This is a genomic window from Ensifer sp. M14, from assembly GCF_003355565.1.
GTDB lineage: Bacteria > Pseudomonadota > Alphaproteobacteria > Rhizobiales > Rhizobiaceae > Ensifer.
The window spans coordinates 3801511-3855780 of the sequence record NZ_QJNR01000004.1 but is presented as its reverse complement, the minus strand read 5'-3'; the positions used below and the strand labels follow the sequence as shown (position 1 = coordinate 3855780).

Here is a 54270-nt window from a genome sequence, read left to right as displayed (position 1 = left end):
GGTTCGCATCACAGGGGAGATGGTGCGGGCGACGATCCGCTGAGGCTCGCCTTCCCAGTCGCAAAAATGATGCGCTGCAGCATAAATCTTCGGCGGGTGCATTTCCAGGCCGAAGCATATACTGTAAATCGTCACAAAAGACTGTTTCTGGGTGGAGAGCAGGCATGACGAAATGGGTTTACACCTTCGGTGGGGGCAAGGCCGAAGGGCGGGCGGGCGATCGTGACCGGTTGGGCGGCAAGGGTGCGAACCTTGCCGAAATGTGCAGTCTCGGCCTGCCGGTGCCGCCGGGGCTGACCATTATCACCGATGCCTGTAACAGCTATTTCGACAATGGCCGCGAGATCCCCGACGGCTTGCACGATCAGGTCCGCGAAGGCATTCGGCGGATGGAGGAAGTGACCGGCCGGATCTTTGGCGACACCAACCGTCCGCTGCTGCTTTCGGTGCGTTCCGGCGCGCGCGCCTCGATGCCGGGGATGATGGATACTGTTCTCAATCTCGGCCTCAACGATCAGTCGGTGCATGCGCTCGGTCACGACGCCGGCGACGCGCGTTTTGCCTGGGACAGCTACCGCCGCTTCATCCAGATGTATGGCGATGTCGTCATGGGCGTAGACCATGATGTTTTCGAAGAGATCCTCGAAGACGAGAAGGCCCGCCTCGGCCACGAGCAGGATACCGAGCTTTCCGCGGTCGAATGGCAGCATGTCATCAGCCGCTACAAGGAAGCGATCGAGGAAGCCCTCGGTGAGCCGTTTCCACAGGATCCGGAAATCCAGCTCTGGGGCGCCATCGGCGCTGTTTTCTCCAGCTGGATGAACCCGCGCGCCATCACCTACCGCCATCTGCACAGCATTCCCGCGGCCTGGGGCACGGCCGTCAACGTCCAGGCGATGGTTTTCGGCAATCTCGGCAATTCGTCGGCGACCGGTGTCGCCTTTACCCGCAATCCGTCGACCGGCGAGAACGAGCTTTACGGCGAGTTCCTCGTCAATGCTCAAGGGGAAGATGTCGTTGCCGGCATCCGCACGCCTCAGAACATCACCGAGGCTGCCCGTATTGCCTCCGGCTCCGACAAGCCGTCGCTGGAAAAGCTGATGCCGGAGGCCTTCGCCGAGTTCCGCGCGATCTGCGACAAGCTCGAGCGCCACTATCGCGACATGCAGGACCTCGAATTCACCATCGAGCGCGGTACGCTCTGGATGCTGCAGACGCGCTCCGGCAAGCGCACGGCCAAGGCCGCGCTCAAGATTGCCGTCGATATGGCCGAGGAGGGGATGATCTCGAAGAACGAAGCGGTCGCTCGCATCGATCCCGCCTCGCTCGACCAATTGCTGCACCCGACGATCGATCCGCACGCGCGCCGCGATATCATCGGCTCCGGCCTGCCGGCGTCGCCGGGGGCGGCGACAGGCGAGATGGTCTTCACCTCAGAAGAGGCCGTTCAGGCCGACAAGGAAGGCCGCAAGGTCATCCTCGTGCGCATCGAGACCAGCCCGGAAGACATTCACGGCATGCACGCCGCCGAAGGCATTTTGACCACTCGTGGCGGCATGACCAGCCATGCTGCGGTGGTGGCACGCGGCATGGGCACGCCGTGCGTTTCCGGCGCCGGCGGCATCCGCGTCGATCTGCGCAACGAATTGCTGATCACCCCGAGCGTGACGCTGAAGAAGGGCGACATCATCACCATCGACGGCTCGTCCGGCCAGGTGCTGAAAGGCGCGATCGCCATGCTTCAGCCCGAGCTTTCGGGCGATTTTGGTAAGATCATGGCCTGGGCCGACGCCAGCCGTCGCATGACCGTGCGCACCAATGCCGAGACGCCGGCCGATGCGCGCGCCGCGCGCTCCTTCGGGGCCGAGGGCATCGGCCTGTGCCGCACCGAGCACATGTTTTTCGAAGACGGGCGCATCAACGTCATGCGTGAAATGATCCTGGCGGAAGACGAGGCTGGTCGACGCCTCGCGCTTGCCAAGCTCCTGCCGATGCAGCGTTCGGACTTCGTCGAGCTGTTTTCCATCATGCACGGGCTGCCGGTGACCATCCGCCTGCTCGACCCGCCGCTGCACGAATTCTTGCCGAAGACGGATGAAGAGATCGCCGATGTCGCCGGCGTCCTGTCGCTCGATCCGTCAGCCCTGCGCCAGCGCGTCGACCAGCTGCACGAGTTCAATCCGATGCTCGGCCATCGCGGTTGCCGCCTCGCCATCTCCTATCCGGAGATCGCCGAAATGCAGGCCCGAGCCATTTTCGAGGCAGCGGTCGAAGCCGCACGCGAAACCGGTGCTCCGGTCGTGCCTGAAATCATGGTGCCGCTCGTCGGCCTGCGCGCCGAACTCGACTACGTCAAGGAGCGCATCGATGCGGTGGCAAAGGCGGTGATCGGCGAAGCCGGCATCGACATCGACTATCTGGTCGGCACGATGATCGAGCTGCCGCGTGCGGCTCTTCGCGCGCATGTGATTGCCGAAGCGGCCGATTTCTTCTCGTTCGGCACCAACGACCTGACCCAGACGACCTTCGGCATTTCGCGCGACGACGCCTCGCAATTCCTGGCGACCTATCAGCAGAAGGGCATCATCGAGCAGGACCCGTTCGTCTCGCTCGATTTCGACGGGGTCGGCGAACTGATCCAGATTGCCGCCGAGCGCGGACGGCGGACCAAGAACGGCCTGAAGCTCGGCATCTGCGGCGAGCACGGCGGCGATCCGGCCTCGATCCGTTTCTGCGAAGAAACCGGCCTTGACTACGTCTCCTGTTCGCCCTTCCGCGTGCCGATCGCCCGGCTGGCAGCCGCCCAGGCGGCAATCAACGGCAAGGCGTGAGGCACCAAGGCGGCAACGGCTCGCGCTGTTGCCGTCGTGCAACGGGAAGACGGCTTCAGTATTGTCTCGGCATTTCCTGGTTGCAAAGTGCGGACCAGCGGTTCATGACGCCCACCGTTCGCACGGCATATTGTCGGGCGGCAGGTGTCGGCCATGCATGACATGGCCGTTTGTTCAGAACAGGAGCGGAAAATGACGCAGAGCATTTCCTTACGCCCCTTGGGGCTTCGTGGCTGATCAGGGTTGATGCGCTGGTGAGACCCGTCCTGCCGGCCATCGCGCCGGTTGCTTGACCCTGTTCTGGAATTATTTTCGTGGGCACTCATCTTGGGGACACCGTCCCCGAAGACGAAGGCGGCGCGCGCAATGCGGCCGTCACACATTATTTCACCGCCGGCAGCTGGATAGAAGGCGCGGCAATTCACCAACTGCGAGAAGTCTCGGCGCTTGCCGGCATGATTTCCGTCGCCGGCTTCCCGGATCTTCATCCGGGAAAATACGGGCCGGTCGGGATGGTCGCTCTTTGCGAGCGGGTTTACCCGCAACTGATCGGCAACGATATCGGCTGCGGCATGTCGTTCTTCGAGCTTTCCCTGCCGCTGCGCAAGTTCAAGGTCGAAAAGGCGGCCGAACAGTTGCGCGGCATGGAGCAGATCGATCCGGACGACCTGGCCGGACGGCTCGCGGAACATGATCTCTCACCAGATATGTGCCCGCATTCTCTCGGCACGATCGGCGGAGGCAATCATTTCTGCGAGCTACAGGCCGTCGACGAAATCCTGAGTGAAGATGCTGGAAGCATCGTTGATCGTCAGAAGCTCTATCTTCTGGTTCATTCCGGTTCGCGTTCGGTTGGCGCCGATCTCTTCGGTCAAACGCTCGATGCAGCCACACCGCTGCGCGACGGCATGGCTGCAGATTCGCTGGCCACCAGGCAGTGGCTGGCAAGAAGCGCCGACTGCGTGTGGTGGGCGTCGCTCAACAGGCAGATGGTCGCCGAGCGTGCGGCCCAGGCGTTGCGTGCCGACGTGACGCTTGTTGCCGACGTGCCGCACAATCTGGTGCGAAGCACATCGGCCGGCTTTCTGCACTACAAGGGTGCGGCGGCCATCGGCGAAGGCACCGTTGCACCGATCGCCGGCTCGCGCGCAACGAGAAGTTATCTCGTGCGGGCCTTGGCCGGCGCAGAGGCGTCCCATTGGGGCATTTCGCACGGCGCCGGGCGCAAGTATGACCGGAAGGCCATGCATGGCCGCGCCGGTGCGCACCGATCCGAGCGTGATGCTCTTCGTCTCAACGGCTGGGGCGGCGTTGCCATCTGTGACGATCGCGACCTGCTGATCGAGGAGGCCGCGAGTGCCTACAAGGATGCCGCGAAAGTCGTCGGCGATCTCCAGGCATTCGGGCTCGTAGAACCGCTCGCCGCCATGAAGCCGCTGGTAACCTACAAGAACGTCCAGCGGCAGGCGGTCGACCGGGACAAGGCAAAACGGGAGCGGATGACGATGAGGAGGATGCGCCGTGGGTGAGGTAATGCTCTTTCTGACTGCGGGCAACGGTCCAGTCGAGTGCCGCATCGCCCTTGCCGCGCTCATCGAAATTCTTTCCAGGGAAGCAATGACGAGAGGTTGCAGCTTCGAGGAGACCCGTGGCGGTCAACCTGATGCGTTCGGTCCGAAGTCGGCCGTGGTGGCGCTGTCTGGTGAAAAGGCGGAGGAAATGGCCGAGGCCTATTGCGGCACGGTCCGGTTTGTCTTCAAGAGCCCGGTGCGCAAGGGCCACCAACGTCAGAACTGGTTTGTCGGCGTTCGGCGCCTCGAACCTTGCGCCGATGCGGCCGTGGTACCGACGATCGAGCACAAGGACTTGCGCTTCGAGACGTTGCGGGCCGGTGGACCTGGTGGCCAGCATCAAAACACCACCGACAGCGCGGTCAGGGCGACCCATGTGCCGAGCGGCATCACCGTTGTCTGCCGGGAGGAGCGATCGCAGCATCGCAACAACGCGACCGCAATCCGCCGGCTTCAGAGCATTCTGGAACTCATCGCCGCCGATCACGAAGAGCAGGAAAAAGCAGCCTTGTTCGTGGCCAGCAAGCAGTTGGAGCGTGGCAATGCGGTGAAGACGTTCCGGCTCTAGAGCGCTTCATCTCTAAACGGAAGCAATTCTGTTGGCTCAAAACGGCCGCTCCACACGAAGGATGGCGCTGAGCGATGCCGATCCATCGAGCAAGCCATCCGACACAGTGGGCGGCCGTTTTCAGCCAACCCGAAGGGCCGGATGAATTTTGGCCATTGCCGGCGGTGGCCGTCTCGACCGCAGCGTCAGCTGCGCTCTTCGCCAACCGCCTTGGTCCTGGCCGAAATTCCTTCCGGCAGAATGCCTCCGTTTAGAGATGAAGCGCTCTAGCCGTGCGATTGCGCGGCCCGGGCGCCGAGCGTCCGGGGCGCGCGTCTGCAGCTATCGACATGCGGCCGCAGTTCAGTTCGCCTGCACGATCACCGGACGCGCGATGACGACCGGGCGGTTCCAGCCCCACATCATCGCATCGTTGTTGTAGCGGAAGGCGCGCGACTCGGCGCGGCGGTCAAGCTCGATGCGCTGCAGGCAGGTGGCAAATGCGTCTGTTCCTCGACGGAAGCCGTAGGAGGCGCAGGTATTGCCATCGGCGGCGCGCCGCTCCTCCGGGGTCATCGTCTGGCAGGCCGCAAGCAAAAGCCCGACGGCGCAAAGGGTCAGCAGTTTGGTCTTCATCGTATTCATGCCTCCTGAGCGGATGCAGATCGGCTTGGCGAAAGACCGTCTTTGCTTGTGCCCCAACCTCATCCTTGTCAGGAGGTCGGACACGCCGCATCGCTCAGCTCTTTACCGCCGCCTGCAGGACAGAGCTCTGCCGCATGGCGGGCTGTCGTGTCCACCCTGATTTTTTCGGGTATTGCCATGAAGACCGGCAGGGCGGATCGTGCAATCGCCGGCCGAGGCGTCGCCGCAACGCTAGGCCAAACGCCGGCGTTCAGGTATGCGCGCGCCACAAGGCTTTTGTATTCACGATTCAATCGCATGGAGGCATGATGGGCCTGCCGGCGGGCAGCCGTCAATCCGTTTCCATGCACCTCAAAGCTTACATGCGCTCGAGCACGCCGACAAAGGATTCGGCAAAGCTTTTCAGGTCCTGGGTGTTCTCGCCGGGATGCTCAAGCCGGATCGTCGAGCCTTCTTCCTCGAGGCAGACGAACAGGATCGGCGAGGTATCGCCCTCGGTCTCGCCGAGGCGCAGGACGGCGATGCTCAGGCAGTCCTCGATCAGGCCGGACGCCGGCAAGGCAAAGAGAAACTCGCCGCCGACATTATCGGCGACCGTCCGGATGAAAGCGGTGAAATCATCCTTGCTGCCGGAGAAACCGTCGAGGGAAAGCTCAAGCTCCAGCAGCGCCATTGGTATACCGGTGTCAGCCGGTGGGGGCGGTGCTGCGTGGGTGGCAGTTGCCACGGCTGCTTGCGATGCGACCATGATGTCTCTCCGTCTTGCCGTGCTGGATCACTTCCCAGACGACGGCCATTGCCTCCGGTTGACTGTTCCCTGCGGCCTTTGCCGCCGTGCGGGCATATTCCTAATGCCTGATAGGTGGTTAACGAGAATGGCGATTTTGCGGCAAGGCTCCTGGCGCGCCCACCCCGTGCCTCCATCTCGATTCTATTGCCTGTTTTCACGGCCCCGGCCATGGTCTAAGAATGCGGATCTGTTTCGATGCAGGGGATTGATTCCGTTACATGATGGTCCGGTACGAGCGCCCCTATTCCCATGCCGCCCATTGGGCGCGCCGCTTTGCCCGCATCGCCTTTGCGATCTTCGCCCTGTCCTTGGCTGCGCATCGGTTCGGCCCGTTGACGACACCGCACTTCCTCGGCCTGGTCGGCCTTTCCGGTGCTTTCGCTCTGCTTGGCGTCCTGCTTGCCGTAGTCGGGCTCGCGCGGCTTTGGCAGGTCGCCGCGATCGGCGGGCTCGCCTCGGCTTCGGCCCTTGTCTATGCCGCGCCGACCCTCGGTTTTATCGGCTTTGGCGTAGCGCACTACCTGAGCCGGCCAGCGATCTATGATGTCAGCACCGATACGGTGACGCCGCCACCCTGGCTGAAAGTACCGCAGACGGAGGAAAGCTGGTTGAAGCGCAAGCCGGCCGTCACTCCCGAAGATCGTGAAGCGCAGATCGTCGCCTATCCCGGCCTGACCGGGAGACGGTATGACGGCGCGCTCGACCGCGTGTTCCAGGGTGTGCGCAATGTTGTCGAGAAAACGCGCGTCGGCGTCACGCAGGAACTCGGCGTCGAAAATACCCGCGCCGACCTCGAGGATCTGGCCGTCCGGCCAAATGCCGGGGCGGACGCCTCTGTCGAGCCGGAGAATGTCCCCGTGCCGGAATCGCGGCCGGAAATCGCGCTCGAAGGCGCCATTCCGGGACGGCGCTCCAGCGATGTCGTGCTTCAGGGCGAGTGGCGTACACTGATTGCCGGTTTTCGTTTCGACGTGCTGATCCGACTGCGCGAAGAGGCGGAGACGACCTTCGTCGACCTGCGTGTCGCGTCCCGCTACGGTCAACACGACCTCGGCATCGGCGCCGCCTTCGCCGACCAGTTCTTGCGGGCGCTCGATGCCGAGCTGCTTGGCATTGCCGGCGATTGATCAGGAGAGGACCGGCCGAACGCCTCAGTCGTGCACGAGGGCGCCGAGATTATCGGATTTGCGAAGCGTTTCCCTCGCGGTCGGCGCTGTCGGCTCGTCCGCTGGCTTGAGCCAGCCGCGATAGCGCACGATCAAGCCGGTCAAGGGGCTTTCGACTTCGACATGGAAGTGAAACAGACCGTCGCGATCCTCCTCGAACGTCCGACCGCCCGGCGCCAGAAACAGCGGGAGCGGGAGGCCGAGAACGGACCAGCCGCGAACCTTGAGGTGCAGGCGGTTTTCTTCAGGCGCCAAGCTGCACAGGATACGAAACGGCCCGAAATTCTCGGCAAGCAATCGTTCTTTCCGATCTTCCGCTTTCTGCTGGGAGCTGCGCAGAACCTTATCGCCGAAGCGCCGGGTCCACACCTCGCGACCATCGGCGCATGCAAAGCGGATCTCGACCGGCACACCCTGCGCCGCGGTGGGAAAGCCGGCGAGGAAGGCTGCGAGACGCGCCAGTGGCCACCGGCCACGCTCGACGACCGCGCATCCCCTGAAGGTCGCGGTTCCCTCCGACATCTCATGCAAGGCGCGGATCGCCGCGGGCAGGCGATCCCATCGTGGGCCAAGCACCTGTCGGTAGAGGCTTTGGTGATCGACCAAACGTTGCGTCATGCGATGAAGCGTCCACGCTCTTCCGCTGTCGGCACCATGCAGGTCTGGCGGCGGCCGGCGATCCGGTAACGGTTTCTCGCAACGAGATCGTAAAGCGGATCGCGAAGGGCGGCCGGTAGGATACGGCAGATGTTTACCAGCGACCACGGCAGGCCAAGACCTGCAAGCGTGCGGATCGATCCGTCGGACTTGAAGCGCGCGATGCCGTTCTCGATCAGGATATTGCTCTCATAGTTGTGGTCATCGAGGCCGTAATGCCGGTAGAGCGCCCGGCCGAGCGTCGACTGCGCCGTCAGGTAGCGATAACGCGCCCGGTGGTCATGGCGCAGCATGAAGCGTACCCAGCCCGAGCAGAAGATGCATTCGCCGTCAAAGACGATCACCGGGCGATCGTCGGGAAAGTCCGGCACCGACGGATCGTTGCGGTAGCCATGGCGTTGCTGCCGCATCGTCAGACGGCCCCTCCGGGCGCCAGCCGGTAGTCGCCAAAAAGGGAGGGCGGCCCGTCGGTATCGACGCGCCCCTGTTCGACGAGGTCTTCGAGATGCGCCAGCACGGAGAGGGCGGCCGCGCCGTGCAATCGGATGTCGGTGGAGGCATAGATCACCTTGACCATATCCGCGATCTTGCCGTCGCCGGCGCGCACGCGCTCCAGCACCGCACGTTCGCGCATCCGGCGGTGGGCGCGCAGCCCCCTCAGGAACGAGGCCGGTTCGATGACGGGGCCGCCATGGCCCGGCAAATAGAGCCGATCGTCGCGCGCAAGCAGTTTTTCCAGCGACGCCATGTAGTCCGCCATGGCGCCGTCCGGTGGCGCGACGATCGTCGTCGCCCAGGCCATGACGTGATCGGCAGAAAACACCGTGCCGGTACCCTCGAGCGCAAAGGCCATGTGGTTGGCGGTGTGGCCGGGGGTGGCAAGCCCCGTCAGCGCCCAACCGTCGCCTTCGATCCGCCCGCCATCGGCAAGCACGACATCAGGCGAAAATTCCATGTCGGAACTCTCGGCAAAGGGATTGATCTCGCCGACGTGCAGCGGGCGCGCAGCGCGGTGCGGCCCTTCACCGACGATCGTTGCGCCGGTTGCGGCCTTGAGCCGGCGTGCCAGCGGCGAGTGGTCGCGATGGGTGTGGCTGACGGCGATGTGGGTGACCTCGCGTCCCTTGAGCGCCGCCATCAGCGCCTGGAAATGCGCCTCGTCGTCCGGCCCGGGATCGATCACGACCACCGAGCGGTCGCCGACGATATAGCTGTTGGTGCCGTGAAAAGTGAAAGGCCCAGGATTGTTGACGGTGATGCGCTGCACCCCGTCGGCAACGGTCACAGCCTCACCATGCGCCGGCTTGAAGTCGAGATCGAAGTCGGGGCCTTGCATGCGTCTTTTCCTGGTCTTCACTTGTATTCGATCTCGATGAAGGCCATCGGTTCGCTGCCGGCATTGACGACATTGTGCGCCATGCCGGCCTCGCGCCGGTAGGCGGCGCCCTTGGCGATATCCACCCGGCGGCTGCCGCCGTCCTCCTCCAGCAGAAACTGGCAATCGGTCATCGGCACGACGACATAGCCGAGGCCACGGACATGGTGGCCGGTATCGGCGCCGGGCTCGAAGTCCCATCGGGTAATGCGCACCACCGCGTCATCGACAAGAATGCTGGGTACGGCGGGCGGGCGGGCGCGAAACTGGCTCATAGAGGTCTCCATTCGCGCCGGAGAATAGGAGGGGATGTGGGGGAAGGGAAGGGCACCGCCGCGCCAGATGCTGGCATTTCGCGCACGACAAAACCAATATGCGTGACAAAGCCGAACAAAACCGCGCATACCGCAAACTTAATCATTGTGACGCGGCACGAGCTTTGATAATCAGGCGCTCGATTTGGCGCGAATGTTCTCCGTCAACTCCGTTGGGGCGTCGCCAAGCGGTAAGGCACCGGTTTTTGGTACCGGCATTCCCAGGTTCGAATCCTGGCGCCCCAGCCATATTTTCCCTCAGACAGTGCTCAACGTTCTTTCGTGCCCCGATTGCCATGTCCGGCATGGCACCCATCGTTGTTCGCGTATTGGTCCGTCCCGGAAGCAAGCATGGTCGGTTCAGTGTAGTCAGCCCGCGCCGCGCGGGTCGTTCGTCTTCATCGGCGCGCTGCGACAGTCACTCGCTCCGTCCGCTCCGCTATCCGCCGCCGAAATACAAAACCCGCCAACGGACGCTGGCGGGTCTGGAATGTCTGGATTGTTATGCGCTCGGCAATCAGCTCGCCGGTGTTGCCGGCTTTTCCTGCTTGGCGCCGCCGAGGAATTCCTCGCACCAGCTTGGGCCGCCGGCGCGCTTGTGGTCGCCGAGGAGGCGGATCGAGCGGATGACATAGTCCGACGAGACGGTCAGTTGAACCGAGCAGCTCAGGTATTCCGTGCGGGCCGGGGAAATGCGTTTGCCGCGCTTGCCGTCCTTGCCGGTTTCATACTGCGCCGGGACCTTGCGGGTCTTGTAACCGCCCTTCCAGTTGTAGACGGTGGAGCTGCCGCTTTCGACATCGGAGAGCGGAGGGCCATACTGGGCGAAGAAGCCGCCGGCCGGCTGACCGAGCCAGCGGGATTCGACCGCGTTTTTGGAGATCCCCGTCGTCGTGGTGCAGCCTGCGAGCGCAAGCGCGAGGCCTGCCACCGTCATCATGCGGAAGTTCATGTTTTCGTCCCTTTGGCTCTCGTTCGGAAATAGGCTTCGCGCGCAGGCCTCAATCCCCTGAGTTTGCGCGCTTTCCGCTGAGCCTCTAGCGCCAAAAGCCTGCAAAGAAAATCCGCTGTCTGCATTCTATTTCAGGAAAATGCGAAGCGTTGCAGAAAGGCCCTACTTGGCCTCGCAGCCTCACGGCAACGTGAACGGTTGGAGCCGATTCACGCCTCTTCGCCCGCCGCCGTGAACATGCGAACGGTTGCGGCACAGCGATTCGAACAGCTCGTCCTGACAGGTCTGGTCAGCAATGCCTTTTGGGCGGCGTTCACGCTCTTTTCGTGCTGATGCGCGGGCGCGATTTGCTCCGATGCGTCCGACGAGGGAAGCTCGGCTGCCCGGCCTATTCGCCGATCAGCTTGCAGCCGATCTTGGTAGCGCTCCCGGCGATCGCCTTCAGCGGGCCGTCATAGACGTCACAGTCGAGCAGGTTGTCCGGGCCGCTGCGACGGGCGGAGTAGACGTTGATGTTGACGAGGGGCTCGCCGTCCTTGACCCAATGCAGCCGTGTTTCGATATCGCCCTTGCCGGCAATTGCCACCGTCGCCGGTTCGCCGTCTCGTTCGGTCCTGTCTTCGCCCAGATCGATCATGCCGATCTGGTCGGCGTGCTCTTCGGCGCCCGGCGCCGGCTCGCCGGAGTAATAGGCCGCAATCACGATCCCTTCCTTGAGCGCCTGAAGTTTGCTCGCGGCGGCTTGTGAGAAGGACAGATCCACTTCGAAGCCCCAGGGGGCTGCAATATCGGCACCTGCCGTACCGGGCACCAGGCCGGCAACGACGATCGCGGCAAGCGAAACAGAACGGATCGGCGGCATTGACGTACTCCTTGGCGATAGCGGGCAAGCACCTGAAGCCGGTGCATTAGACAAGCAACACAGGCAATCCCCGTCAAGGGGCGTCTCGCTCGGTAGCGATCGTCTTCGGTTCTGGCCGATATTTGGTGTGAAGGCCGTATCAAACAGGAGGTGGATCACCGTTGCCGCCTCGGTTTTCCACTGGCCCTGCTCATTATTGCGTGACCGAGAATGTTTTTCGCAATAGGCGCTTGTGCAATCCAAATGCCTGTTCTATAGAGGCGCCGCTGGTCACGGAGTGTAGCGCAGTCTGGTAGCGCACCACGTTCGGGACGTGGGGGTCGGAGGTTCGAATCCTCTCACTCCGACCAGCTTGAAACCCCGCATTTGCGGGGTTTTTCATTTTATCTCATGTCTCTGCAAAACGCTGCCGTGATTTTCATCATTGCATTGGCATGAACTGCTATGTTCAATCGGCTGAAGCGCCCCGCCTGACTGCCATAGCATCGCCGACGCTTCACGCCCCAGCGACAAGAAAGCCCAGGACTGCACAAACTACGGACAGGGCTCGTTCTAAGCCTTGTCCGACGCTTTAAACATTGGATGTCGATGGCTTTCAGTCAATCGGCGGTTTGGGCCGTCAACACTCCGTACTTCCGAGCGAGCTTTTCGAGGACATCCAGACTCTGGTCAATCTGCTGACTCGTTGAGGATGAAACGGAAGCGAACCTCTGATTGCCTTACAACAGGGCAAGCAGGTGAAGCGGTGTATACGCCCTCGTCATACATTTCTTTGCCCATTTGCAGAAGTGTATCGGACACGCGAACAAAGACCGGAATGATCGGACTGGTACCGCCTCCGATATCAAAACCGAGAACGCGTAGCCTGTCGCGCATGTAGGAGACCTTCGACCAAAGGAGCTCAAAATCTCTGGCGTCTCCTCGATCATCTCCGTACTCGCGATGATTGCGGCAACGTCCGCGGGCAGTGTCGCGGCTTGAAAGAGAAGTGCGTTTGTCTCGACTTGAAGACGTGTCTTGAAAACGTGCGACGTGGCCACACCGCCCCCAATTGGTCCCGTACCCTTCGGCGGGATCGTCATCACAAAATCGACCTTATCGGTGATCCCGAGCTTCGAATTCAATGTTCTTGTGCGGTGCAGCCCGAATGAGTGCACTTCATCGCCGAACAACAGGAATTTTTGATGGTCTTTAAGCTCTACGATCGCGTGCAGGGGGCTCTGAAACGACGTGTCTTTAGCACTGCAAGAATAATAGAATCTTCTCATGTACGCAGAAGTAGTGTTATGACTTGAGGTCAGTGGACGATTTTGAGGGGCGTAGCGGTGACTATCGCCAACAGGAGGAATGTAATGTTCCAGTCAAAATTTGCACGTTCTGGTTATGTTTTGGGTTCGGTCATGGCACTTCTTCTGGCTGCCCCTGTCTCCGCCGAGACGGCCAATCCACTCCTCGACCTCAACGCCGCCAAAGGGGAGCATTTCCACCCCCAGGGAAAACCTGCATCTGCCGCGACACTGGAGCTTCGCAAGAGCGTGAAGGCGGGGCTGCCTTTCGAAGATGAGCGCGATTTCGAGGAGCACCGCCGCGGTTTCCTGAAAACACCGCCCTTCACCAAAATCATGGCCGATGCCGGACATATCGCATGGGACATGGAAAGCTACCAATTCCTATTGCAGGGCAAGGATTTTCCAAGCATTCATCCTTCGCTGCAGCGCCAGGCCATCCTCAATATGGGCTACGGTCTGTATGAGGTCCTGCCAGACAAGATTTACCAGGTCCGTGGTTTCGATCTCGCCAACATCACCTTCATCAAGGGAGACACCGGCTGGATCGTCTTCGACCCAGCGACCACCGCGGAACCCGCGCGCGCGGCGCTCAAATTCATCAATGACACTCTGGGCGAGCGACTTGTCACGGGTGTGGTCTATTCACATTCGCACATCGATCACTTTGGCGGCGTGCGTGGCGTGGTCGATGAAGCCGACGTGCGGGGCGGGCGTGTACCGATCATCGCGCCTGAACATTTCCTGCATGAGGCCATTTCGGAAAATGTGTTCGCGGGCAACGCCATGAGCCGTCGCAGCCGGATACAGTATGCGACCATCCTTGCCCGGAATCCGCATGGTCATGTCGATCAGTCGATCGGCAAGAATGTTTCGGCCGGCGCGCCGGGCCTTATCGCGCCAACGGTCAGCGTCAGCCAGCCGTTCCAGGAAATTTCGGTCGATGGCGTGAAGATGGTGTTTCAGAATACGCCAGACACGGAAGCACCGGCAGGGATGAACACGTGGTTCCCTGAATGGAAGGCCTTCTGGGCAGGCGAAAATGTCACCGCGACCATCCACAACATCTACACGCTGCGCGGCGCACCGGTCCGCAATTCGTTGAACTGGTCCAAGGAGATCAATGCGGCAATCTACAACTTCGCCGATATGGAAGTACTGTTCGCCTCGCACAGCTGGCCGCGATGGGGCAATGCCCGTATCATGGAAGTTCTGCGCGCCCAGCGCGATCTTTATGCCAACATGAACAATCAGGCGCTGCATCTTGCCAACCAGGGTGTAACGATCAACCAGGTGCACAACACCTATGAAGTGCCCGAGAGCCTGCAGCGGCAATGGGCTGCGCGCAGCTATCACGGAGCGGTGAAGAACAACGTCCGCGCTATCATCAACCGCTTCCTGGGCTTCTGGGATGGCAACCCGGCCAATCTGGACCCCTTGTCGCCAGCGGACATCGCGCCGCTTTACGTTGAGATGATGGGAGGCGCACAGCCCATTCTCGCCAAGGGACGCGAACTAAATGCTGCCGGGCGTTACCGGGAATCCGGGGAAATCCTGTCGCGGCTGGTATTCGCGCAACCGACCAATCAGGATGCCCGCAACCTGTTGGCCGATGCCTTTGAACAACTGGGATACCAAAACGAAAGCACCAGCTTCCGGAACACCTACCTCCAATTGGCCGCCGAACTGCGCACCGGTATTGCCGCAGGCATCGCCGCTAACGCCAATGGCCCTGACGTCGTCCGGGCCATGGCGACCGAGCAGTGGCTCGATTTCCTTGGCATCAGCATGGACAGCCGCAAGGCCGAGGGGATGCACTGGACCATCAATCTGGTCACACCCGACAATGATGAAAAGTTTCTCGTCGAAATGTCGAACGCGACACTCACCAATATCAAGGGCTTCATCAAGTCCGACGCAGAATTGACCATCACACTCAACCGATCCGACCTCGATCAGGTGATGGTGGGTGCAAAAACCTTTGAACAGCTTGAAACAGAGGGTCATGCGCGGTTCGAAGGCGACCGCCGACCGTTCAATGAACTGCGCTCTATCCTTACGGTTTTCACGCCCGACTTTGAAATTTTCCCGGCGACGGCCAATGCTCGCTCGGTTCCCACCGACGTGAAGCCGTTTCAATTCGGTGGCGATCTAATGTCCGTGGTGGAATAGGATCACGCAACGATGCGGATGTGGCCAAGGTGGGCGCATACCGCAAACGGATCAACGCCAATGACCCTGGTCAGGCAGTACCGGCCAGGCACGGTCACCGACCGCAAGACGCACATGCCCATCGGCGAGATGCCATATGCGGCTGCCCATCACAAAGCCAGGTATGCAGGAAAGCGCTGAAAGTCGTTCGTCGTCTGCTTCGGGCCGATGCCGCCGAAGGGCAAGGGGCGAATTGGATTTCCACTGACCTCGCTCGCCAGGTTGCGTGAGGCGAAAGAACAAGCTGACGCTTCGCAAGCATCAACCTCAAATCTTCGAAGGCATAGAGCGACCTCCCAATCGTTTCGGGCGCGCACTTTGCAGCCCGATCGCGCCGCTTGTCGAACAACGGTGCATGACTGGATGTTCGACTTGTCTAACTATAACTAAGGGTTGTAGTCTCGGTGGCTACATTGTTGTGCTTGTCGAAAGGTGGGGGAATGTTGATCAGGCGGGCAATAGCCGCATCGGTGCTGGTTCTGGCGAGCCATGGTGTGGCGCAGGCACAGAGCTGCGAAAAGAACTTCAAGGTATCCGGTGTGCCGTTGGTGACGGCTATCAGCTACAAGACCTGGCAGGAATTCGCCAAGCTGAAGCCTGAAACCGCTTTGCAACGGCTGGCTCAAGGCGTTGCCGCCGAAGGGTTCTCGGGCATCAAGGTCGATAAGTCACTCGGCACTGTCGACGCGTTTCAGGAAACGACCGGTTCCGGCCGTATACAAACGTTGCGGGTCGTCGCCCGCAAGCGCGGCGCCGGCACGCGCGTCGATGCCATCTTCGATATCCAGGCCGGGCAGATGACCTCCAAGGACATCGTGCGCGACGGCCTCTGTAACATCATTCGCTCGGCGACGGAGTAGTCGCCGTCGCACACCCAGATGCCGCGAGCAGGCGAGTAACTTCGGCTGCTCCATCATAGCCGCATCGACGGGGCGGGCGTTTTCAGCCCTGCTTTTCCAAAGCCTTCAGGACCGACTGGCCGATCGCCTGCGCCTGCAGCATCGAGGAGAAGTTGCCCTGGGCCGGGTGGGTGACGCCGCGATACTTTACGACGAAGCACCATTTGCCGTTCGAGCGCTTTTCGACGGTCACGGTCGTCTCCGGTTTTTTGTCCGCGGTCATCTTCGTCTCCTTGAGATCCTGCGCGTCGTCGCGCCAGACCTGCCTGATATCCGCATGTCGCGGTTGATGTCCAGATGCGTCTCGTTTGTGTCTGATGTCACGTCGTGATCGACACAATGTTGCGACCTCTGACGGATTTTTGTTCGAAACGTGTTGAAGCAACCGGGCCTGACGCCTAGACAGCCGTCATCACGTCAAGGAGTAAGATTTTGAAGGCAGTCGCATCGTTTTCCCAGTTTGTCGGACGTACTTTCGCGCTCTGGGTCATTCTTTTCGCCGTTCTCGGCTTCGTTTTTCCGGATATTTTCAAGCAGATCACGCCCTACATCGTCACGCTGCTCGGCATCATCATGTTTGGTATGGGGCTCACGATTTCGCTCGACGATTTCAAGGAGGTCGCCAAGCGCCCGTTCGAGGTCGGTATCGGCGTCATCTCGCAGTTTCTGATCATGCCGTTGCTTGCGGTGCTGCTGACCGCCATCATCCCGATGGCGCCGGAAGTGGCCGCCGGCGTCATCCTCGTCGGCTGCTGCCCGGGCGGCACCTCGAGCAACGTGATGACATACCTTTCGAAGGGAGACGTCGCGCTGTCGGTGGCCTGCACCAGCGTCACGACGCTTCTGGCGCCGGTGGTAACGCCGTTTCTCGTGTGGACATTCGCCAGCCAATATCTGCCTGTTGATGCGATGGCGATGTTCATGAGCATCGTCAAGGTCGTGCTGGTGCCGCTGGCGCTGGGCTTCCTGCTGCAGAAACTGCTGCCGGGCCTGGTCAAGGCTGCCGTGCCGGCATTGCCGCTCGTTAGCGTCGCGGGCATCGTGTTGATCGTCGCCGCCGTTGTCGGTGCCAGCAAGGGCGCGATTGCCAGTTCCGGCCTGCTGATCTTCGCCGTCGTCGTCCTGCACAATGGCCTCGGCTATCTCCTGGGTTTCTTCGCCGCCAAGGCTGCCGGTCTGTCGCTTGCCAAACGCAAGGCGATCGCGATCGAGGTTGGCATGCAGAACAGCGGCCTCGGCGCCGCTCTGGCGAACGCCTACTTCTCTCCAGTGGCCGCGGTGCCGAGCGCGATCTTCAGCGTCTGGCACAACATTTCCGGCGCGCTGCTCGCCAACTATTTCGCCAGCCGCACGGAAGATGAAGATGCCGAGCCTGCGGTCAGCGCCCGCTGATCAGGGATGATGCATTGGAAGACAGGAGAGGGCTCGCAAGGGCCCTTTTCTTTGCCTGACCAGGGCTCCTGGCATTGTTGGTCAGGCGGACTGTCCCACGACGTTTGGCAACGGTGAAACAGCCCTATCGATCATCATGATCGACGCGCCAACTTACAAATGCATCGACATATTTAAACCCTCAAATTTTATGGCCGCTGCTCAAGGTGAAGCAATTGCAAGCTGTGTGCCGTTTCGGCACGGGGCGGCACGAAGATCGTCGCGACCATTGCCGGGCGTTTGTGTCGCGCGAGCCGGGACCATGGGGATCAATGTGTGCGTTCGGCGCAGCGCCAGCGCGTGCCGCCGAAATACGCGCACGCCGCAAGCAAACCGTTATTGTTCAATTGGAGACGGCATGTTCACCGAATGACGTCTTATCGCAGTGAACAATAAAGGCGATATTGTCCTCAACAATCGTTCTCCCCGTGAGGCTCAGATGTTGAAGGAACCGATAGTCACATTCCGCGAGATCGCCATATGGTCCGCCATCCTCGGCAGCGTCGTCGGCTACCAGCTTTGGCAGCACGCCGATCCCGCCCCGCTGACGATGGTGCTTCCGAGCATCGAGCAGCGGTCGTGATTTGCTGCGCGATTCCCTAGATCGAAATCGATGTAAGCAGGAAAATGGTTAGCATTACAGCGCCTTTGGGCGTCCTGTTTGACGCGCTGCGCTGGAGACGCACTCCAGCGCAGGTCGGTGTTACTGCTCCGGCATACCGTTGCGCCGAGCGGCCTGCAGCAACTCGATCTCGTCGGCCGTCGGGCCGAACTGGCCCTGAAGCCGTCTTGTCTCCTCCGCGTCGAGCCGGTACTTCCGTGCGAAGGCCTCGATCGTCATGGCCCGCCCAAGAAAGCCACGGCGCGGTGCGTCTTCCCGTTCATGCTCCAGCATCATGGCTACTCCTCCTTCCCCGTCCATGGAAAGTAGCGCAGCAGTCAATTTCGGAAAGATGCGTTGGCGCAATTCAGCGAGGCGTCGCGCAGATCCGTCGAAACGAAAAAGGGCCCACGCAGGCCCTCTTTCTTATCCTGGGTGACCGGCGATCAGCCGTCAATCGTGTCGATGATCTCGCTCGCCCGGCCGGCGCTGACGCGACGTACTTCGGCGTCCTCGCGACGAGCCGCAAACAGCTCGGTTGCCATCAGCTGATCGGCAAGATCGGCCGGTAGCGACAGGATCACACGCGCATCTTCCGTATGAATGCCGCCAAGCGCCGAGCGTTTGGCCGTGATCATGCCGCCGGCCACCGTGTTGTTGGTGTCGGGATCGATCAGGATGAAGGCGCCGGTCGTGCGGTTCTGCTCGTAGGGGTCGAAGATCGCCTGTTCGTCAAAGGCCAGGTGAACCTTGCCGATGGCGTTCATCGCCAGTTGCTCGGCCGGTTCCCACTTGCCGGTCTTCAGGTCCAGCTGGCTTGCGGGTTGCACCTGGACACGTTGGCGGCGGCTGCCGCTTTTCAGCCAGTAGCGCTTGCCCGGCTGGATGCCGTCAGGCTGCAGCGCAACGATCTGGGCGTCGAAGGCAAGGCCCGTCAGGGGCTGGCTGTCGATGGCGACGATCATGTCGCCACGCGAAACGTCGACCTGACGATCGAGCACCAGCGTGATGGCGTCTCCCGCCACCGCCGCATTGCGCACCAGGTCGAAGGTGACGATCTTGGTGACGTTGGCGACCATGCCCGAGGGCAGGATGACGACGCTGTCGCCGGGTTTCACCGAGCCGCCGGCAACCGTTCCCTGGTAGCCACGGAAGCTTTCGCCCGGACGGGAGACGCGCTGTACCGGCAAGCGGAAGCCAACGGTCTGGGACGAGCGTGTCGTCGCCAGTTCAAGCACTTCAACCAGTGTCGGGCCGTCGTACCAGGGCATGGAGGCGAGACCGTCGTAAACGACGTTCTCGCCCTTCAGCGCTGAAAGCGGAATGGCCGTGACCTGGCGCACGCCGAGCGACAACGCCAGCTCACGAAACTCGTGGCTGATCTGGTCGAAGCGGGCGCGGTCATAGTCCGTCAGGTCGATCTTGTTGACCGCCAGGACGAACTGCTTGATGCCCATCAGCGTCGCGATGGTCGCGTGGCGCCGGGTCTGTTCGAGCAGACCGACGCGAGCGTCGACCAGCAATATCGCGAGGTCGGCTGTCGAGGCGCCGGTTGCCATGTTGCGGGTGTACTGCTCGTGGCCGGGCGTGTCGGCGACGATGAAGGAGCGCCGGTCGGTTGAGAAGTAACGATAGGCGACGTCGATGGTGATGCCCTGTTCGCGCTCGGCCTGGAGACCGTCGAGCAGCAGCGCGAAGTCCGGCAGGCCGAGATCGTTCTGCTTGCCGCTGGAATCACGCCTGAGAGTCGCCGCCTGGTCTTCCTTGACCGCCTTGGTATCCCAGAGCAGCCGGCCGATCAGCGTCGACTTTCCGTCGTCGACCGATCCGCAGGTGATGAGGCGAAGGGGACGGCTGTCGCGCGTGGCGCGTGCCGTTTCGGAGGCCGGAAACGCCAGAACCTGGCCGGCTGCGTCTTCCTGAACGGCATTCGCTGTTGCTGGTGCGGTCATCAGAAATATCCTTCGCGTTTTTTCTTTTCCATCGAGCCGGATTGGTCACGGTCGATGGCGCGGCCCTGACGTTCGGATACGGTCGCGGTTTCAAGTTCGGAGATGATGTCGTCGAGCGAGGTGGCTTCGGAGCGGATGGCGCCGGTCAGCGGGAAGCAGCCGAGCGTGCGGAAGCGGATCACCTCTTCGCGCTTGGTTTCATCAGGCAAAAGCTCGAGGCGGGGATCTTCGGCAAGGATCATCATGCCGTCGCGTTCGACGACCGGGCGTTTCTTGGCGAAATAAAGCGGCACGATCGGGATGTCTTCCGCCTGGATGTAGCGCCAGATGTCGACTTCGGTCCAGTTCGACAGCGGGAAGGCGCGCACGCTCTCGCCCTTGCGCACCATGCCGTTATAGACGTTCCAGAGCTCGGGGCGCTGGTTGCGCGGATCCCAGCGGTGGTCGGGGGTGCGGAAGGAGTAGATGCGCTCCTTGGCGCGTGAGGCTTCTTCGTCGCGGCGCGCGCCGCCGAAGGCTGCGTCATACTGGCCAGCATCAAGCGCCTGGCGCAACGCCTCGGTCTTCATGATGTCGGTATAGAGCGCCGAACCATGGCTGAACGGCGTGACGTTTTCCGCAGCACCGCGCGGATTGACGTGCTCGATCAGGTCGAGGTCGTAGCGCTTCACGATCTCGTTTCGAAACGCGATCATCTCGGAGAACTTCCAGCCGGTATTGACGTGCAGCAGCGGGAAGGGGACGCGGCCGGGATAGAAGGCCTTGCGTGCCAGGTGCAGCAGCACCGAGGAATCCTTGCCGATCGAGTAGAGCATGACAGGCCGGTCGAACTCGGCGGCCACTTCGCGGAAGATGTGGATCGCTTCGTTTTCCAGCGCCTTCAGATGCGGGTCAAGCGGCGGCTTGGTGCTCTGCGGGTTGTGCAGTTCCGTTTCCGGATGGGTCAGGGGCATTTCAGTCTCCGGGAGGATCTTGTCTTTTGAGGAGTGCGCCTGCCCTCAGGCGGCGCTGCTCGTATTCGGGATGGCAGAGGTGGCTGCCTCGGGGACGTGAAGACCGCATTCGCGCTTCTCGTCGTTTTCCCACCACCACCGGCCGGCCCGTTCGGGCTCGCCCGGCTTGATGGCGCGGGTACAGGGTTCGCAGCCGATCGAGGGATAACCGCGGGCATGCAGCGGGTTCACAGGAACGCCATTCGCGGTAACGTAAGCACGGATAGTTTCGATGTCCCAGTCGGCCAGCGGATTGATCTTGATCAGGCCGCGTTCGTTGTCCGCTTCGGCAAAGGGCGTCGCCGCCCGGTTGCCGGACTGGCCGCGGCGAAGTCCCGTCACCCAGTAGCTGGCGCCTTCGAGTGCGCGCGCAAGCGGCTTCAGCTTGCGCACGTCACAACAGGCGTGCCTGGCTTCGACGCTGTCGTAAAAGCCATTGGCGCCATACTGCGCGGCATAGGCGTCAACGTCGGCGCTTTCCGGGTGAAACCGCTTGATAAGGATGCCGTAGGTCTCTTCCGTCTTGTCGATCAACGCCACCGTCTCGTTGAAGAGGCGGCCAGTCTGCAGCGTCGCGATGTCGACGGTGAGCTTGTTCTCGCCGATCGCAGCCGTGATCACCTGGTCTTCGATGCCGAGCGACGTGGTAAAGACGGCGCGGCCTTCGAGGTCGGCGACGAGCGCGAGACGTCCTGCGAGGTCCAGGCCTTCAAGCGCTTCGTTCAAAGCTTTTGCGGTGGCGTCGAGGGGTGACGTGGTCATGGCTGCGTCCTGTTCCAACTTAGTCGGAATATCGCAGCCGGGCGCGGCGAGGGACAGAAATAGCGGTTTCTAATGCTGCACGTTTGGAGCAAATCTGCCTCTCAGATCGAAAAGCAGTGAAAAACGCAAGATAAGCTAGTAAATTACTAGACTTTATACTTCCTTTCGCGTCGCTGGCCTGGCCATTACATGAAAAAGCGCGGGCCTTGCGGTCCGCGCTCCAATCGGTGATTGGCATTCGCGCCGGCTAGAATTCTGCCCAGCCCTTTTCCTGTTCGGCCGCAGGACTGCGGTAGGCGGCGGCAAGCCGACGGTTGAGCGTGCGCGCTGGCGAAGAGGCCGCCTGCTCGGCGGATCCGGCTGCGACGAGATGCACCGGATGCGCCTGGCCATTGCCGGTCTTGAAGCGCATCAGCAGCTCGTTGAGCGCACCGGCCTCGCGCGCGAGGCTATGGCTTGCGGCCGTCGACTGCTCCACCATCGCTGCATTCTGTTGCGTGCCCTCGATCGAATTGACCGCCGTGTTGATCTGCTGGATGCCGGCCGATTGCTCGCGGGCGCTTTCGACGATGGCCGTCACATGGGCGCTGATCTCCTGCACTTCGGCGATGATGCCTTCGAGCGCGGTTCCGGTCTCGCGGACAAGGCTGACGCCGGATTTGACCTGGGCGCCGGAGGTGGCGATCAGCGCCTTGATCTCCTTGGCGGCCTGGGCCGAGCGTTGGGCAAGCTCTCGGACTTCCTGGGCGACGACGGCAAAGCCCTTGCCGGCCTCGCCGGCACGCGCCGCCTCGACGCCGGCGTTGAGTGCCAGCAGGTTGGTCTGGAAGGCGATGTCGTCGATGACGCCGATGATGCTGGAGATCTCGCGGGAGGATGCCTCGATGCCGCTCATGGCGGTGATCGCGTTGCCGACGATTTCTCCGGATTTCTCGGCCGCGCCGCGGGTTCTGGTCACCAGGCTTCCGGCCTCCTCGGCTCGCCGGCTTGCATCCGCCACGGTGGTTGCGATCTGATCGAGCGCTGCGGCCGTCTCCTCGACGGAGGCTGCCTGCTGTTCGGTCCGTTTCGACAAGTCGCCCGCCGCCGAGCGGATTTCGCTGGCGCCGGCATTGATGCTGCGGGCATTGTCGCCGACTGAGCGCAGGGCGTCTTCCAGATTGCCGACCGAACTGTTGAAGTTGGTGCGAAGCGCGTCGAGCCGCTCGGCAAGCGCCGTGCGGATACGATAGGTCAGGTCGCCTTCGGCAAGGCGATCGAGCCCGAAGGCCAGCGCTTCGACGGCCGCCTGCACTTCTGCCGTTTCCCTGGCCTTTTGCGCCTCGCGCTGTTCGCGCTCGCGCTCCGAAAGCGAGCGGTTTGCCTCCGCGTCCTGTTCCAGTCTTTGGCGTTCAAGCGCATTGTCGCGGAACACGGCGACGGCGCCTGCCATCTGGCCGATTTCATCCCGGCGCCCTTCGCCATAGATCAACGTCTTGAGGTTGCCGGCGGCAAGCTGCCGCATCGCTTCGCGCAGCTTCGAAAGCGGTTGGAAAAGTCCGGAGATGACGAACCACACCGTTGCTGCGAGTGTTGCCAGTGCGAGGCCGGCTATGACTGTTTGCCAAAGTGTCAGGTTATCCTTCTCGTCGATCGCCGCCCTGAGTTCATTGTTTGCCTCGGAAAGCTGCAGCTTGATCAGTTCGCTGATCGGCACGGCGAGGGGATCGACTGCGGGGTAGAGCCTGTTGTCGACGAAGCGCTCAAGTTCCGCCTTGTCCTGGCGATCGAGGATCTGCATGAGCGCGCGGATCGAAGCGTCGCTGGCCGCCCGCGCACTATCGAAGCTCTCCGCGAGCCTCTTTTCCTCAGGCGTCAATTTGGTCGCCTCGTAGGCGCGCCATTGCGTGTCGATCGTGGAGAGGGCCGCGGTGATCGCTTCTTTGCCGGCGCCCCAGCCGAGGGCGTCGCTGCGCACCTTGTGGGTGGTGTCGACGATCTCGACGGCATACATGTCCGACACGGTCTTCAACTGGTCGACCGGTACCAACCGATCGGCAACGATGGATTCGGTGCGTTTGGAAATCGATGTCATCGCATTGAATGCCGTGACGATCATGACCAGCATGGCCACGGCGAGCAGCGACAAACAAATAAGCAGGCGTGCTTTGATTGTCATGGAAACGCTCTTCGGTTGCCCGCAAGGCAAATTCGTCCTCGTCCGATGGCTGCGGACGCGCCGCTTAGACATCAGTTGGCGTTCTTGCCTTGGCAAGGGAGATGACGATGGTCCGATGGAGCACGCAAAATCGTTGCAGCCGATTGCCGTCATGGCACATCCGCCAAGCGTTCACTCCGTCTGATATAGACATAACAACCGGAGATTAAGAATGGCTAAATTTTAAGCTGCTGAGCAACGTTTATGCAACCATTAGTTCGCGATTGGTGACGTGGCCCCCCGTCCGTCCGCAGAATGCCGCTGCCTCGCTCAAGATTTGTTGAACGACAGATGCTTTCGCATCCGGCGCTTCGGGTTCAATCTTCAGATCTCCAAGGCAAATGAAGGAGTGGTCGATGTTCGCGTTCTTTCCTCGCCGCGTTTTTGTCGGAAGCATGGTTTCTATGCTCCTGGTCACCGGCGCCTATGCCCATCACGGCTGGTCCTGGGCCGAAGCCGACCAGATCGAACTGTCGGGCACGATCCGGGAAATCTCGATGGCACCGCCACATCCGACGCTTCACGTCGAAACCGAAAAGGATGGTCTCTGGCGCGTCGAGTTGGGTAATCCCAGGCAGACGGAACGGTCCGGCTTTGTCGAAGGTGTCGCCAAGGTCGGTGATCAGATCGTTGTCCTCGGCAATCGCTCGCTCGACCCGAGCGAGAAGCGCCTGAAGGCGGTCCGCGTCAGCGTTGCCGGAAAAACCTTCGATATCTATCCGGAACGCATCCGGACCGGTGGATGAGCGCGGCCGAGCTGCTTGAAGCGATCGCGGCCTGGCCGCTGGCATCGGCGATGCGTCGATCCGCGATCCTCTATCTCTTCATCAATGCGGCGCATATCCTGGCTATCGCGCTTCTGGTCGGCGCTATCGTGCCGCTCGATCTGCGGCTGCTTGGCTTCTTCGGCAACACGTCGCTGGACGTGCTTGGACCGTTTCTTTCGCGCGCTGCCGCGGTCGGTCTGGTCTTTGCGGTTGTGACCGGCTTCTGTCTCTTCAGCGTGCGACCGTTGGCCTATGCCACGAATGCTGCCTTCCTCGCAAAGATCGGTCTGCTCGGGGTTGGCGCCGTCAATGCAATGAGTTTGCATCTGGGCGGTGCCTGGCGGGCCGCCGTAAATGGCGACCCGGTCTCATGGCGTCTTCGCGTATCCGCAGCCGTCTCGCTGACGGTGTGGCCGGCAGCACTTCTTGCTGGGCGCTGGATCGGTTTTCTCTGACGCCGATCCTATCGCTCGTTTGCCGTTCTCCACGCGGGGACGACCGGCTCCCGCTCGACCGTTCTGCCACGCACGAACTGCAACGTGGCCTCGGCGACGCGTTGGCCGAGATGCCGTGCTGTGGCGAGATCGGATGGCGGCGGCGCGAGATCGGCCCCCTGGTCGACGTTCGACTGGGCGCCGGCGCCCAGCCAAAAGCCCAGCCGGTTGAGATCATCAGCTGATCCGGTGGTCGAGTGGTTGGCCGGCGGCAGATCGAGGTTGATCCAGTGCATGCCGTGCTGGGCAGCAAAGAGTGCGAGCTGCATCAGCGTCGCGAGCTTGTCGCCGGAAGCGGTTCCCGAATTGGTGAAGCCAGCGGCGATCTTGTCTTTCCAGAGATAGCCTTTGGCCATTACAGCGTTGGAACTCGCTTCCTGAAAAGACTTGAACGCGGCCGACGGGCCTCCGACATAGGTTGGCGTGCCGAAGATGATCGCCTCGGCCGAGAGCAGATCGCTCCAGCGCGCCGGTGTGTCTTCAACGGTCAAGAGCAGGCACGACGCGCCGTCGACCCGCTCGATACCGGTTTTGACAGCGTCAGCCTGCCGTGCCGTGTGTCCGTAGCCGCTGTGGTAGATGACGGCGATGCATATGTTGCTCATGGTTCGGTCTCCTTTGGTTTTGGTGGTGGATTTGTCGCGCGAGCGAAGGCGCGCGCCGTCGGCGCGTGCCAGGTTTGCTGAAGCGTTGGTCAGGGTCGGTTGACGGAGCTGTCGGCTCCAACGATTTTTAGGGCGCGGTCACCTGCCGTTCAGTGAACGGCAGGGCCACTGAAATGTCGCAGCGTTTCCGGGAGATGTTTGAGCTTCTCCGGATTGCGGGTGACGTAGATGGCGGTGATCCGATCCTGCTCGATCTCAAGGGCAGTGGTCTGCAGGATCTCTCCATCTTCGATGGTGATGAAACCGGGCAGCCCATTGATGAAATCGTAACGCACCAGCCGCGACATCGTCTGGGCAAAGATCAGCGCCAGCGAGGCGTGTAGCTTCATCACCTTGTCGAGGCCGACGATCGGCCGTCTTGGTGCCACCGTCTTGCCGCCGCCATCGGCATAGACGATCGCCTCGGTCGCAAGCAGCGAACGAAGCTGCTGCATGTCGCCGCCACGCGACGCCGCGAAGAAGGCGGAGGCGATTTCCAGGCCCTGTTCCCGTGGCATCGCAAAGCGGCGGCGGGCATTGCGGATATTGACGCGGGCGCGGCTGGCGAGCTGGCGGCAGGCCGCCGGCTTGCGGCCGATCGTCTCGCCAATTTCATCGAAGCTGACGCCGAAGACATCGTGCAGCAGGAAGGCTGCCCGTTCGAGCGGCGACAGGCGTTCCAGCGCCATCATCAGCGGCAGGGTGATGTCGTCGAGATCGTCGCTCTCCTCGACGATCGGTTCCGGCAGCCAAGGCCCGAGATAGGTTTCGCGCCGGCACCGTGCCGATTTCAACTGATCGAGGCAAAGGCGTGTCACGATCCGGCGCAGAAACGCCGATGGTTCCTTGACGGTCACGCGGTCGGCATCGAGCCAGCGCAGGAATGCCTCCTGCACGATATCCTCGGCCTCGCTGACCGAGCCCAGCATCCGATAGGCAATGCGGATCAGTCGCGGACGCAGCGGGTCGAAGCTCGTTTTGATGTCTTCGTCGGTCATCTCGGTCATCACATCCCCCACTGCCGTGCGGTGCAGGCGGTCAAGCAATGGCCAGCGCGCATGCGGAGCCATGATGGCATTGCCGCAGCGGTTGCGACAAGCGGATCGAGCTTCGCTGTCATGTTCGTCTCCTTCATCTCGGGCACTTGAGAAGACAGGACGAGATAGCGTCAATGAATGTGACATGCCGCAGACGTTGCGGCAGTCGAATGCCGGGGAAAACGTGCCTCGTGGCGCAGGCGATCCTACCTGTCGCTCACCGCCCAGCGCGGGTTGATCCACGGCTCCTGGTTGGACCGGGCAAGCGGCTGCTTGCCGAGGATGTGGTCGGCGGCTTTCTCGCCAGTCATGATCGAGGGGCTGTTGAGGTTGCCGTAGGTCACGTGCGGGAAGATGGAGCTGTCAGCGACGCGCAGACCATCGACGCCGATGACGCGCGTCTCCGGGTCGACCACCGCCATCGGATCGTCCTTGGCGCCCATCCGGCAGGTGCCGCTGGGGTGGTAGGCGCTCTCCAGATGTTCGCGCAGGAAGGCGTCGATCTCGTCGTCGGTCTGCACCTTCTCGCCCGGCTGGATTTCCGGCCCGCGATACTGGTCGAAGGCCTGCTGGCCGAAGATCTCGCGGGTGAGGCGCACGCAGTGGCGGAACTTCTCCCAGTCCTCCGGATGGCTCATATAGTTGAAGCGGATGACCGGGTCGGCCATCGGATCGGAGGACCGCAGGGTGACGTTGCCGCGTGACTTCGACAGGTTGTAGCCGACATGCACCTGGAAGCCATGGCTCTTGGCCGCAGCCTTGCCGTCGTAGCTGATGGCGACCGGCAGGAAGTGGTACTGGATGTCGGGCTGCCTGACGCCCGGCGCCGAGCGCAGGAAGGCGCAGGCCTCGAACTGGTTGGAAGCGCCGAGCCCGCCCTTCGACAGCAGCCATTGCGCGCCCGCGACACCCTGCCAGAACCACGGCAGCCAGGAATAGAGCGAGACGGGCTTGGTCGACACCTGTTGGAAATAAAACTCCATATGGTCCTGAAGGTTGGCGCCGACGCCGGGGCGGTCGACCTTGACCTCGATGCCCATCTCCTTCAGGTGCTGCGCCGGGCCGATGCCCGACAGCATCAAGAGCTTCGGCGAGTTGAAAGAGGAGGCCGAGACGATCACCTCGCGGTTCGCCTTGACGATCTCGATCTTGCCGCCGCGCTCGATCTCGACGCCGGTCGCCCGGCCGTTCTCGATCACCACCTTGCGGGCAAAGCAGCGCAGCAGCGAAACGTTTGGCCGCTTCATCGCAGGCCGGAGATAGGCGTTGGCGGCCGACCAGCGGCGACCCTGCCAGACGGTCTGCTCCATCAGGCCGAAGCCTTCCTGCTTGGAGCCGTTGTAGTCGTCGGTAAGCTCGAAGCCCGCCTGCTTGCCGGCCTCGATGAAGGCGTGGAACAGCGGGTTCTTCACCGGCCCACGCTTGACGTGCAGCGGCCCATCGGTGCCGCGCCAGCCGGGCTCGCCGCCGTGCGAATGCTCCATGCGCTTGAAGTAGGGAAGCACGTCGGCATAGGCCCAGCCGCGTGCGCCCAGATCTTCCCAGCGGTTGAAATCCTCGGCATGGCCGCGCACGTAGACGAGGCCGTTGATCGAGGACGAGCCGCCGATGACCTTGCCGCGTGGCGCGGTGATGCGCCGGTTACTGAGGTTCGGCTCGGGCTCGGAGTGATAGCCCCAGTTGTAGCGCTCCATGCTCATCGGCCAGGCGAGCGCTGCCGGCATCTGGATGAACGGCCCGATATCGGAGCCGCCATATTCGAGCACGAGCACCGAATGCTTGCCGTCCTCCGACAGGCGGTAGGCGAGCGCCGAACCGGCCGAGCCGGAGCCGATGATGATGTAATCTGCCTGCATGATCGTGCTCTTTCTTGTCCCTGGATGCCCCTCATCTGGCTGCCGCCACCTTCTCCCCGCTTGAGCGGGGCGAAGGCAAATGTGGCGCGGGCTCGATCCCTTCGGCGCCTCCCTGAAGCCTAATCCGTTACGAGGCCTTATGGCGTGCCACATCCCCTCTCCCCGCGAGCGGGGAGAGGGCTAGGGTGAGGGGCAGTTGATTTCTCAGTACGGCGCCTGCACCGGGCTCATACCGACATAGACGGTCTTCAACTCGCTATAATGATTGAGCGCGGCCACGGAGTTCTCGCGCCCGAAGCCGGATTGCTTGGAACCGCCGAAGGGGATCTCGACCGGGCAGAGATTGTAGGTGTTGATCCACAGCGTGCCGGCTTCGAGCTGGTCGACCACCCGGTGAGCGCGGGTGATGTCGGCGGTGAAGACGCCGGCCGACAGGCCGAATTCGGTCGCGTTGGCGCGCACAACGACCTCGGCTTCGTCGTCGAAATCGAGAACGCACATCACGGGGCCGAAGATTTCTTCGCGCGCGATCGTCATGTCGTCGGTGACGTCGGCAAAGACGGTCGGCTGGATATAGGTGCCTTCAGCGCTGACCGCGTTCGGAATGCCGCCGCCGGTCACGAGACGTGCACCCTCGGCTTTGCCCTTTTCGATGTAGGAAAAGACCTTGTCGCGTTGCGCCCCCGAAACCATCGGTCCAAGCTGGGTCGCCTCATCCATCGGGTCGCCGATGATGATTGCTTCGGTGCGGGCCTTCAGGCGATCGAGGAACGCGTCCTTGATACGCCTCTGCACGAAGACGCGGGTGCCGTTGGAGCAGACTTGGCCGGTCGAATAGAAGTTGCCGAGCATGGCGCCGCCGATGGCGCTTTCGAGGTCGGCATCCTCGAAGACGATCAGCGGCGACTTGCCGCCGAGCTCCATCGTCACGTGTTTGAGTTCGGCCGCGGCTGCCCCCGCCACTTTCTTGCCCGTCGGCACCGATCCGGTCAGCGACACCTTGGCGACGTCAGGATGGTTGACCAGCAGTGGCCCGGTTGTGCGATCGCCCTGGATGACGTTGTAAAGGCCCTTCGGCAGGCCGGCCTCGATCAGAATCTCGGCGATCTTGAGAGCGCCGAGCGGGGTGTTTTCCGAAGGCTTGAAGACCATGGCGTTGCCGGCGGCAAGCGCCGGCGCGCCCTTCCAGCAGGCGATCTGCTGCGGGTAGTTCCAGGCACCGATACCGACGCAGACGCCCAAGGGCACGCGCTTGGTATACGCGAAGTCGCCGCCGAGCGGGATGTAGTCGCCGTTGAGCGCTGTGGCGATGACGCCGCCGAAGAACTCGAAACTATCGGCGCCCGACGTCGGATCGGCGACGATCGTCTCCTGGATCGGCTTGCCGGTGTCGAGCGTCTCGAGCTCGGAAAGCTCGCGGTTGCGCGCGCGCATGATCTCGGCGGCGCGCTTCAAGATGCGGCCGCGCGCCGTCGGGCTCATGGCCGCCCATTCCGGCTGGGCGCGCTTGGCAGCGGCTATCGCCTTTTCGACGATGGCGGGCGTGGCCGCGTGCAGCCGGGCGATCACCTCGCCGGTTGCGGGATAGATGCTCTCGATGACGGTGCCGGCGACATCCTCGATATACTCGCCATCGATGAAGTGCGAGGCTTGCGGTTGGGCTCTCATGTCATTCTCCCCGCGGATAGCGTTTGGATTCCTCGATATTGTCGAGGTTCATGTGGTTGCGCATGTAGCGCTCGGATGCTTTTTGCAACGGCTGGTGATCCCACGGATAGTAGGCGCCGTTCCTCAGCGCCTCGTAGACCACCCAGCGCCGGGCCTGGCTTTCGCGCACGGAGGCATCGAAGGCCTGCATGTCCCAGTGGGCGGCGCGCATTTCCTGGAACGCCTGCAGCGTTGCCGCCTGCACCGGCGTTTCCGGGTTGGCCGCGAGGTTCTTCAGCTCCAGCGGATCGGCTTCGAGATCATAGAGCTGATCGGGGTCGAGTGCGCAGTGGATGTATTTCCATTTGCCCTCGCGAATGGCGACCAGCGGTGCGTAGGAGCCTTCCGCCGCGTACTCCATCAGCACCGGCTCGGTGCGTTCCTCGCCGTTGATGGAGGGCACCAGGCTGATACCATCGGTCCAGGGCTTCACTTCATCCATCGAGATGCCGGCAAGATCGCAAAGCGTCGGCGTCACGTCGAGGTTCGATGTCGGAGCGAGGTGCAGCCCGGGCGTAACACCGGGGCCCGCCACCATCAGCGGCACACGGGCCGAGCCCTCGAAGAAATTCATCTTGAACCACAGGCCACGTTCGCCGAGCATGTCTCCATGGTCCGAGCAGAACAGGATCAGCGTGTTGTCGAGCATCCGGGTGCGCGTCAGCGTATCGACGAGTTCGCCGACCTTCTCGTCAAGATAGGAAATATTGGCGAAATAGGCGCGCCGTGAGCGGCGGATATTGTCCTCGGTCAGGTCGAAATTGCCGTAGTCGCAGGAATGCATGATGCGTTTGGAATGCGGATCCTGTTGATCCTCCGCCAGCATCCCGACCTCGGGCAGAAGATGCGCGCAATCCTCGTAGAGATCCCAGAATTTTTTGCGGGCGACATAGGGGTCGTGAGGATGCGTGAAGGAGACGGTCAGGCACCAGGGGCGACGGTCGGCGTCGTCGTTTTCGCGCGACAGCTGGTAGAGCTTCTGGTTGGCGAGGAAGGCGACCTCGTCGTCATACTCCATCTGGTTGGTGATCTCGGCGGTGCCGGCGCCGGTGACGGAGCCGAGATTGTGGTACCACCAGTCGATGCGTTCGCCCGGCTTGCGATAATCCGGCGTCCAGCCGAAATCGGCCGGGTAGATGTCGGTCGTCAGCCGCTCCTCGAAACCGTGCAACTGGTCCGGTCCGACGAAATGCATCTTGCCAGAGAGCGCGGTGTAATAGCCGGCGCGGCGCAGATGATGCGCATAGGTCGGGATCGACGACTGGTATTCGGCGGCGTTGTCGTAGACACGGGTCCGGCTCGGCAATTGCCCCGCCATGAATGAGGCGCGGGCCGGGGCGCAGAGCGGCGACGAGGTATAGTTGTTGCGGAAGCGGGCAGAGCGGGCGGCAAGGGCTTTCAGGTGTGGCGCATGCAGGAATTCCGCCGGGCCGTCGGGAAAGAATTTTCCGTTCAGCTGATCGACCATGATGATCAGGATATTCGGTCTGGCGGTCATGGGGCCCGTCCTTGGCGGTGGAGCTGGTCGAGATGCGAGGTGACGTAGTCTTCCGTCAGCGCGATCGAGGCTTCGATGCCGATCGGCGCGGAGCGCAGACTCTGGCGGATGTAAAGCCCGTCGATCATCGCAGCTGCGCCTTCCGCGATGCGTTCCGCGTCATCGACGGGACAAAGCGACTTGAGGCTTGCCATCAGGTTGGAGCGTAACCGGCGGGCATAGACGACGAGGAAATGGCGCACGTCTTCCGATCGCTGCGCCTCCGAGTAGAAGGCAAGCCACGCGGCGATGGTGTCGGGGGCAAACTGGTTCGCCTGGAACGAAACCCGGATCAGTGCGCTCAGCTTTTCGCGCGGCGTCGTTGCCGCATTCAACGCCGTCACCGTATCGTCGCGCAGCTGCCTTAGAAGACTGCGCACGGTTTCGATCAGCAATTGTTCCTTGCTGCCGAAATAGTGATGGGCAAGGGCAGGGGAGACACCGGCGCGACGGGCGATGTCGGACATGGTCACGGCAAGCGTACCCTGGTCGCCGATCACACGCAGCGCCGCGTCCACCAGCGCCTTGCGGCGCACCGGTTCCATTCCGACCTTGGGCATCCGTCTCTCCCTTGACGATAGCCAGTTTATTTTTGATTGACTCATCAATCAATAAAAATCTGCGATGTTTTCTCTTTCTTTTTGCAGAGAAATCCGGCTCAATCCCGTGGTAGCGTTCTGGATAGTCGAAGGACTGGAGGTTGAAATGACCTATGCATTCGATCCGGCTGGCAAGGCGGCGGTTGCCGGCAAATGGGGATGGTTCGTCGCGCTCGGCGTGCTGTTGATCATGTGCGGCGGTCTTGCCTTCGGCAACCTGCTGATGGCGACGGTGGCTTCTGTCTATTACGTCGGGCTGATCATGCTCGTCGGCGGCCTGTTCAATCTTGCCCATGCCTTCCAGGTTAAGGGCTGGAACAGCGTACTCTATTGGGTCTTAAGCGGCGCCTGCTACGCCATTGCCGGGCTCTTCGCCTTCCTCAATCCGGTGCTGGCCTCGTCCGTTCTCACCTTTCTGATGGCGATCGCGCTTGTGGTTGCCGGTTGCTTCCGCATCTGGGTCAGCTTCAAGCTGCGTCCGATACAGGGCTGGGGATGGGTCGCACTCGGTGGCCTGGTGACGCTCGCAGCAGGTCTGATCATTGCCGCCGGCTGGCCGGTCAACAGCCTCTGGATCCTCGGCCTGTTCCTGGCGGTCGACCTGGTGATGCAGGGCCTGTCGCTGATCGCCTTCGGGGTTTTGGCGAAGGGTTAGGCTCCCTGACTCCTGCCGCCCTCGAGAAGCGCTGAAAGCAGCGCGAGCATGTCGGCCCGCAAGTCGGCAAGCTCGCCTGAGGCGAGCGCCTCCAGTCCGATCAGTCCAGCATAGAGAATGTTGGCGCCGCTTCGGCTAGAGGCGGCGGAAAAGCCGCATCGCGCAAACAATTCGGCGACATAGGCGAGCCGCCGCTGGTCGACGGCCTTGAGTACAGCCGCCGCAGTGCTGTCGTAACGCGCCCATTCGCGGATGGCGCCCTCAGCCTGTACGCCGCCATAGACGAGATTGCGGTCGCCCGTTGCCGCCTCGACAAGCAGCTTCAATTGATCGCGTCCCGATCCAGCACTGTCTTCCACATCCGCAATGATCGCATCGGTGGCTTGGGCCGCCCAGTGCTCCAGCATCTGCGCCTTGAGATCGGGCACATCCCTGAAGTGCCAATAGAACGAGCCCTTGCTGACCTTCAGGTCGCGCGCGATCGCCTCGGCCCGGATGGCCTGCACGCCGCCGGACGAAAGCGCACGAAAGGCCGCCTTGATCCAGTCGTCGCCCGAAAGAGGTGTTTTCGTCATCATGTTGCATCCATACGCCACCGTATTGACTCGCACAATGGGCGCATCTACATACGCTGCCGTATGGTGGATTTTTGGAGATGAGATCATGAACCTTTGGCTTCTTTCGGCAGCAGCACTTTCCCTTCTGACCACAGGCATTCATGTGCTGGCGGGCGGGCCTGATGTGCACGATCCGTTGCTTGCGATCGATATGCCGCCGGTGCTCAAGGTCTATGTGTCGTTGCTCTGGCATGCGACATCGGCGGTCCTTGCTGTCAACAGCGCCGCATTGCTCTGGGCATCGATCAGCCGCCGTCATCGGCAGGCGCTCGCCGGTGCCGTCGTCGCGCAATATCTTGCCTATGCCGGCCTCTTCATCGGCTACGGGCTCGCCTATGTCGGTACCCTCTGGCAGACGCCGCAATGGGTCGTGTTCCTGTTGATCTCCGCTCTCGCACTGGCGGGGTTGCGGTCGGCGCCCTTGACGCTGAGCAAGTTGGCTGCCTGAGCGCTGCGACCAAAACCTTAGATGGAGAACCTTATGGTATCTGTGGCACTCGCCTGGGCAATTTTCTTTGTTCTTTCGGTTATTTCAGCTCTTCACGCCTATTGGGCATGGGGCGGCCTCTGGCCCGGTCGCGATGAAACGTCGCTGTCAAAAACCGTTGTCGGCGCGCGCGGACTGGAAACCATGCCGCCAGCCGGATTGACGGCAGTGGTCGCGATCCTGATCTTCAACGCAGGCCTGTTGCCGTTGATCTTTGTTTCCGGTGTGCCATGGAACCTGCCGGCGAAGCTGGTGTGGATGGCAATGGTGGCCCTTGCCACCATCTTCTTTGCCCGCGGCATCCTGCCGTTCACTCCCATCTTCCGCAGCCGCCATCCGCAAGAGCCATTCGCCACCCTCGACCGGCGTTTCTATGGGCCGTTGTGTCTGCTCATCGGTGCCGCCTATGTCCTCGTTCTCGCTTTTGCCTGAGCCCGCGGCAGCGCGTTCTCCGCAAGTTTGTAATATCTGATGAAACTACTGATTTTATTAGAAAGTTCGACAATGATCAGCGCTGGCGAAGCTGTCATATAGCTTTCATCAAAGCTTCATATTGGGGAAAGACTTCGTTGACTGTTGGCCGCCATCCTGCGGCCGTCCGATCGTCCGTTCCCAATCTTCTGGAGCCCGGCATGTCCGCCGCCCCCGCCGAAATTCTCTCGCTTCGCCGGTTCGGCGACGACCAGATCGTAACGCTTGCAAAGCTTGTGATCGAAAGCGCCTTCCAGCCGATCGTCGAGGCGGCAACCGGTGCCGTCTTCGGCTACGAGTCGCTGATGCGCGGATTTCAAAAGCTCGGCTTTGCCTCGCCGCTGGAATTGCTCGACAAGGCCGAAGAAGCCGGCCAGTTGCTGGCGCTCGAACATATGGTCAACAGCCGTGCGGTCGCCGCCTTCGCGACGCTGCCCGAGTTTTCCACCCGCACGCTGTTCCTGAATTTCGATTCCCGCCTCGTCGGCGGCGAAAACGCCATAGTCGAGCGCCTCGTCAACCACCTGAAGCGTGCCAATATCGCGCCGTCGTCCCTGTGTTTCGAGCTGTCAGAACGTTTCGACAGCGGCAAGATGCCGGATTTTTCGGCGCTGGTGCGCGAACTCCGGCTTGCCGGTTTCAAGCTCGCCATCGATGATTTCGGCGCCGGTTTCAACGGCTTGAAACTGCTCTGCGATCAACCCGTCGATTACGTCAAGATTGACCGGCATTTCATCTCCGGTATCGACGCCGATGCCCGCAAGCGTCACCTCGTGCGTCATACCGTCAACACCGCCCACGTGCTCGGCACCCGGGTGATTGCCGAGGGCGTCGAGACCGAGGCGGAGTTCCAGACCTGCCGCGATCTCGGTTGCGATCTGGTGCAGGGCTATTTCATCGCCCGGCCGACGACGCATTTGAGTGAATTGCAGCCGGCCTATCCGCACCTGGCCCTGAACGGCGGCGGTCACCGGTCATCGGCGACGCTCGACAGCATCCTCATCCGCAAGCAGATCGAACAATTGCCGGCGGTGCGCGAAAGCGACGAACTCGAATCCGTGTTCGATCTCTTCCGGCTGAACCCACGCCAGGCGTTCTTTCCGGTGCTGAACGCCAACGGCGAGCCCCGCGGCATTTTGCACGAGTACCACGTCAAGGAGATGATCTATCATCCCTTCGGCCGCGACCTCCTGAAGAACCGGCTCTACCAGCGCCGCATCTCGCATTACGCAAGCCCGGCGCCGATCGCCGACCTCGATACGCCTGCCGATGAGATGCTGAAGATCTTCGCCGGTATGGACGGCAGCGATTGCGTCATCCTGACAGAAAACATGCGCTATGCCGGCATCCTGTCGGCATCGTCGCTGTTGAAGATCATCAACGAGAAGCAGCTGAAGACGGCGCAGGAGCAGAATCCGCTGACCGGTTTGCCCGGCAATCGCGCCATCCGCGATTACGTCCAGGACGCCATCCTCGACGGCGACGAGCCGCGCTATTTCTGTTACTGCGACTTCGACAATTTCAAGCCGTTCAACGATACCTATGGCTTCCAGAAGGGCGATCTGGCGATCACGCTTTTCGCAGCCCTGTTGCGGCGACACTTCATCGGAGAGGAAAAATTCCTCGGTCATGTCGGCGGCGACGATTTCTTCGTCGGCATCAGCGGCTGCAGCGTCGATGAGCTGCAGGCCGTGCTTCACCGCCTGCTCGACGATTTCGCCTCCGACGTCCGTCAGCTCTATCTGCCTGAACATCAGGCAGAGGGGCGGATCAGCGGCCATGGCCGCGATGGCACGGCCAGGGATTTTCCGCTGATGCGCTGTTCGATCGCCGTTCTCGGGCTGCCGGAAGGCTTCGTCTTCTCCGACGGTCAGGCCGTCAGCGCCCGCATCGCCGAGATCAAGTCCCGCGCCAAGGCCAGCACCAGCGGTCTGGTGCTGGAGGCGTTGGGCGTCTAACGAGCGGGATCGGCAAACACGTTGCCGTCTGCAGTCAGTGCCGTCGCGTCCATTTACTTTGGGGTTTTCGGCAGGCGGTGGACGAGGTAGTCGCGCATCTGCGCCAGCGCCATGTCGCGCGTCAGTCCTCCCGACTGCAGCCCGAGCCTCAGCCACAACCCGTCGATCAACGACGTAATCGCAAGCGCCACATCTTCGCATTCGCTCGCAGGCAGGATGTGCGTCAGAGCCGACAGTAGGTTCGACCGCATCCTTGCGTGAATGATCGTCTGAATCCGCGCCAGTTGCGGTTCGCGCGGCACCTCGGCGCAAAGCGACAGCCAGGCATGGCAGACGGAAGGCTGGAAGAAGCGCTCCTCGAAATTGGCCTCGATGATCGCGTCCAGCCGCTCAAGCGGCGTGCGTGCGCGATGCAGCCTCTCGACCACCGCTTCCTTCAACGAAGCATTCGCCTCGCGCATGGCATGCTCGAACAGCTCCTGCTTATTGGCAAAATAATGCAGCACTATGCCCTTGGAGGCGCCGGCATGTGTCGCCACCTTTTCCAGGGTCGCGCCGGCCATTCCCTCTTTCTGCAAGACCTCGAAGGCCGCTCGCCGCAACTCGCGGCGCCTGATCTCACTGATCTTCGTCAATCGCATGCGTCTTCCCCCATCGATTCTCACATTGACAAACTTTCCAAGAAGATCAATTGTTGACCCATGGGTCAATTTAAAGTCCGAATGGACAATTTGGGGATCGCGATGCTGTATTTGAAGAGCCTGATATCTGCCGCCGCTCTGTTGACCGCCACGAGTTCCGCCTTTGCGGGCGATCCGCAGGCATGCAAAAGCGTGCGGTTGGCGGAGCCGGGCTGGAACGATCTGGCCTTTACGACCGGAGTCGGGCTGAGCTTGCTGAAGGCGCTTGGATATGAGCCGGAAAGCAAGCTTCTCGGCATCGACGTCATCTATACGAGCCTGCGCAGCAAGGACCTCGACGTCTTTCTCGGCTACTGGGACCCAGCGATGGTCGCCTACTACAAGCCTTACCGGGAGGACGGTTCGGTCGAGATGGTCCGAACCAACCTCGAAGGTGCGAAATATACCTTTGCCGTTCCCGACTACGTCTGGGACGCGGGCGTCAAGGATTTCTCCAATCTGAAAACCTTCGCCGACAAATTCGAGAACAAGATGTATGGCATCGAGCCGGGTTCCAATCAGTTGATGCTCGATGCAATCAAGGATCCGGATCTTGGTCTGGCAGACTGGGAAGTGGTCGAGTCCAGCGAGCAGGGCATGCTGTCCGAGGTGACGCGCAAGGTTCGCGACAAGGCCTTCATCGTGTTCCAAGGCTGGGCGCCGCATCCGATGAACACCGTGTTCTCGGTGAAGTACCTGACGGGTGGCGACAAGTTCTACGGGCCGAATTTCGGCGCCGCGACGGTGACCACCCAGGTCCGCAAGGGATATCTGCAGGAGTGCCCGAATGTCGCAAGGCTGCTGAACAACCTCGTTTTCGATGTCGATTTCGAGAACCGCGGCATGGGCTACCTGATGAATGACGGCCTGTCACCCGACGAAGCAGGGGTCAAGTCGATCAGGCAAGAACCGCAACGTCTTGAAACATGGCTCGCTGGCGTGACGACCTATGACGGGCAGCCGGGGCTTGCCGCGGTCAAATCCGCGCTCGGTCTTTGACGGTGATCGATCAGCAGTCGTGGGCGGCGGCCAAGCGGCGGATAGAACTGCCCGGAGGCCGGCAATTCGCCTATGTCGATGGCGGGCAGGGGCCGGCACTCCTGCTGTTGCACGGCTATTCCGATACCAGCCGCAGTTTTTCCCTGATCGCTCCATCCTTGAGCGGATATCGCCTGATCATTCCGGATCTTGCCGGGCATGGCGGTTCGATGCCCGGGGAAGGGCTGTCGGTTGCCGACCTCGCCGACGATGTCGATCGTCTGGTCGATCGACTGGCCATTCACGAGTTTGTGCTTGTCGGCCATTCCATGGGCGCGATGATCGCGATCGAGATTGCCGCGCGTCGCCGGCAGGCGGTGCGCGCATTGGTCCTGCTCTCGGGAAGCCTCAAGCCAGACTTCGGTCCAAGGACGGATGTTGCCTGGGCAATACGCGGGCTCAAAGATCCGCTTGGTCCCGATGACGCGTTCTTCGACCGCTGGCATGCCTGCAGCCGGCCGGTCGACACGGCGTTCCTGGGACATCTGCGCCGCGAAGCCGCGGTGATGCCGGTGACGACTTGGCGAACACTCCTGGATGCGCTTGCGGTGACGGACCTCAGATCGCGTGCGGCTCAGGTCAGGGCGCCGGTGCTGTGCATCGCCGGAGCACAGGATCCGCTTTTTGATATCGGGCATCGGCGAGTTCTTGCCGAGACCTTCGCCTCCGTGCGCTCGATCACGCTCGACGGTCATGGCCACAACCCGCATTGGGAGAGCCCCGCCGATGTCGCAGCGCTGATGCTTTCGTTTCTCGGCGAGGAGGTCAGCCAGCCCGGATCGACATCGGACCTTTCCGCAACGCATGGGCGGCGCTAGGTATGGCGCGTGAAACTTGAAAGGTTGCGCCATGCCGATTCCGTCTGAAATGACGTTCGTCGATCTTCCGTCCCCCGGTGGTCCGGAGAATATGCAGCTCAAGACGGGACCGCTGCCGACGCTCAAGCCGGGCGATATTCTTGTGCGCGTCGAGGCCGCGGGCATCAATCGGCCCGATGTTCTCCAGCGTAAGGGCGACTACCCGCCGCCGCCCGGTGCAAGCCCCATTCTCGGCCTGGAGGTCGCCGGCGAAGTGGTAGCCCTCGGTGAGGGCGCACAAGGTTTTTCCATCGGCGACAAGGTCTGCGCGCTCGCCAATGGCGGCGGCTACGCCGAATATGCGGCAGTGCCGGCGACGCAGGCGCTTGCCTGGCCGAAAGGTTTTGATGCGGTGAAAGCGGCGGCATTGCCGGAGACGTTCTTTACCGTTTGGGCCAATGTCTTCGATATGGCGGGGCTGAAAGCCGGAGAGACCATCCTCATCCATGGCGGCTCAAGCGGCATCGGCACCACGGCGATCCAGCTGGCAAAAGCCCTGGGCGCAGAGGTCTTCGTCACCGCCGGCAGCGTTGACAAGTGCCAGGCCTGTGAGGCGCTCGGCGCGAAGCGCGCGATCAAATATCGCGACGAGGACTTCAAGGCGGTGGTGCTTGAGGAAACCGACGGTCGCGGCGTCGACGTCATCCTCGACATGGTCGGCGGCCGCTACTTTGACCGCAATATCGGGTCGCTGGCCAAGGACGGGCGGCTTTCGATCATCGCCTTTCTTGGCGGCGCCAAGGTCGAGGCTGCCAATATCGCCCCGATCCTGACCAAGCGCCTGCATGTCATGGGCTCGGCACTGCGCCCGCGCACGGCGTCGGAGAAACAGGCAATCCGCGACGGTCTGCTTTCAACGGCCTGGCCTTTGCTCGAGGCGGGCAAAGTGGCGCCGGTCATCCACGCGGTGCTGCCGTTCGAACGAGTGGCAGACGGACACCGGATGATGGAAGAGGGCGACCACATCGGCAAGATCGTCATGACGATGAGCTGATTTACGACCTTCGTCGATCTTGCAATCCCGGGAAAATCACCTACCTTCGAATGATCGGTAACGAACAGAAAGGAAGGTGATCCAATGTCTAATGAGATTTCGGTCGTCGTGACAGGCATGGGAGAGGTGAATACGTCGAGGCAACCTTCGACCTGATTCCCGCCTTCCTTCGGGTCCCAAACCCGGGCCAGCCACTTGGCCAAAACTCATGGAAAGGGTCGCCTCGCGCGGCCCTTTTCCATTTTTACCTCACTGCATTTCCGATCGTTCGGCGCTCAGTCGTTGACGGCTGCCGTCTCTCGGATCAGCAACCAGGCACTCGGTTCGCTGTCGACGAACACCTGTTGAATATGTCTCAGAACCTTCCGCTGCCCGGCAAAAGGCACCATGCGAACGGCGTCATCGAAAGACAGCCATTTGAATTCGCTATGTTCCGCATTGAGCGTCACCGTCGCGGCCGAAGGCACGTAGCCGACGAAAACGGGCAGCAGGCTGACGCCATCGCGGTCGGCTTCATAGAACTGTTCGCAGATATCGGCGGAGTAGAAGCGGCTTGGCCGCAACCCGGTTTCCTCCTCCACCTCACGCAGCGCCGCCTGCCACGCGGTTTCACCGGCCTCGATCGCGCCGGCGATCTGGCACCATTCTCCTTCAAGCGAACCGTTGCGGCGCAGGAGAAGAACCTCGTGCGTGCCACCGGTCTCGCGCAGGATCACAACGGAGACGGCGAAGCTTCGGATCGGAATTTCATGCATGGGGATGTCCTTGTCGCAATGGCGGCGGGACCATGCAGTTTCTGATCCTGCTCATCAATTGCTTTCCGGTCTGGTTTTCCGGGGAATGAATGCCGTCAGATGCCGAAACGTCCGAGTGCCGGGATCTTGATGCCGGGGTTGGCAATGTCAAATCCGGCGACGAGGCCGAAGAAATGCAGTTCCAGGCCGCTGCGCACCCCTGCCGAAATGCCGGCGAGGCCATAGAGCGTCGCATGCAGGTCGCGCCCGTCGGCGTCGATCTGGAACAGTTTTCCCTCCGGCAGATAGTCACGCCCGACGGCGTCCGGCGGCAGCACCGCATCGAGTTCCGGCACCGAGCGCAGCACATGGGCAACGAAGGTGTTGGAGTTCGGCCCTGGCCAGATCCGGTAGCCGCCGGCCGTGGAATAGGGGTAGGCCGCGATCGCCGCTTCGATCTTCGGGATTAGTCTGCTTGCTTCAGCACCGCTTACGGTCGCAACCGGCCGCGGCTCGTTCGAGTACCAGCGGGCATCCGCCGGATAGGCGTTCCTACGGATCGGCTTTCCCCAGCCGACCTTGTCGTAGCGGTTGTAGGCTGCAGCACCCTGTTCCTTGGTGACGATCCAGGCGTGGCTGGCGACGGCGCCCTTCATGCCGCCCGTCGTGGCGGAGAAGATGTAAACGGCGGCATCCGGGCTTTGCGCCGGTTTCGGCAGGATGCCCGCCGACGACCAATCTGCGTCGCGCCAGCTCTGCGGACGCTCCTTCATGTACCACCATCCGGCCGAGGCGAGCGCCGGCAGGAGGTAGATGACCAGAAAGGCGGCAACGAGCCTGCGGATGAATTTCATGAAAGCCCCGGTTTCCTGTTGTTCGATTCCTGCTAAATGCATGCACCAATCTAGGAAATTTGAGGGCAAGGCATGTCGAATCCCGTTCTCGTCGAAGTCACGCGCGGCAATCTGGTCGAAAGCCGCCACCGAGGCCTGGTTATTGCCGTCGACGGTGACGGCCGCACGATCTTTTCTCTTGGTGATACCGACAGCGGTGTGTTCCCGCGGTCGGCCTGCAAGGCGATGCAGGCGCTGCCGCTGATGGAAAGCGGTGCTGCCGATGCTTACGGCTTCGGCAACAAGGAGCTGGCGCTTGCCTGCTCCTCCCATTCGGGCGAGCCGGAGCATGTAGCACTCGCCACGAAGATGCTGGCCGCTGCCGGCCGCGACGTCTCCGCGCTCGAATGCGGCGCCCATTGGTCGTCCGACCAGAAGACGCTGATCGGTCAGGCAAGGTCGATGGAGGCACCGAGCGCGCTTCACAACAATTGCTCCGGCAAGCACTCCGGCTTCATCTGCGCCTGCTGCCATTCCGGCACCGAGGTGAAGGGCTATGTCGGCTATGACCATCCGCTGCAGCAGGAAATCCGTGGCGCGATGGAGAGCCTTACGGGCGCTGTCCTCGGCCACGACAATTGCGGCGTCGACGGTTGTTCGATCCCGACCTATGCCGTGCCGCTGAAGGGCCTTGCGCACGGTTTCGCCAAGATGGCGACCGGCGTCGGTCTTGCGCCCGAGCGTGCCCGCGCGTCGAAGCGGCTGATCGAGGCCTGCATGGCCGAACCCTTCTACGTCGCCGGCACCAAGCGCGGCTGCACGCGGCTGATGGAAACGGCGCCCGGCCGGATCTTTGCCAAGACCGGTGCCGAAGGCGTGTTCTGCGCGGCGATTCCGGAACAGGGCATCGCCATTGCCGTCAAATGCGAGGATGGCGCTACCCGCGCGGCCGAGGTGATGGTCACTGCCACGCTGGCCCGTTTCTTCCGCGATGAGCCCGACGTGCACGCGGCGCTGATGGCGCAGGCCAGCCACACCATGAAGAACTGGAACGGCATCCCGGTCGGCGACGTCAGGGTGACGGACGCTTTCGCAGCATGATCGATCGGAAGGATGCGCTGACCGGAACCTCGGTCGCGCGTCCTTCGCACTGCTTTCGCGCCGGCTAGCTATTCCGCCCTCAGGCGGGCAGCAGCGTCACGCCCTTGTCGCGATAGGGCTTGAAGGCAGCTTCATTCATATCTTCCGGTAAGATCAGCCCGGCAATGTCCTCCACGTTGGCGACGTGATGTGGCGATGCCGCGCCGAATTTTTCGGTTGTGGCGATAACGAACGTCTCCGCCGCCTGGGCGAGGATCGCGCGCTTGACGGCCGCCTCCTCGTAGTCGCCGGTCGAAAACCCATGAACCGGATGGATCGCGGTGACGCCCAGGAAGAAGGTGTCGATGCGAATGGCAGCAATCGCCGCCACTGTGGCGGCACCGGTCGCCACCATCGAGTGTTTGTAAATTCGTCCGCCGATCAGGATCACATCCGCATCATGCCGTTCGAGCTCGGCTGCGATCGTCGGGCTGTGCGTGACGATCGTCAGCCGCATTTCGCGCGGCAGCGCTCGGGCGATTTCGGCGTTGCTGGTGCCGCCGTCGAGAAAGACCGTTTGCCCCGCAGACACAAGTCCGGCCGCCTTGCGGCCGAGCCGGCGCTTGACGTCGCCGGCAATCTCCTGGCGCGCGGCAAAATCCGGCAGGGTCGGTACCAGCGGCAACGCGCCGCCGTGCACCCGCTGCAGCAGCCCTTCGGCCGCCATCTCCCGGAGGTCGCGGCGGATCGTGTCTTCGGAAAGCTGCAACTCGTCCGCGAGACGCTTGGCGACAAGCTCGCCGTCGCGGTTCAGCCGCGCCGAAATCAGCGCCCGTCTCTGTGTGGTCAGCATTCATTTCGCTCCTTGACTCTTCACGATATTGCACGAAATATCGTGAGTATTCCAGAATTATCTGGATATAACGTGCAAATATATGGAGAAAAATCATGCTGATCCTGATTGCGGGGCCCTATCGCTCGGGCACGGGCGACGATCCGGCCAAGATGGCGGAAAATCTGAAGCGACTGGAGGAGCCGTCCTACGCTCTGTTCAACGCCGGCCACGTGCCAATGATCGGGGAGTGGGTGGCGCTGCCGGTCTGGCATGCCGCTGGTGGTGCCAGGATCGGCGACGCGCTTTACGAGGAGATCTTCCATCCCGTCGCTGGACGGCTGCTGGCGCTTTGTGATGCCGTGCTGCGCCTGCCGGGCGACAGCAAGGGCGCCGACAACGATGTCCGCATCGCCCGCGAGCGCGGCATTCCCGTCTACTTCAACCTCGAAGATGTGCCCGGTTGCAGTGAAGCGCGGGTCGCTTGAGTGAAGACGGCCCCGGTGGGTTGGATGTTCCACCGGGGCCGCCGATTGCCGCGACGCAAGTCGCGAGCGCGCCTCTGCGCCGCTTGGCAACGCACGTTCCGCTGTGCGGAAAGGCGTGCCTATTCGTGAATATGCGGCTCGGCGACGAAGGTCAGCGTTGCCGTCAGGCCCTTCTTGTCGGCGGCAGTGTCGCCGTCGAGCGGAATGGCGTGGCTGACGGCAAGAATGTTGACGCCGGCATTGCGCAACGTCACTTCGGCTTCACCTTTCGCGTCCGTTTTTTCGGAAACGAGCTCTGGCAGTCCGGCGTAATCGATGGTGATTTCCTTGCCTTCGAGCGGCTTGCCGTCAAGCAGCAGACGGACGCGAAATTTTTCGCCCGGCTTCAGCCCGATCGGATTGTCCAGCGGCACGATCTGCAGGGGTTGGGCCGGGAATGCCGGCATGTCGCCATGCACATGCACAAGCGCGATGCTGTATTTCACCGAGTGGCTCGCCTGCTTGGCGCCGGGAACTTCGCTTTTCGGCTTGTTGACCCATTTGCCGTCGGCACCTTCGCTCCAGTAACCGTTGTCGAATTCGAGCGCGAGCAGGGCCGGTTCGCCGTCGAGCTTTAAGAGCGCGTGGGTTCCGGCTGCCTCAATGGTCACCGGCAGTGCCTTGCCGTCTTCACCAAGCGCCGAAACGGATTTCACCTTTGCCGGATCATAGGCTTCGTCGGCGGGGCCGTGGCCGTAGATCACGGCAAGGTCGCCCCAGCGCTCGCCGATCCAGGCGCCATGCGCAAATGCCGGCGTGGCTACGGCCGTCAGAAGACTGGCGGCGAGCAGGGAGGAGATGAAGGCTTTCATGAGAAACTCCGAAAATATGTTATAACGTTACGTTCACGTTGTATTGAAGTCGGGTTTGGCTTGTCAACCGAGGCGACTTAATTTCTTCTGCGGCCCGAAAGACGGCGCCAGGGCCGCCTTGGATCAGCAAGGAGAGTAACGTGCTGAAATTGTTCTACACCCCGGGAACCTGCTCACTGGCCTCGCACATCGCGCTGGAAGAGACCGGCATCGACTACACGGCCGTGACGGTCGATTTTTCCAAGGCGGAACAGACCAAGCCCGATTACCTCGCGGTCAATCCGAAGGGACGTGTCCCCGCACTCGTCACCGATCGCGGCACGATCACCGAGACCCCGGCAATCCTCACCTACATTGCCCAGAGCGTTCCACAGGCGAAGCTCGCGCCGCTTGACGATGCCTTCGAATTTGCGCGGATCCAGTCGTTCCTGAGCTACCTCTGCTCGACCGTGCATGTCGCCCATGCCCATGGCCGGCGCGGCTCGCGCTGGGCTGACGACGCGGCCGCACACGAGGCGATGAGAGCCAAGGTTGCCGCGAACATGACGGATTGCTTCCAGCTGATCGAGAGCACCATGCTCGCCGGCCCCTTCGTCACCGGCGAGACCTACTCGATCGCCGACCCCTACCTCTTCACCATCGCCGGCTGGCTCGAGCCGGATGGCGTCGACCCGGCGCGGTTCCCGAAAATCCTCGATCACCGCAACCGCATGACGCAACGGCCGGCCGTCGCCCGGGTTCTCGCGGTTTTGAAGGGATAAGCCCGGAGCCTGCTGCAGCCCTTTTCAAAGGCAGGTCAGCCGCCGGCCGGGATCGCTCCGGCCGCACCGGCAGTCTGGACCGCGTGGCTACATCAGCATGTAATCCTTCGGTTTCGGCAGTTGGGGCAGGTCGGTTTCTCCAAGCGCCTCGCGCAGATTGATCTCGATCGTGTCGGCAAGCGCCACGATCGGCAGGTCGTTCGGCAGCGTGCCGAACGGCGTCGCCCATCCAAGCGCATCGGCAAAACCGAAGGGCAGCAGGAAGCAGAACAGATAGGCGGTGCGGTGGAGAAGCAGCGTGTAGCCGAAGGGGACGGGCGTGTTGCGAATGCGCTCGCAGGCGGCAAGCACCGCCGACATCCGCCCGACCGTGCCATCCAGCATCATCAACTGAATATCGCTGATCCTGTCGGTGGCGCGCAGCTTGGCAAGAATGGCGCCCATTTCGCGCAGCAGCAGATCGGGAGCGTTCCGGCTTGCCTTGTAGGCCGGTAGCAGATCGTCCGGCACTCTTTTCAGCGCCTTGTCGGGCTTGCTGCCCGATCGCAGGTGGCAGACCAGCGTCTGCGCAAAGGCAATCGCCAGATTGAGCAGACGCGCGCGGGCGCTGTCTTCGCCATTTCCTCCACTTGCATCGAGGATTAGCGTCTGACGGGCAAGATCGCGGGAGACGAAAATCAGCTGCCCCCAATCCTTGCGGGCCTCCCACCAGCGGTCGTAGCAGGCATTGTTTCGAAAGCCGAGAAACACCGAAAGGGCGATGCCGAGCAGCGCGAACGGTCCGCTGTTGACGCTCGGCACCATCGCCGGAAAGGCCTGGTGCGACCACACGACGCCTGCCGACAACGCAAAGACGAACAGCACCTGCGGGAAGATCCGCTGGATGACCGAACCGCGCAGGATGAAGAAGAGCTTGAGAAGGCTGGGACGGTCGCGAACGATCATTGATGGGCACCTGTGCGGCAAGGATTGAGCATCGGTATAGCCGGGAGGCGAAAATTGGAAGGGAGCGCGATGCCGTTCTGTCCCCGGGACTGCTTCTTGCCAATGCTTCACGGTGCAAACAAGTGATTGCCCGTCGCGTCCTTCCTCATCGTCCTGTGAGCTGCTGCGCAGGTCCCTGACAAATTTCAAGCACAATGTCGGCATCCAGCCGCTCCACCCGTCCTTGATGAGAGGACCGAAGAGGAGAGCGAAATGCGCAAGGTTGTTGCCGGCATGCAAATGACCATCGATGGCATGATCGATGGTCCCTCTGGCTATGCAGACTGGGTGGAATCCTGGTCGGATACGTTTGATCTGTTGCCCGAAATTGATGCCTGCGTGCTCGGCAGCGGCATGTATTCGAGCTATGAGCAATATTGGAGCGCGATCAAGGCCGATCCGCACAGCCCGCTCGAACTGACCGGCAACCTCCCGACTTCAGAGGAGATCGAGTATGCCGATTTTGCCCTGAATACGCCGCACTATGTGCTGTCTAGCACGCTCGACGGCGTACGCTGGGCGAACACGACGGTGCTGCGCGACTTGAGCGAGATCGATGCCCTGCGGCGCAGGTCCGGCAAGACGATCTATGTCGTCGGTGGCGCGGAGACGGTGTCCGGCCTGCTCGACCGGGGCACGATCGACGAATTGCGCCTGACGATCCATCCGCTTGTGGTGGGTGAGGGCAAGGCACTGTTTGCAACGGTCGCGCAGCGGCATCGTCTGCAGCTTAACGAGGCGAAGTCGCGCCCGGACGGAACGGTCAGTCTCGTGTACAGCATCGGCAAGTGACCGGTCCGCTCGCCCTGGTTGGAAGTCCCGGCGGAGATCCTTGATTGATGCGTGAGCATCGCTTCGCCAACCTCTCCGGACCAGAAAACCCGATCGAACCTGTCCTATAGGTTCCTGGCATCAACGCTTGGTATTATGCCGGAAAGCCGGCTGACAATTTGCGCGGCGCCTTCTCACGCCAGGCGGCGATCAGCCTTTGGGTCAGGCTGGCGTCGTCGATCGCCCCAAGGCGCACCAGCATCGCCGGCCATCCCTTGTAGTGATCGGTTTCGAAGAACAGGCCGGGATCGAGTTCGAGCAACATTTCCTTTTCTTCGAGCGCGCACATCACCACGAGGGTTTCGGGGTCCTTCATGCGCACAAAACTCTTGTCCTTCACCAGCAGCGCGGGCGTGCCATAGGAGGTGCCGAGCGACACCTCCGGCAGGCCGGCGACCTCAGCCAGCTTCACCACGCGGGTAAACGGACCGTCGAGATCGGCGGCTGGGTTGGCCTTGTTGGCGGCGGGTGGGTGGCTCATCGACCACCTGTCGGCATGCAATCACAGTTGCTCTCCGCAGTCTTCGGCCAAGGCCAGCCGGGAAAAGGCAGATCGCCGAGTTCGCGCCCGTCCATTCGTTCGAGGTCGGGATGCTGCAACGGGTCTCGCTCCCAGAAGAGCAAGGCGTCCTGTCGGCGGTCGGTCGGAAATCGGGTCGGTTTCAGCAGGGAGAAAATCTTCAGCATGGCGGGCCATCCTTTCGATGTTTCCAAGCATCTGCCTGTCCAGCCGTGATTTCAATTGAGATTGCCGAAGATCGTGTTTAGAAAAACTATATGAGAGAACTGAATGCCATTCACCTGAACGGCTTGCGTGCGGTCGAGGCGGCAGGGCGCCTTGGATCGCTGGCGGCCGCATCCGAGGAGTTGGGCGTGACCCCGGGCGCGGTCAGCCAGCAGATCGCCAAGACCGAGGCGCAGCTCGGACGCATCCTGTTCGAGCGCACGTCGCGCGGGCTGGTCGCGACGGATTTCGGCCGATTGTTCCTGGGGCGGCTGAGCAGTGCTTTTGGCGAACTCGCTGAGGCTGTTGCCTCGGCGCGGCGGCGGGATGAGTCGGTGTTGACGATTTCCGTTGCTCCGGTCTTTGCCGCCCGCTGGCTGGTCTACCGGCTGAACCGTTTCGCCGAGCGGCATCCTGATATCCGCTTGCGCATCGATGCGACCACGCGGCTCGTCAACCTCGATACGTCCGATGTCGATGTCGGCATACGCGTCGGTGAGGGGCGCTGGCCCGGGGTCAAATCGGAATTGTTGCTGGAGCAGGAAGTCTTCCCGGTTTGCTCGCCGGCGATGGCGGAGAACCTGCGTCAGCCTGCAGATATTCTAAAGATCCCTGCTGTCATTGACGGCCATTCGATGTTCACCTGGGAGGTCTGGTTGCGGGAGGTCGGGCTTGCCGGTGCCGAACTGGGGGTGCGTCACACCTTCAACGAGGCCTCGCTGGTGCTCGATGCGGCCATCGCCGGCCAGGGCGTGATGCTCGCCTGGCAGACGCTTGCCGGCTTTGCGGTAACCGAGGGCAGCCTGGTCGTTCCCTTCGGCATTCGCGCCCGAACCGGCTACGGCCACTATTTCGTCAGCTCGCCTTCGAGGCGGGAGAGCAAGGCCACGGCCGCCTTCAAGCGCTGGGTGCGCGACGAGGTCGAAGAGGGCATGCGATTGCTCGACCTCAAGGCGCCACGCGCCAGTTTCAAGCCCGCGTCGCCGAGAGAGTAGTGCCGTTTCAAGGTTGCGATGTTCGATGTCGGAAGCCTATTCGGCTTCCGTCGACCGAACCTCCATCATCGCCTTGAAAGCCGGGCGCGACTGGCAACGCCCAAGCCACGCCTTGACCTTGGGGTGGCGGTCGAACAGTTCCGTCTGGCTCATGGCATAGCGGAAGACCTCCGCCAGGTTGAGGTCGGCAACGGTGAAGCGCTCTCCGACGATATGGTCGCGGCCTTCAAGATGGTTTTCGAGAAAGGCAAAGGCCTTGCCCAATGCGGTAACAGCCGTCGTGACCTTGGCCTTGCCTTCATCGGTATTCTCGGTGCCGGCGTCGTAGGTGAGAATGATGCGCACGGCGTGCGGCTCGACTTCGGTGGCCGCCCACATCGTCCAGTTGCCCATCAGCCCTTCCTCGCGGATGTCGGCTGGTGCAAGTGGCCCACCATATTTGCGGGCGAGATAGAGGTTGTTGGCAAGGGATTCCGTCAGAACAAGACCATCGTCTTCTATCGCCGGGATCAGGCCCATCGGGTTGATGGCGAGAAAGCTTGCCGATCTGGTGTTGATGGGCGCGTCGTGCGCCAGCGGATCGGCCAGCCGATACGCCTGCTTCACGGGAACGGATTTGAAGGGAATGCCCAGCTCTCCCGCCATCCAGTAATTGCGCGATGCGCGCGAGCGATAGACGCCATAGATCGTCAGCATGTCCAGTTTCCTCCTCCGCGTGTCTGTCCCGTCATAGGCAAACATGGGGCGCACAAGAAGCGGTAGGCGTTGATATCCCGCATGAAATCTTTTGATGAAACGATCGGTGCGGCGCCTTGGCCGCTTGTCTTTCGAGCCATCGCGCTCTAGCAATCCCAGCAACGATTTGGGGGCTTGAGTGGCGCGATCGCGGCAAGCGTGGATGAGGATGGACCTGCCAGTGCGCATTTTATGCGCGCTGATGTTCGTCGTTTCCGTCCTCATCCAGCCGCCTGCAGGCGCTGCCATGCCGGTCGCACCGGGGATGGCAGCCTATGTTCTGCCCGATGGCTCGCTTCCTGACCTCTGCCTGACCGGGCACGACGAACCGGACGGCAAGGGCGGTAGCAAAAGTCACGGTTGCCAGTCCTGCTGCCTCGCCGCACCCGTAGCCCTGCCGACACCGCAGGCGTACCAGCGCCGGCTCCCTCCCGAAATCCTTGCGCGCTCCTTGCAGGCAGCCGAGCTTCTGCTTGCCCGACCGGTCCTGCTGGCCGGTCTGGGGCCGCGCGCGCCGCCTCAATCTCCGGCCTGATCTGCGCCTGAAGGGTTGAACGCCAGGCAGCGACACCGACACCAAGAGTATCTCGGTGGGCATGTCGCTTCCGGATCCGGCTCAGCCACCGCATCCACACATCAGCAAAGGGGCAAGTCGCTGGCTCTTCATGCCGGCCCTTGCCTGGGGGACACCCATGACGACTGCATCTTTTCCCGGCACCGCGCGACTGCCTGATGTCGCCGAGCGCGGCATTTCGCTCTATCGCGCCATCTGGCGCTGGCACTTTTTCGCCGGCCTTCTGGTCATTCCATTCATGATCAGTCTTGCCGTGACTGGCGGGCTCTATCTTTTCAACGACGAGATCGATGACACGGTGTTTGCCTATCGCAACATCGTGCCGATGGGGGAGGTGCCGCTTCAGCCCTCGGCAATCGTTGCCAATGCTATCGAGGCGGTGCCGGGCAGCGCGGCGGTTGCCTATCGCACGCCTGGTGGCGCCGACCGGTCGGCGCGCGTGACGGTGGGCGTCGGTGCCGGACGGATGATGGTCTATGTCGATCCCTATACCGCCGACATTCTCGACATGGTCGCCCCGAGCGAGGAGTTCAACCGGGTGGTCGAGGACCTGCACAGCCTGGATTTCTTCGGCAAGAGGGTCGAAATCATCATCGAGATCGTCGCCGGCTTTGCAATCCTGCTCGTCTTTACAGGCATCTATCTCTGGTGGCCGCGACAGCAGACCGGAGGCGTGATCACCGTTCGGGGCACGCCGGCGCGACGGGTGTTCTGGCGCGACTTGCATGCAGTCACGGGCATCGCCTCGGCGCTTTTGATCGTCTTTCTTGCCTTCTCCGGGCTGCTCTGGTCCGGTTACTGGGGCTCGACGGTCAATGGCAAGCTGACGGCGGCCGGCCTCGGTTACCCCGCCCAGCTCTGGGATGACGTTCCGACCTCGACGAAGGTTTCGACCGACGTGCTCTCCAAGGCCGGGTGGCTGGTGGAAAACGCGCCGGTGCCCGTGTCGACCACGGATGGCGGTTCTGTCACCTCCATCGGGATCGACAGGGCCGTGGCGATTGCCGATAAGGCCGGCATGCTGCCGGGTTATGAACTGGCCATTCCCGGCGACGAGACCGGCGTGTACACCGCAGCCATTTTTCCGGCCGACCTTTCGCGCGAACGCACGATCCATATCGATCAATACTCCGGCAAGCCGCTGGTCGATATCGCCTTTGGCCAGTACCCGCCGCTTGGCAAGGCGATCGAGTGGAGCATCAACGTCCACAAGGGGCAGGAATGGGGGCTGTTCAACCAGCTGCTGATGCTCACGACCTGCCTTGCGATCGTATTCGTATCGGTTTCGGCGGTCGTCATGTGGTGGAAACGACGCCCGGCCGGGCGCATTGGCGTGCCGCCGATGCCGCCGCGCCGTAGCATCTACGCGGGATTGTGGCTGATGGCGCTGCTGTTCGGGCTCGCTTTTCCGCTGACCGGTGTCGCGATCGTCGTGATGATCGTTGTGGACCAGGCGCTGATGCTGTTTGCGCCAATGCGCAGGGTCCTGTCCTGATTTGGCATGGGGCGGCTCGCGTCGCCCCATCTTTCCGGCTATGCTGGGTGCCAGATGCAACCTCCGCACGATTTTTCCTGTCTTATTTAGGGAAGGCTAACCTTTGGCCGCCTATCGTGGTTTGGGGAAAGTCTGACGATCTCGACATTGTGCTTCCGGAGGCCTTGCTTGGCGAAGAACACCTCCCGCAATCCGCGTTATGCTGCCCTCAATGCGGGCGGCAACGAGAATACGCGCCGTCTGATGGACGCGAGCACACGTCTGGCCGAAGAGATGGGCCGGATCTTTCCCGCCGACCCCGATATTGCCGACCGGCACTATTGGCTGGAAACCATCATCAACCATGTGCCGGATTACATCTACGCCAAGGATACCGACGGCCGTTTCCTCATTGCCAACCAGGTGACTGTCGCCGACAACGGCTTGGAATCGCTTCGCGACATCATCGGCAAGACCGATTTCGATCTGCATCCGCAGCATTTGGCCATGGCCATCGCCGAGGTGGAACGCCGGGTGATCGAAACGGGCGAGCCGATCTTTGGGATCGAAGAGCGTGCGATGGTCACCAAGGGCCGCGATCGCTGGCTGATGACCTCCAAGGTGCCGTTGCGCAACAAGAGCGGCAAGATCGTCGGCATCGTCGGCGTGTCGCGCGACATCTCCGACCGAAAAGCGGCAGAACGCTTGCTTGAAGGGCAGGCGCATCTGCTGGAGATGATCGCCAATGGTCGGCCGCTCGACGAGTTTTTCCGCGAACTGATCCTGTTGATCGAGGCTCTGGTGCCGCGCATCCGAGGTTCGATCCTCATGCTGTCGAGCGATGGCCACCGCTTGCTGCATGGAGCCGCACCGAACCTGGACGAGGCCTATTGCGGCATGATCCACGGTGTGGAGATCGGGCCGAAAGCCGGTTCCTGCGGCACGGCCGCCTGGCGCGGAGAACAGGTGATCGTTGCCGATATCTTCGACGATCCCCTGTGGGAGGATTACCGCGAGATCGTCCGGCCCTACGAATTCCGGGCCTGCTGGTCGACGCCGATCCATTCCCGCGAGCGAAAGGTGCTCGGCACCTTTGCCCTCTATTCCGAGGCCGTGTGCGTTCCCGACGAGCGGCAGAAGGAGCTGATCGCCATGGCCGCTCATCTGGCGGGCATTGCGATCGAGCGCAAGCAGGCTGAAGACCGCATCAGCTTCATGGCTCACCATGACGCGCTGACCGGATTGCCCAACCGGGCGCTGTTCGAAGAGCAGGTTGCCGAAGCGCTTGAAGCGCTACGCGGGACGGGGCAGTGGGCGGTGCTTGCCTTCCTCGACCTCGACAACTTCAAGCTCGTCAACGACACGCTGGGCCATGCGGCGGGCGACGAACTGCTCAAGGTGACGGCCACGCGTATGCGTGCATCGGTGCGCAAGTCCGACATGGTGGTGCGTGTCGGTGGCGACGAGTTCATTCTTCTTCTGAATGGCCTGCCCTGCGAGCGGGATGTCGTGCTCGCACGCCTTGAGGATATCAGGGCCGCAATCGCTGCTCCCATGCAGATCAATGGCCGCGGATTGCAGGTCTCCTGCAGCATGGGCGTTGCCTGCTTCCCCAACCAGGGAAAGACCGTCGGCGAGTTGCTCGCCAACGCCGATATGGCGATGTATCGAGCCAAGGAGCTCGGCCGCAACAACCTGCAGGTCTTTACCGAGGAGATGGCAGACAAGGCCCATGAGAAACTGCTGAAACAAGCGGAGCTGCGCCAGGCGATCGCGCGGGACGAGTTTCTGCTGCATTTCCAGCCGCAGGTAAATCTCGAGACCGGTCGGGTCTTTGCCGCCGAAGCGCTGCTTCGCTGGCGGCATCCCGAGCGCGGCATGATTTCGCCAGGCGATTTCATTCCGCTGGCGGAGGAGACCGGGCTGATCGTGCCG

56 protein-coding genes and 2 tRNA genes (2 of these 58 cut by a window edge) are annotated in these 54270 nt (G+C 62.0%); 28 read left to right on the top strand and 30 right to left on the bottom strand.

Going from position 1 to position 54270, the window contains the following annotated elements; translation table 11 throughout:
• The 4 genes from BLJAPNOD_RS18795 to prfH all read left to right on the top strand — a co-directional run.
• Window positions 1-43, top strand: partial view of a hypothetical protein gene (locus tag BLJAPNOD_RS18795; protein WP_115420778.1) — the 3' portion only. Its footprint begins 668 nt before the window's first position; the window shows 43 of its 711 coding nt (coding positions 669-711); its start codon lies beyond the left edge, outside the window; it ends in the stop codon at window positions 41-43.
• A gap of 121 nt (window positions 44-164) precedes the next feature.
• Window positions 165-2831 carry a pyruvate, phosphate dikinase gene (gene ppdK / locus BLJAPNOD_RS18790; RefSeq protein WP_115420777.1) on the top strand — a complete coding sequence of 889 codons (2667 nt, stop codon included), beginning with the start codon at window positions 165-167 and terminating at the stop codon, window positions 2829-2831.
• Between the two features lie 314 nt (window positions 2832-3145).
• Complete coding sequence (locus BLJAPNOD_RS18785) at window positions 3146-4360, top strand: RNA ligase RtcB family protein (protein WP_115420776.1); 1215 nt, start codon at window positions 3146-3148, stop codon at window positions 4358-4360.
• Window positions 4353-4970, top strand: coding sequence for a peptide chain release factor H (gene prfH / locus BLJAPNOD_RS18780; RefSeq protein ID WP_115420775.1), 618 nt, complete (start codon window positions 4353-4355; stop codon window positions 4968-4970). The genes BLJAPNOD_RS18785 and prfH overlap by 8 nt, the downstream gene beginning before the upstream one ends.
• Window positions 4971-5312: 342 nt before the next feature.
• On the opposite strand, the gene BLJAPNOD_RS18775 is transcribed toward prfH, so the two are convergent.
• Window positions 5313-5594: a hypothetical protein gene (locus tag BLJAPNOD_RS18775; RefSeq protein ID WP_077503193.1), complete on the bottom strand. Its 282-nt coding sequence runs from the start codon at window positions 5592-5594 to the stop codon at window positions 5313-5315.
• 358 nt (window positions 5595-5952) lie between these two features.
• Window positions 5953-6342 (bottom strand): hypothetical protein, encoded by a 390-nt coding sequence (locus tag BLJAPNOD_RS18770; RefSeq protein WP_115420774.1) that lies wholly within the window; start codon window positions 6340-6342, stop codon window positions 5953-5955.
• 260 nt (window positions 6343-6602) lie between these two features.
• Between BLJAPNOD_RS18770 and BLJAPNOD_RS18765 the strand changes: the two genes are divergently transcribed.
• Entirely contained in the window at window positions 6603-7511 is a 909-nt protein-coding gene (locus BLJAPNOD_RS18765; protein ID WP_115420773.1) for a DUF1499 domain-containing protein, read from the top strand.
• A 24-nt stretch (window positions 7512-7535) separates the two neighbouring features.
• Here BLJAPNOD_RS18765 and BLJAPNOD_RS18760 read toward each other — a convergent pair whose 3' ends face one another.
• Genes BLJAPNOD_RS18760 through BLJAPNOD_RS18745 form a run of 4 tightly spaced genes read right to left on the bottom strand, consistent with a single transcriptional unit; the run spans window position 7536 to window position 9857 of the window.
• Entirely contained in the window at window positions 7536-8168 is a 633-nt protein-coding gene (locus tag BLJAPNOD_RS18760; protein ID WP_115420772.1) for a DUF4166 domain-containing protein, read from the bottom strand.
• Window positions 8165-8617: a DCC1-like thiol-disulfide oxidoreductase family protein gene (locus BLJAPNOD_RS18755; RefSeq protein ID WP_115420771.1), complete on the bottom strand. Its 453-nt coding sequence runs from the start codon at window positions 8615-8617 to the stop codon at window positions 8165-8167. Before BLJAPNOD_RS18755 ends, BLJAPNOD_RS18760 begins: the two co-directional genes overlap by 4 nt.
• A gap of 2 nt (window positions 8618-8619) precedes the next feature.
• Window positions 8620-9543 (bottom strand): MBL fold metallo-hydrolase, encoded by a 924-nt coding sequence (locus tag BLJAPNOD_RS18750; protein ID WP_115420770.1) that lies wholly within the window; start codon window positions 9541-9543, stop codon window positions 8620-8622.
• A gap of 17 nt (window positions 9544-9560) precedes the next feature.
• Window positions 9561-9857, bottom strand: coding sequence for a cupin domain-containing protein (locus BLJAPNOD_RS18745; RefSeq protein WP_115420769.1), 297 nt, complete (start codon window positions 9855-9857; stop codon window positions 9561-9563).
• Between the two features lie 213 nt (window positions 9858-10070).
• Here BLJAPNOD_RS18745 and BLJAPNOD_RS18740 point away from each other — a divergent pair.
• A tRNA-Gln gene (locus BLJAPNOD_RS18740) sits at window positions 10071-10145 on the top strand.
• A 268-nt stretch (window positions 10146-10413) separates the two neighbouring features.
• On the opposite strand, the gene BLJAPNOD_RS18735 is transcribed toward BLJAPNOD_RS18740, so the two are convergent.
• Window positions 10414-10848: a hypothetical protein gene (locus tag BLJAPNOD_RS18735; protein ID WP_115420768.1), complete on the bottom strand. Its 435-nt coding sequence runs from the start codon at window positions 10846-10848 to the stop codon at window positions 10414-10416.
• A gap of 388 nt (window positions 10849-11236) precedes the next feature.
• Window positions 11237-11710, bottom strand: coding sequence for a hypothetical protein (locus BLJAPNOD_RS18730; protein WP_077504142.1), 474 nt, complete (start codon window positions 11708-11710; stop codon window positions 11237-11239).
• 273 nt (window positions 11711-11983) lie between these two features.
• On the opposite strand from BLJAPNOD_RS18730, the gene BLJAPNOD_RS18725 reads away from it, so the two are divergent.
• The 3 genes from BLJAPNOD_RS18725 (at window position 11984) to BLJAPNOD_RS18710 (ending at window position 16067) form a co-directional block, all read left to right on the top strand.
• A tRNA-Pro gene (locus BLJAPNOD_RS18725) sits at window positions 11984-12060 on the top strand.
• Window positions 12061-13062: 1002 nt separating this feature from the next.
• A complete protein-coding gene (locus BLJAPNOD_RS18715; RefSeq protein ID WP_244610967.1) occupies window positions 13063-15168 on the top strand; it encodes an alkyl sulfatase dimerization domain-containing protein in 2106 nt (701 codons plus the stop codon).
• Window positions 15169-15647: 479 nt separating this feature from the next.
• The gene (locus BLJAPNOD_RS18710; RefSeq protein WP_115420766.1) at window positions 15648-16067 is read left to right on the top strand and encodes a hypothetical protein; all 420 of its coding nucleotides are present in this window, start codon (window positions 15648-15650) and stop codon (window positions 16065-16067) included.
• An 82-nt stretch (window positions 16068-16149) separates the two neighbouring features.
• On the opposite strand, the gene BLJAPNOD_RS18705 is transcribed toward BLJAPNOD_RS18710, so the two are convergent.
• On the bottom strand, window positions 16150-16329 hold the full coding sequence (locus BLJAPNOD_RS18705; RefSeq protein WP_115420765.1) for a hypothetical protein: 180 nt from the start codon (window positions 16327-16329) through the stop codon (window positions 16150-16152).
• Window positions 16330-16538: 209 nt separating this feature from the next.
• Between BLJAPNOD_RS18705 and BLJAPNOD_RS18700 the strand changes: the two genes are divergently transcribed.
• Both BLJAPNOD_RS18700 and BLJAPNOD_RS35645 read left to right on the top strand, forming a co-directional pair.
• Window positions 16539-17498, top strand: a complete 960-nt coding sequence (locus BLJAPNOD_RS18700; RefSeq protein ID WP_077504137.1) for a bile acid:sodium symporter family protein — start codon at window positions 16539-16541, stop codon at window positions 17496-17498.
• Between the two features lie 478 nt (window positions 17499-17976).
• Window positions 17977-18120 (top strand): hypothetical protein, encoded by a 144-nt coding sequence (locus BLJAPNOD_RS35645; protein WP_199565964.1) that lies wholly within the window; start codon window positions 17977-17979, stop codon window positions 18118-18120.
• A gap of 120 nt (window positions 18121-18240) precedes the next feature.
• On the opposite strand, the gene BLJAPNOD_RS18695 is transcribed toward BLJAPNOD_RS35645, so the two are convergent.
• From BLJAPNOD_RS18695 to BLJAPNOD_RS18675, 5 genes are all read right to left on the bottom strand, one after another.
• A complete protein-coding gene (locus BLJAPNOD_RS18695) occupies window positions 18241-18435 on the bottom strand; it encodes a hypothetical protein (RefSeq protein WP_115420764.1) in 195 nt (64 codons plus the stop codon).
• A gap of 149 nt (window positions 18436-18584) precedes the next feature.
• Complete coding sequence (cysN, locus tag BLJAPNOD_RS18690) at window positions 18585-20090, bottom strand: sulfate adenylyltransferase subunit CysN (RefSeq protein ID WP_115420763.1); 1506 nt, start codon at window positions 20088-20090, stop codon at window positions 18585-18587.
• A complete protein-coding gene (gene cysD, locus BLJAPNOD_RS18685; protein ID WP_115420762.1) occupies window positions 20090-21043 on the bottom strand; it encodes a sulfate adenylyltransferase subunit CysD in 954 nt (317 codons plus the stop codon). Before cysD ends, cysN begins: the two co-directional genes overlap by 1 nt.
• A gap of 45 nt (window positions 21044-21088) precedes the next feature.
• A complete protein-coding gene (locus tag BLJAPNOD_RS18680) occupies window positions 21089-21844 on the bottom strand; it encodes a phosphoadenylyl-sulfate reductase (RefSeq protein ID WP_115420761.1) in 756 nt (251 codons plus the stop codon).
• Between the two features lie 247 nt (window positions 21845-22091).
• Window positions 22092-24002 carry a methyl-accepting chemotaxis protein gene (locus BLJAPNOD_RS18675; RefSeq protein ID WP_115420760.1) on the bottom strand — a complete coding sequence of 637 codons (1911 nt, stop codon included), beginning with the start codon at window positions 24000-24002 and terminating at the stop codon, window positions 22092-22094.
• A gap of 395 nt (window positions 24003-24397) precedes the next feature.
• On the opposite strand from BLJAPNOD_RS18675, the gene BLJAPNOD_RS18670 reads away from it, so the two are divergent.
• On the top strand, window positions 24398-24787 hold the full coding sequence (locus BLJAPNOD_RS18670) for a DUF6152 family protein (protein WP_115420759.1): 390 nt from the start codon (window positions 24398-24400) through the stop codon (window positions 24785-24787).
• Window positions 24784-25263: a DUF2214 domain-containing protein gene (locus BLJAPNOD_RS18665; RefSeq protein ID WP_115420758.1), complete on the top strand. Its 480-nt coding sequence runs from the start codon at window positions 24784-24786 to the stop codon at window positions 25261-25263. The genes BLJAPNOD_RS18670 and BLJAPNOD_RS18665 overlap by 4 nt, the downstream gene beginning before the upstream one ends.
• 8 nt (window positions 25264-25271) lie before the next feature.
• Here BLJAPNOD_RS18665 and BLJAPNOD_RS18660 read toward each other — a convergent pair whose 3' ends face one another.
• The 6 genes from BLJAPNOD_RS18660 to betI (BLJAPNOD_RS18635) all read right to left on the bottom strand — a co-directional run bounded on the left by BLJAPNOD_RS18660 (window position 25272) and on the right by betI (BLJAPNOD_RS18635) (window position 32643).
• The gene (locus BLJAPNOD_RS18660) at window positions 25272-25907 is read right to left on the bottom strand and encodes a flavodoxin family protein (protein ID WP_077504129.1); all 636 of its coding nucleotides are present in this window, start codon (window positions 25905-25907) and stop codon (window positions 25272-25274) included.
• 149 nt (window positions 25908-26056) lie between these two features.
• A complete protein-coding gene (locus BLJAPNOD_RS18655) occupies window positions 26057-26953 on the bottom strand; it encodes a sigma-70 family RNA polymerase sigma factor (protein WP_115421361.1) in 897 nt (298 codons plus the stop codon).
• Window positions 26954-27189: 236 nt separating this feature from the next.
• Entirely contained in the window at window positions 27190-28839 is a 1650-nt protein-coding gene (betA, locus tag BLJAPNOD_RS18650; protein ID WP_115420757.1) for a choline dehydrogenase, read from the bottom strand.
• 204 nt (window positions 28840-29043) lie between these two features.
• Complete coding sequence (betB, locus tag BLJAPNOD_RS18645; RefSeq protein WP_115420756.1) at window positions 29044-30507, bottom strand: betaine-aldehyde dehydrogenase; 1464 nt, start codon at window positions 30505-30507, stop codon at window positions 29044-29046.
• 1 nt (window position 30508) lies between these two features.
• Window positions 30509-32044, bottom strand: a complete 1536-nt coding sequence (gene betC / locus BLJAPNOD_RS18640) for a choline-sulfatase (RefSeq protein ID WP_115420755.1) — start codon at window positions 32042-32044, stop codon at window positions 30509-30511.
• Window positions 32041-32643 carry a transcriptional regulator BetI gene (gene betI, locus BLJAPNOD_RS18635; RefSeq protein WP_115420754.1) on the bottom strand — a complete coding sequence of 201 codons (603 nt, stop codon included), beginning with the start codon at window positions 32641-32643 and terminating at the stop codon, window positions 32041-32043. Before betI (BLJAPNOD_RS18635) ends, betC begins: the two co-directional genes overlap by 4 nt.
• 145 nt (window positions 32644-32788) lie before the next feature.
• Between betI (BLJAPNOD_RS18635) and BLJAPNOD_RS18630 the strand changes: the two genes are divergently transcribed.
• Complete coding sequence (locus tag BLJAPNOD_RS18630; protein ID WP_077504124.1) at window positions 32789-33337, top strand: HdeD family acid-resistance protein; 549 nt, start codon at window positions 32789-32791, stop codon at window positions 33335-33337.
• On the opposite strand, the gene BLJAPNOD_RS18625 is transcribed toward BLJAPNOD_RS18630, so the two are convergent.
• Window positions 33334-33912 (bottom strand): TetR/AcrR family transcriptional regulator, encoded by a 579-nt coding sequence (locus BLJAPNOD_RS18625; RefSeq protein ID WP_158556139.1) that lies wholly within the window; start codon window positions 33910-33912, stop codon window positions 33334-33336. The two genes, BLJAPNOD_RS18630 and BLJAPNOD_RS18625, sit on opposite strands and share 4 nt — an antisense overlap.
• Before the next feature lie 88 nt (window positions 33913-34000).
• Between BLJAPNOD_RS18625 and BLJAPNOD_RS18620 the strand changes: the two genes are divergently transcribed.
• The 3 genes from BLJAPNOD_RS18620 to BLJAPNOD_RS18610 all read left to right on the top strand — a co-directional run bounded on the left by BLJAPNOD_RS18620 (window position 34001) and on the right by BLJAPNOD_RS18610 (window position 36870).
• The gene (locus BLJAPNOD_RS18620) at window positions 34001-34402 is read left to right on the top strand and encodes a hypothetical protein (RefSeq protein WP_115420752.1); all 402 of its coding nucleotides are present in this window, start codon (window positions 34001-34003) and stop codon (window positions 34400-34402) included.
• Between the two features lie 33 nt (window positions 34403-34435).
• Window positions 34436-34873 (top strand): DUF3995 domain-containing protein, encoded by a 438-nt coding sequence (locus BLJAPNOD_RS18615; RefSeq protein ID WP_158556138.1) that lies wholly within the window; start codon window positions 34436-34438, stop codon window positions 34871-34873.
• A 200-nt stretch (window positions 34874-35073) separates the two neighbouring features.
• A complete protein-coding gene (locus tag BLJAPNOD_RS18610; protein ID WP_115421360.1) occupies window positions 35074-36870 on the top strand; it encodes a GGDEF domain-containing protein in 1797 nt (598 codons plus the stop codon).
• A 53-nt stretch (window positions 36871-36923) separates the two neighbouring features.
• Here BLJAPNOD_RS18610 and betI (BLJAPNOD_RS18605) read toward each other — a convergent pair whose 3' ends face one another.
• The gene (gene betI / locus BLJAPNOD_RS18605; RefSeq protein WP_115420751.1) at window positions 36924-37511 is read right to left on the bottom strand and encodes a transcriptional regulator BetI; all 588 of its coding nucleotides are present in this window, start codon (window positions 37509-37511) and stop codon (window positions 36924-36926) included.
• 102 nt (window positions 37512-37613) lie between these two features.
• Here betI (BLJAPNOD_RS18605) and choX point away from each other — a divergent pair, with 102 nt between their 5' ends.
• Genes choX through BLJAPNOD_RS18590 form a run of 3 tightly spaced genes read left to right on the top strand, consistent with a single transcriptional unit; the run spans window position 37614 to window position 40439 of the window.
• Window positions 37614-38549, top strand: a complete 936-nt coding sequence (gene choX, locus BLJAPNOD_RS18600; protein WP_115421359.1) for a choline ABC transporter substrate-binding protein — start codon at window positions 37614-37616, stop codon at window positions 38547-38549.
• A 2-nt stretch (window positions 38550-38551) separates the two neighbouring features.
• A complete protein-coding gene (locus BLJAPNOD_RS18595; protein WP_244610966.1) occupies window positions 38552-39406 on the top strand; it encodes an alpha/beta hydrolase in 855 nt (284 codons plus the stop codon).
• A 31-nt stretch (window positions 39407-39437) separates the two neighbouring features.
• Window positions 39438-40439, top strand: coding sequence for an NAD(P)H-quinone oxidoreductase (locus BLJAPNOD_RS18590; protein WP_115420750.1), 1002 nt, complete (start codon window positions 39438-39440; stop codon window positions 40437-40439).
• Window positions 40440-40714: 275 nt separating this feature from the next.
• On the opposite strand, the gene BLJAPNOD_RS18585 is transcribed toward BLJAPNOD_RS18590, so the two are convergent.
• Together BLJAPNOD_RS18585 and BLJAPNOD_RS18580 are read right to left on the bottom strand one after the other, a co-directional pair.
• Window positions 40715-41194: an NUDIX domain-containing protein gene (locus BLJAPNOD_RS18585; protein ID WP_115420749.1), complete on the bottom strand. Its 480-nt coding sequence runs from the start codon at window positions 41192-41194 to the stop codon at window positions 40715-40717.
• A gap of 95 nt (window positions 41195-41289) precedes the next feature.
• Window positions 41290-42027 carry a DUF3750 domain-containing protein gene (locus BLJAPNOD_RS18580; protein WP_115420748.1) on the bottom strand — a complete coding sequence of 246 codons (738 nt, stop codon included), beginning with the start codon at window positions 42025-42027 and terminating at the stop codon, window positions 41290-41292.
• A 72-nt stretch (window positions 42028-42099) separates the two neighbouring features.
• Between BLJAPNOD_RS18580 and BLJAPNOD_RS18575 the strand changes: the two genes are divergently transcribed.
• The gene (locus BLJAPNOD_RS18575) at window positions 42100-43107 is read left to right on the top strand and encodes an asparaginase (RefSeq protein WP_115420747.1); all 1008 of its coding nucleotides are present in this window, start codon (window positions 42100-42102) and stop codon (window positions 43105-43107) included.
• Between the two features lie 79 nt (window positions 43108-43186).
• Here the strand turns inward: BLJAPNOD_RS18575 and BLJAPNOD_RS18570 are convergent, their stop codons facing one another.
• Window positions 43187-43939, bottom strand: coding sequence for a DeoR/GlpR family DNA-binding transcription regulator (locus BLJAPNOD_RS18570; protein ID WP_077504113.1), 753 nt, complete (start codon window positions 43937-43939; stop codon window positions 43187-43189).
• Window positions 43940-44034: 95 nt separating this feature from the next.
• On the opposite strand from BLJAPNOD_RS18570, the gene BLJAPNOD_RS18565 reads away from it, so the two are divergent.
• Entirely contained in the window at window positions 44035-44406 is a 372-nt protein-coding gene (locus BLJAPNOD_RS18565) for a DUF4406 domain-containing protein (RefSeq protein WP_115420746.1), read from the top strand.
• A 119-nt stretch (window positions 44407-44525) separates the two neighbouring features.
• Here the strand turns inward: BLJAPNOD_RS18565 and BLJAPNOD_RS18560 are convergent, their stop codons facing one another.
• Window positions 44526-45257 carry a DUF4198 domain-containing protein gene (locus BLJAPNOD_RS18560; RefSeq protein WP_115420745.1) on the bottom strand — a complete coding sequence of 244 codons (732 nt, stop codon included), beginning with the start codon at window positions 45255-45257 and terminating at the stop codon, window positions 44526-44528.
• Window positions 45258-45397: 140 nt separating this feature from the next.
• Here BLJAPNOD_RS18560 and BLJAPNOD_RS18555 point away from each other — a divergent pair, with 140 nt between their 5' ends.
• Window positions 45398-46018, top strand: coding sequence for a glutathione S-transferase family protein (locus BLJAPNOD_RS18555; RefSeq protein WP_115420744.1), 621 nt, complete (start codon window positions 45398-45400; stop codon window positions 46016-46018).
• 87 nt (window positions 46019-46105) lie between these two features.
• On the opposite strand, the gene BLJAPNOD_RS18550 is transcribed toward BLJAPNOD_RS18555, so the two are convergent.
• Window positions 46106-46963, bottom strand: coding sequence for a bestrophin family protein (locus BLJAPNOD_RS18550; protein ID WP_115420743.1), 858 nt, complete (start codon window positions 46961-46963; stop codon window positions 46106-46108).
• Window positions 46964-47215: 252 nt separating this feature from the next.
• On the opposite strand from BLJAPNOD_RS18550, the gene BLJAPNOD_RS18545 reads away from it, so the two are divergent.
• Complete coding sequence (locus tag BLJAPNOD_RS18545) at window positions 47216-47794, top strand: dihydrofolate reductase family protein (protein WP_115420742.1); 579 nt, start codon at window positions 47216-47218, stop codon at window positions 47792-47794.
• Window positions 47795-47927: 133 nt separating this feature from the next.
• On the opposite strand, the gene BLJAPNOD_RS18540 is transcribed toward BLJAPNOD_RS18545, so the two are convergent.
• Entirely contained in the window at window positions 47928-48314 is a 387-nt protein-coding gene (locus BLJAPNOD_RS18540) for an MmcQ/YjbR family DNA-binding protein (RefSeq protein ID WP_115420741.1), read from the bottom strand.
• Window positions 48311-48520 carry a hypothetical protein gene (locus BLJAPNOD_RS18535; RefSeq protein ID WP_115420740.1) on the bottom strand — a complete coding sequence of 70 codons (210 nt, stop codon included), beginning with the start codon at window positions 48518-48520 and terminating at the stop codon, window positions 48311-48313. The genes BLJAPNOD_RS18540 and BLJAPNOD_RS18535 overlap by 4 nt, the downstream gene beginning before the upstream one ends.
• A gap of 90 nt (window positions 48521-48610) precedes the next feature.
• Here BLJAPNOD_RS18535 and BLJAPNOD_RS18530 point away from each other — a divergent pair, with 90 nt between their 5' ends.
• Complete coding sequence (locus tag BLJAPNOD_RS18530) at window positions 48611-49552, top strand: LysR substrate-binding domain-containing protein (protein WP_077504105.1); 942 nt, start codon at window positions 48611-48613, stop codon at window positions 49550-49552.
• Between the two features lie 36 nt (window positions 49553-49588).
• On the opposite strand, the gene BLJAPNOD_RS18525 is transcribed toward BLJAPNOD_RS18530, so the two are convergent.
• A complete protein-coding gene (locus BLJAPNOD_RS18525; protein WP_115420739.1) occupies window positions 49589-50248 on the bottom strand; it encodes a glutathione S-transferase family protein in 660 nt (219 codons plus the stop codon).
• 220 nt (window positions 50249-50468) lie between these two features.
• Here BLJAPNOD_RS18525 and BLJAPNOD_RS18520 point away from each other — a divergent pair, with 220 nt between their 5' ends.
• From BLJAPNOD_RS18520 to BLJAPNOD_RS18510, 3 genes are all read left to right on the top strand, one after another.
• Complete coding sequence (locus tag BLJAPNOD_RS18520) at window positions 50469-50822, top strand: hypothetical protein (protein WP_147294558.1); 354 nt, start codon at window positions 50469-50471, stop codon at window positions 50820-50822.
• A gap of 157 nt (window positions 50823-50979) precedes the next feature.
• Window positions 50980-52356 (top strand): PepSY domain-containing protein, encoded by a 1377-nt coding sequence (locus BLJAPNOD_RS18515; RefSeq protein WP_115421357.1) that lies wholly within the window; start codon window positions 50980-50982, stop codon window positions 52354-52356.
• 168 nt (window positions 52357-52524) lie between these two features.
• Window positions 52525-54270, top strand: partial view of an EAL domain-containing protein gene (locus tag BLJAPNOD_RS18510; RefSeq protein ID WP_115420737.1) — the 5' portion only. Its footprint extends 588 nt past the window's final position; the window shows 1746 of its 2334 coding nt (coding positions 1-1746); the start codon lies at window positions 52525-52527; its stop codon lies off the right edge, out of view.

What these genes read in the sequence shown, in the direction of transcription:
- BLJAPNOD_RS18770 (WP_115420774.1), bottom strand. Translation starts at nt 6,342, where the DNA reads ATGGTCGCATCGCAAGCAGCCGTGGCAACTGCCACCCACGCAGCACCG.
- BLJAPNOD_RS18670 (WP_115420759.1), top strand. Translation starts at nt 24,398, where the DNA reads ATGTTCGCGTTCTTTCCTCGCCGCGTTTTTGTCGGAAGCATGGTTTCT.
- BLJAPNOD_RS18660 (WP_077504129.1), bottom strand. Translation starts at nt 25,907, where the DNA reads ATGAGCAACATATGCATCGCCGTCATCTACCACAGCGGCTACGGACAC.
- BLJAPNOD_RS18750 (WP_115420770.1), bottom strand. Translation starts at nt 9,543, where the DNA reads ATGCAAGGCCCCGACTTCGATCTCGACTTCAAGCCGGCGCATGGTGAG.
- BLJAPNOD_RS18515 (WP_115421357.1), top strand. Translation starts at nt 50,980, where the DNA reads ATGACGACTGCATCTTTTCCCGGCACCGCGCGACTGCCTGATGTCGCC.
- BLJAPNOD_RS18615 (WP_158556138.1), top strand. Translation starts at nt 34,436, where the DNA reads ATGGTATCTGTGGCACTCGCCTGGGCAATTTTCTTTGTTCTTTCGGTT.
- BLJAPNOD_RS18655 (WP_115421361.1), bottom strand. Translation starts at nt 26,953, where the DNA reads ATGACCGAGATGACCGACGAAGACATCAAAACGAGCTTCGACCCGCTG.
- BLJAPNOD_RS18525 (WP_115420739.1), bottom strand. Translation starts at nt 50,248, where the DNA reads ATGCTGACGATCTATGGCGTCTATCGCTCGCGCGCATCGCGCAATTAC.
- BLJAPNOD_RS18540 (WP_115420741.1), bottom strand. Translation starts at nt 48,314, where the DNA reads ATGAGCCACCCACCCGCCGCCAACAAGGCCAACCCAGCCGCCGATCTC.
- BLJAPNOD_RS18550 (WP_115420743.1), bottom strand. Translation starts at nt 46,963, where the DNA reads ATGATCGTTCGCGACCGTCCCAGCCTTCTCAAGCTCTTCTTCATCCTG.
- choX (WP_115421359.1), top strand. Translation starts at nt 37,614, where the DNA reads ATGCTGTATTTGAAGAGCCTGATATCTGCCGCCGCTCTGTTGACCGCC.
- BLJAPNOD_RS18535 (WP_115420740.1), bottom strand. Translation starts at nt 48,520, where the DNA reads ATGCTGAAGATTTTCTCCCTGCTGAAACCGACCCGATTTCCGACCGAC.
- BLJAPNOD_RS18630 (WP_077504124.1), top strand. Translation starts at nt 32,789, where the DNA reads ATGACCTATGCATTCGATCCGGCTGGCAAGGCGGCGGTTGCCGGCAAA.
- BLJAPNOD_RS18715 (WP_244610967.1), top strand. Translation starts at nt 13,063, where the DNA reads ATGTTCCAGTCAAAATTTGCACGTTCTGGTTATGTTTTGGGTTCGGTC.
- BLJAPNOD_RS18545 (WP_115420742.1), top strand. Translation starts at nt 47,216, where the DNA reads ATGCGCAAGGTTGTTGCCGGCATGCAAATGACCATCGATGGCATGATC.
- cysD (WP_115420762.1), bottom strand. Translation starts at nt 21,043, where the DNA reads ATGCCCCTGACCCATCCGGAAACGGAACTGCACAACCCGCAGAGCACC.
- betC (WP_115420755.1), bottom strand. Translation starts at nt 32,044, where the DNA reads ATGACCGCCAGACCGAATATCCTGATCATCATGGTCGATCAGCTGAAC.
- BLJAPNOD_RS18695 (WP_115420764.1), bottom strand. Translation starts at nt 18,435, where the DNA reads ATGATGCTGGAGCATGAACGGGAAGACGCACCGCGCCGTGGCTTTCTT.
- BLJAPNOD_RS18530 (WP_077504105.1), top strand. Translation starts at nt 48,611, where the DNA reads ATGAGAGAACTGAATGCCATTCACCTGAACGGCTTGCGTGCGGTCGAG.
- BLJAPNOD_RS18560 (WP_115420745.1), bottom strand. Translation starts at nt 45,257, where the DNA reads ATGAAAGCCTTCATCTCCTCCCTGCTCGCCGCCAGTCTTCTGACGGCC.
- BLJAPNOD_RS35645 (WP_199565964.1), top strand. Translation starts at nt 17,977, where the DNA reads ATGTTGAAGGAACCGATAGTCACATTCCGCGAGATCGCCATATGGTCC.
- BLJAPNOD_RS18580 (WP_115420748.1), bottom strand. Translation starts at nt 42,027, where the DNA reads ATGAAATTCATCCGCAGGCTCGTTGCCGCCTTTCTGGTCATCTACCTC.
- BLJAPNOD_RS18620 (WP_115420752.1), top strand. Translation starts at nt 34,001, where the DNA reads ATGAACCTTTGGCTTCTTTCGGCAGCAGCACTTTCCCTTCTGACCACA.
- betI (WP_115420754.1), bottom strand. Translation starts at nt 32,643, where the DNA reads ATGCCCAAGGTCGGAATGGAACCGGTGCGCCGCAAGGCGCTGGTGGAC.
- BLJAPNOD_RS18765 (WP_115420773.1), top strand. Translation starts at nt 6,603, where the DNA reads ATGATGGTCCGGTACGAGCGCCCCTATTCCCATGCCGCCCATTGGGCG.
- BLJAPNOD_RS18730 (WP_077504142.1), bottom strand. Translation starts at nt 11,710, where the DNA reads ATGCCGCCGATCCGTTCTGTTTCGCTTGCCGCGATCGTCGTTGCCGGC.
- BLJAPNOD_RS18575 (WP_115420747.1), top strand. Translation starts at nt 42,100, where the DNA reads ATGTCGAATCCCGTTCTCGTCGAAGTCACGCGCGGCAATCTGGTCGAA.
- BLJAPNOD_RS18760 (WP_115420772.1), bottom strand. Translation starts at nt 8,168, where the DNA reads ATGACGCAACGTTTGGTCGATCACCAAAGCCTCTACCGACAGGTGCTT.
- BLJAPNOD_RS18565 (WP_115420746.1), top strand. Translation starts at nt 44,035, where the DNA reads ATGCTGATCCTGATTGCGGGGCCCTATCGCTCGGGCACGGGCGACGAT.
- cysN (WP_115420763.1), bottom strand. Translation starts at nt 20,090, where the DNA reads ATGACCGCACCAGCAACAGCGAATGCCGTTCAGGAAGACGCAGCCGGC.
- BLJAPNOD_RS18775 (WP_077503193.1), bottom strand. Translation starts at nt 5,594, where the DNA reads ATGAATACGATGAAGACCAAACTGCTGACCCTTTGCGCCGTCGGGCTT.
- BLJAPNOD_RS18735 (WP_115420768.1), bottom strand. Translation starts at nt 10,848, where the DNA reads ATGAACTTCCGCATGATGACGGTGGCAGGCCTCGCGCTTGCGCTCGCA.
- BLJAPNOD_RS18755 (WP_115420771.1), bottom strand. Translation starts at nt 8,617, where the DNA reads ATGCGGCAGCAACGCCATGGCTACCGCAACGATCCGTCGGTGCCGGAC.
- BLJAPNOD_RS18585 (WP_115420749.1), bottom strand. Translation starts at nt 41,194, where the DNA reads ATGCATGAAATTCCGATCCGAAGCTTCGCCGTCTCCGTTGTGATCCTG.
- ppdK (WP_115420777.1), top strand. Translation starts at nt 165, where the DNA reads ATGACGAAATGGGTTTACACCTTCGGTGGGGGCAAGGCCGAAGGGCGG.
- BLJAPNOD_RS18570 (WP_077504113.1), bottom strand. Translation starts at nt 43,939, where the DNA reads ATGCTGACCACACAGAGACGGGCGCTGATTTCGGCGCGGCTGAACCGC.
- BLJAPNOD_RS18665 (WP_115420758.1), top strand. Translation starts at nt 24,784, where the DNA reads ATGAGCGCGGCCGAGCTGCTTGAAGCGATCGCGGCCTGGCCGCTGGCA.
- BLJAPNOD_RS18710 (WP_115420766.1), top strand. Translation starts at nt 15,648, where the DNA reads ATGTTGATCAGGCGGGCAATAGCCGCATCGGTGCTGGTTCTGGCGAGC.
- BLJAPNOD_RS18590 (WP_115420750.1), top strand. Translation starts at nt 39,438, where the DNA reads ATGCCGATTCCGTCTGAAATGACGTTCGTCGATCTTCCGTCCCCCGGT.
- BLJAPNOD_RS18705 (WP_115420765.1), bottom strand. Translation starts at nt 16,329, where the DNA reads ATGACCGCGGACAAAAAACCGGAGACGACCGTGACCGTCGAAAAGCGC.
- betB (WP_115420756.1), bottom strand. Translation starts at nt 30,507, where the DNA reads ATGAGAGCCCAACCGCAAGCCTCGCACTTCATCGATGGCGAGTATATC.
- betA (WP_115420757.1), bottom strand. Translation starts at nt 28,839, where the DNA reads ATGCAGGCAGATTACATCATCATCGGCTCCGGCTCGGCCGGTTCGGCG.
- betI (WP_115420751.1), bottom strand. Translation starts at nt 37,511, where the DNA reads ATGCGATTGACGAAGATCAGTGAGATCAGGCGCCGCGAGTTGCGGCGA.
- BLJAPNOD_RS18745 (WP_115420769.1), bottom strand. Translation starts at nt 9,857, where the DNA reads ATGAGCCAGTTTCGCGCCCGCCCGCCCGCCGTACCCAGCATTCTTGTC.
- BLJAPNOD_RS18625 (WP_158556139.1), bottom strand. Translation starts at nt 33,912, where the DNA reads ATGACGAAAACACCTCTTTCGGGCGACGACTGGATCAAGGCGGCCTTT.
- BLJAPNOD_RS18610 (WP_115421360.1), top strand. Translation starts at nt 35,074, where the DNA reads ATGTCCGCCGCCCCCGCCGAAATTCTCTCGCTTCGCCGGTTCGGCGAC.
- BLJAPNOD_RS18680 (WP_115420761.1), bottom strand. Translation starts at nt 21,844, where the DNA reads ATGACCACGTCACCCCTCGACGCCACCGCAAAAGCTTTGAACGAAGCG.
- BLJAPNOD_RS18675 (WP_115420760.1), bottom strand. Translation starts at nt 24,002, where the DNA reads ATGACAATCAAAGCACGCCTGCTTATTTGTTTGTCGCTGCTCGCCGTG.